The sequence below is a fragment of the Pseudomonas sp. IT-P218 genome, from assembly GCF_949767605.1.
In the GTDB taxonomy this organism is placed as follows: domain Bacteria; phylum Pseudomonadota; class Gammaproteobacteria; order Pseudomonadales; family Pseudomonadaceae; genus Aquipseudomonas; species Aquipseudomonas putida_AE.
In genome coordinates, this window is sequence record NZ_CATKQQ010000020.1 from 1 (window position 1) to 41387 (window position 41387).

The following is a 41387-nucleotide window of genomic DNA, read 5'->3' on the forward strand; positions in this document are numbered from 1 at the left end:
GGCGGCATAACGGCCACCATCGATCGTCAGCTAGCCGGCTCCTACAGATCTGTGTCACACCACAAATTCAACTACCCCACAAACCCTGTAGGAGCTGGCTTGCCAGCGATGGCGGCATAACGGCCACCATCGATCGCCAGCAAGCCGGCTCCTAAAGAGGCGCGTTGTGCCTCAAAACATTTCCCCCGCAGGCCTCACCGATTATGATTGAGCGTTAACGTCCATCAGGTCTGGCTCATTTTTCGGATAACACGACATGTCCCAACTCGATACCTCCCTGCAAGACACCGCCGCGCCCGATGGCGTGTGCTACGGCTGCGGCAGCAGCAATCCCCACGGGCTGCACATCAAGAGCTATTGGCATGAAGACGGCGTGCATGTCATGGCCGAGCACGTGCCCGATGCCAAATACTGCGGCTGGCCGGACCTGGTCTATGGCGGGCTGATCGCCATGTTGGTCGATTGCCATTCAAACTGGGCGGTCATGGCCTATCACTACCGCGCGGAAAACCGTGAAGTCGCGAGCCTGCCGCGGATCAATTGCGTCACCGGCAACCTCGGCATCAAGTTCATCAAGCCGACGCCCATGGGCATCCCGCTCACCCTGCGGGCGCGGGTGGAAGGTGAAGTCGGGCGCAAGACGCGAGTCATCTGCGAAGTCTTCGCCGGGGACGTGCTGACCGCGGTGGGCGATTCCATTTTCGTCCGGGTCGATACCGCGCAACTGGCAGACAACGCCCACGGGCGCTAGGTGCAACGGTCGCGGGTCAATCTTCTTCCATGAGCGCGGTGATCCGCCCGGACCTGTACGCGGCCAGTAGCGCGGCATAGTCCTTGGCATTCTGCTTGGCATAGGCCACGGCAAACGTGCCGATGGCCTGGTCATGGGGCAGCGACAGGCGATAATCCTGCAGCGCCTCGCGGATTCGCTGCTGGAAGTCCGGTTCGTTCACATGAAAAAGGAGTTTTGCAATGAAACTCAGACATTCCCTGGCGGCGCTGATGGTCTGCGCCAGCCTGTTCGGCTGCACAAGTTCACCAAACCAGAGCGTGTCGGTCACCCTGGTCGCCACCCGGCAGAACACCGGCCAGATCGGCAATGTCGCATTGTCCGCCTGGGACCAGCAAACCGGACTCAGTTTCTTCATCAGCGGAGTGCCAAGCGGCGCCGCCCTGCCCCTGCGCCTCTACAGCTTCATCAATAAAGGCAGCTGCGAGCAACCCGGGCCCGTCGCCTACGCCATGAATGACAGGGTCAACACCGAGCGCCAACCGATTCGCGGCTGGACGTTCTCCAGAAGCGTGCCCGTGACCTTGCCGGTCTTGCTGTCCGGTGACTATCACGTCGTCGTGCGAACCGCAGCGACGGATGGCAACGTCGATATTTTCTGTGGGGATATCAAGCATCAAGACCCGGTGAAGTAGCCGCCACGGAGTTCACACCGGCGAAATCGTCGCCAGGATGCCGATCAGAATGGTCAACACCAGGAAACCACCGAGGAAAAACGCCATCTTGCCCATAAAGCCTCCAACATTTCGAAAATACGGTGCACCGCGGCCAAGGCGGCGAAACTTGCCGTTATTGTGGGGGTTGGGCTGAATGCATAACAGGGGCAGAAAGCGCTGGAAAATACGGATCAGATGGAACTGATGAACTGATGAACTGATGAACTGCAGGAGCGAGCTTGCTCGCGAAAAACCTGAGCACGCTGCGGTGTGTCAGGTTTAGAGCGTTATCGTTGACGACCATCGCGAGCAGGCTCGCTCCCACAGAAGACAGGGGGGACAGGGAGATAGCGGACACAAAAAAGCCCACCGGCCATCCCTGGCGCAGTGGGCTTGCTGATCAAGCGCTCAGTTACAGCGCCATGTCTGCCGCAGCATTCTCTTTCGGTGCCTTGGCCTTCTCAGCCTCGACAGCCGGAGCAACGGCCTGGCCAATCGCCGGTGGCGGAGTCAGTTCCAGCACCTTGGCGGTGTAGGCCCATTCCTCGGCAACCTTTTGCGGGTTGGCGTTGAGCTGGGTGCCATAGCTCGGTACGATCTGGTGCAGTTTTTCCTGCCAGGCCGGGGTCGCGACCTTGTCCTTGAAGACTTTCTGCAGCACGGTCAGCATGATCGGTGCGGCAGTCGAAGCGCCTGGGGATGCGCCCAGCAAGCCGGCGATGCTGCCGTCTTGCGAAGCAACGATCTCGGTGCCCAGTTTCAGCACGCCACCGGCGGCTTCGTCACGCTTGATGATCTGCACGCGCTGGCCGGCTTGCCACAGGCGCCAGTCTTCGGCCTTGGCGTTCGGGAAGTACTCCTTCAGGGCGTCGAGGCGGTCTTCATCCGACAGCATCAGCTGACCGGCAAGGTACTCCACCAGCGGGTATTCCTTGATGCCAACCTTGGTCATCGGCCACACGTTGTGCGTGGTGGTGGTGGTCAGCAGGTCCAGGTACGAACCTTCTTTCAGGAACTTGGTGCTGAAGGTCGCGAATGGGCCAAACAGGATCACGCGCTTGCCATCCAGCACGCGGGTGTCCAGGTGCGGAACCGACATCGGTGGTGCGCCAACCGACGCTTTACCGTAGGCCTTGGCCAGGTGTTGCTCGGCGATGGCCGGGTTCTCGGTCACCAGGAACGAGCCGCCTACCGGGAAGCCTGCGTATTCCTTGGCTTCAGGAATGCCCGACTTCTGCAGCAGGTGCAGGGCACCGCCGCCGGCGCCGATGAACACGAACTTGGCGTCGGTTTCGGACTTGCTGCCGTCCTTCAGGTTCTTGTAGCTGACGCGCCAGCTGCCGTCGGCGTTCCTGGTGATGTCCTGCACTTCGCTGGACAGCTTCAAGTCGAATTTCGGCGTGGTTTGCAGGTGCGCAACGAACTGGCGGGTGATCTCGCCGAAGTTCACGTCGGTGCCGATCGGGCTCCAGGTGGCCGCGACTTTCTGGTTCGGGTCACGCCCTTCCATCATCAGCGGGACCCACTTCTTGATCACGGCCGGGTCTTCGGAGTACTGCATGCCGGCGAACAGCGGGCTCGCCTGCAGGGCTTCGTAGCGCTTTTTCAGGAACTTGATGTTGTCATCGCCCCACACGAAGCTCATGTGCGGTGTGGAGTTGATGAACGAACGCGGGTTCTTCAGCACGCCTTGCTGAACCTGCCAGGCCCAGAACTGCCGGGAGATCTGGAACGCCTCGTTGATTTCAACGGCCTTCGGGATCGACACGTTGCCCTTGTCGTCTTCCGGGGTGTAGTTCAGCTCGGCCAGGGCCGAGTGACCGGTACCGGCGTTGTTCCAGCCGTTGGAGCTTTCCAGGGCGACGCCGTCGAGGCGCTCGATCATTTCCATCGAAGTGCCGGGTTCCAGCTCGTTGAGCCACACACCCAGGGTCGCACTCATGATGCCGCCGCCAATCAGTAGCACGTCGACTTTCCTGGCTTCTTCGGCCTGGGCTGTCGTCATCCCCAACGACAAGGCCAGCCCCAGCAGGGCCGTGTTCACTTTCTTAAACATCTGTAGCACCTATGATAAAACGCCATCCGCCCCTCCATCTGCAATCGCGAGCCGCTTGTTCACGGCATTCAGGCAAGTCTGCCGCGGGTTCTCGCACATGATGTCTGGAGGGTGGGCACGCAAGGCCGATTGAATGCATCGACCCCAGTTATATGTCCCTACTGAACTGACTTCTTATCTTTTTTGGCTTCAGCTACTTGAGCGACAGTGATTCTGCTCGCCCGTCTCAAGGACAGGAAAACTGAATGGATCAAACCAAGTTGTTGCCAAGAATATCACGACAAGGCCAGCCCGCGCGGGTTGGTTGCCGTGGATGGGTGTCTATACTCAGTGGTCACCAGTTGAACATGTGGGGAAAGAGCCATGAGCGATAAAGACGATCTGCGCAAATATTCCTCCCAGGTCATCGACGGTGTCGAGGCCGCGCCCGCCCGCGCCATGCTGCGTGCCGTGGGCTTTACCGACGAAGACTTCAAGAAACCGCAAATCGGCATCGCCTCCACCTGGGCCATGGTCACGCCCTGCAACATGCACATCGACAAACTCGCGATCGAAGCGGAAAAAGGTGCGAATGCCGCCGGCGCCAAAGGCGTGATCTTCAACACCATCACCATTTCCGACGGCATCGCCAACGGCACCGAAGGCATGAAATATTCACTGGTGTCCCGTGAGGTGATTGCCGATTCCATCGAAGTGGTGGTCGGTTGCGAAGGCTTTGACGGGCTGGTGACCGTGGGCGGTTGCGACAAGAACATGCCGGGCTGCCTGATCGGCATGGCGCGGCTCAATCGCCCGTCGATTTTCGTCTATGGCGGCACCATTCGCCCCGGCGCCGGCCACACCGACATCATTTCCGTGTTCGAAGCCGTGGGCCAGCACGCCCGCGGTGACATCAGCGAGATCCAGGTCAAGCAGATCGAGGAAGTGGCGATCCCCGGCCCCGGTTCCTGTGGCGGCATGTACACCGCCAACACCATGGCCTCGGCCATCGAAGCGCTGGGCATGAGCCTGCCCGGTTCCAGTTCCCAGGACGCGGTGGGCAGCGACAAGGCGTCGGACAGTTACCGCGCCGGCCAGCAAGTCATGGAACTGCTCAAGCTCGACCTCAAGCCCCGGGACATCATGACCCGCAAGGCCTTCGAAAACGCGATCCGCGTGGTGATCGCCCTCGCCGGCTCGACCAACGCCGTGCTGCACCTGCTGGCCATGGCCAATGCCGTGGACGTCGAGTTGACCCTCGACGACTTCGTCGAGCTGGGCAAGATCTCTCCGGTGGTGGCGGACCTGCGCCCCAGCGGCAAATACATGATGAGCGAGCTGGTGGCCATCGGCGGCATCCAGCCCTTGATGAAGCGCATGCTGGCGGCCGGCATGCTGCATGGCGATGTGCTGACCGTGACCGGCAAGACCCTGGCCGAAAACCTCGAAAATGTGCCCGACTACCCCGTCGGCCAGGACGTGATCCTGCCCTTCGATCAACCGATCAAGAAGGACTCGCACCTGGTGATCCTGCGCGGCAACCTCTCGCCCACCGGCGCCGTGGCCAAGATCACCGGCAAGGAAGGCCTGCGCTTCGAAGGCACGGCCAGGGTGTACCACGGCGAGGAAGGCGCGCTGGCCGGCATCCTCAACGGCGAAGTGCAGGTGGGCGATGTGATCGTGATTCGCTACGAAGGGCCCAAGGGCGGGCCGGGCATGCGCGAAATGCTCTCGCCAACCTCGGCGGTGATGGGCAAGGGCCTGGGCAAGGAAGTGGCGCTGATCACCGATGGGCGCTTTTCCGGCGGCTCCCATGGTTTCGTGGTGGGGCATATCACGCCCGAGGCGTTTGAGGGCGGGCCGATAGCGTTGGTCGAAGATGGCGACCGGATCACGATTGATGCTGAAACCCGGCAGATTACCGTTGATGTGTCCGACGCAGACCTGGCTGAGCGCAAGAGCCGTTGGGTTAGGCCTGAATCGAAGTACAAGCGCGGGGTGTTGGCCAAGTATGCGAAGACGGTGTGCAGTGCTTCGGAGGGTGCGGTGACTGACAAGTATCTTTAGCCCGTAGGTTTATGTTGTCTGAACCGCCGCCTTCGCGAGCAAGCCCGCTCCCACATTTGGAATGCATTCCATTGTGGGAGCGGGCTTGCTCGCGAAGAGGCCCTTAAAGACAGCGAGAGGTCTCAGAGCCGAAACCGATCCACCGACTGCGACAACTGCCCCGCCAGGCTCGACAACTCATCCGTGGTCGAAGCCGTCTGCCCAATTACCTTGCTGTTGCCTTCAGACATCCCGGCAATCATCTCCACCTGATGGGCGATTTCATTGCTGGCCAGGCTCTGCTCGCCGATGGTGCGGCTGATGTCGTTGACCAGTTGCGTGGTGTTGAGCGTGGCCTCGAGGATTTCGCGGATGGCGCGCTCGACGTCGGCGGTCACGGCCATGCCTTTGTCGACCTGGGCGACGCCCTCCTCCATGCTGATCACCGCCTCGCGGGTGCTTTGCTGGATGCGCGAGACCATGGCGGCGATTTCCTGGGTCGACGCGCTGGTGCGGCCTGCCAGGCTGCGCACCTCGTCGGCCACCACGGCAAAACCACGGCCCTGCTCCCCGGCGCGTGCGGCCTCGATGGCGGCGTTGAGCGCCAGCAGGTTGGTCTGGTCGGCGATGCCCTTGATCACCTGGATGATGCTGAAAATCCCTTCGGATTCCTTGTCCAGCGTGCGGATCACCTGCGCCGACTGCTGCGCCGAACGGGCGATGCCGTCCATGTCGTTGACCACCTGATGGATCACCCGTCCGCCATCCTTGGCCAGCGCCTCGGCCTGGTTGGCCATGTCCAGCGCTCGCCCGGCATGCCGCGTGATTTCCTCGATGCTCGCGGTCATTTCGCTGGCGGCGGCGGCCATGGTGCTGGCGGCAGCGCTTTGCTGCTGGCTGCTGCCGGCCACTTCGTGACAACCATTGCTCAGGCGTGTGCTCATGCCGCTGACGCCATGGGCGTTGCTGCGCACCACTTCGATCATGCCGCGTAGATCACGCTGCATGGTCGCCAGGCTGCGAATCAACAGGCTGGCTTCGTCGGTGCGGGTCGGCTCGACAATGGGTTCGCTCAAGTTGCCGTGGGCGATGCTCTCGGCAATGCGGCTGGCCGTGCGCAACGGCCCCATGATGCTCAGGATCACCCAGCGGCCCTGGGCCAGCAACAACAACAGGCTGGCGATGAGCACGGCGCCGAGGGTCAGGTTGGCGCTGCCGAGTGCCTGGCGGGTGCCTGCACTGGCCTGTTGGCTGTTGCTTTCAATCAGCTCGCTGAGGGCGGCCATCTGCTCTTCCAGTTGGCTGAACGCGCTGTTGAAGGTGCCGAGTTCCTTTTGCGCGGCCTCGGGATTTTCCAGGGCCATGCCGACAATGCGCTCGGCCGTACTGATGTAGGTGTCAAGGCTGGGCTTGATCCTGTTCAGCGCGGTTTTCAGGGTGTCGTTGACCGGCAGCTTGAGGTTGTCGCCGAGCACTTGCCGAAAGTGCGCCGCATGCTCTTCGATGGACGTGCGCACCTCGGCCTGGCTGCTGGTGCTCTTGCCCAGCCCGACCAGCATCGCCGACAACACGTCGGCGCGCAGCGCGTCGTGCATCATGTCGGCTTCCATGTGGTTGCGCAGCACGGTCATGCCCACTTCGTTGTCCTGCACCGCCTCCGCCATCCGGGCCGTCCCCAGGTAACCGACCAGGCCCATGACCAACGCGGTGAGCAACCCGGTCCCTATCAGCAACAGTAAACGCAGTTTAATGGACACGCTGTGGTTCCTCTTCTGACACGTGGGTTGGCGGCCAACGGCCACCGCGAATGGCATCTCAAGAGGTTATCGACGGGTCTCTGCGCGAATTGAAGGCTATTGCCACTGATTGCGGTTTTTGCGACATGCGGTAGGTAAAGCGGCTTTGTCTGCCGTATTGAGCAGGGAAACCAATAGCAGGCTGACGAATGCACCGGCGACGGCCAGCGCCATGTCCTTTTGCGAATCCCAGGGGTCGTTTTGCGCGCCGACGAAAGCTTTTGCCGTGTCGTCGCCAAGGTAAGCGCCACCGATCCATTCCACCAGTTCGTAGACGGCAGAAGTCGACAGCATGATGTTCAGGGCCACGAAAAACAGCCAGCGCCCGCGCAACGGGGTAAGCCGCAGCAGCACTTCGCGGACCGGCCAGGCCATCAACAGCCCGTAACTCAGATGCACCAGGCGGTCGTAGTGGTTACGGTGCAGGCCAAGGCTCTTGTTGAAGCTGACCCCGGTCAGTTCCGAACACCAACGGTCGTACGGCACCAGGGAATAGGTGTAATGAGCTCCCAGTTCGTGGATGCACAAGAACACGAACACCAGCGTCAGGGAGGCTGCCGATAGGCGAAACTGGCGATAAAAAACCACCAGCGTCCCCACCAGCAGCAGCGCCAGCAGGTTTTCCAGTGCCCAATCCACCCGGCTGCGTGGGGCATAACCCAAGGCGATCACGATCAGCAGAAACAGGATGAGCAGCGTCAATTCGTATCGCGGATGTTCCTTGGGCTGCATGTTTTGAAGTCCTCGAACCCTGGCACCATTGAAGTCGCAACACCTTTTGACTTTGAGACAAAACCAGGGTGCAAGTTCGCTTTTTTCCTCCGCCCCATGCTAGGTTGTACGATGACCGATGAGTAATCTGGTGCTCGTCGATCCGCTCCCCCACAACAACAAGGAAACAACATGAAAAAAGCAAAAATGCTGATCGGTTTTCTGTGCCTGTTCAGCGGGTACGTGGCCGCCACCCCGGCTGCCGGGGACAAGGACGTGGCGCAAGCCGTCGACCACTTGACCCAGGCGATGCTGCACAAGGACATTGCTGAACTGAACGCGTTGACCGCCGAGAACCTCACCTACGGCCATTCCAGCGGCAAGATCCAGGACAAGAAAGCCTTCATCGCCGATATCGAAACCGGCAAAAGCGCCTTCAAGACCCTGGAGATGCAGAACCAGACCATCACCGTCTCCGGCGATGTCGCGCTGGTCCGCCATCACTTCTCGGCCCAGGCCCTCAAAGGCACCGAGGTGGTCCCGACGGAAATCGAGAATTTCCAGATCTGGCAGAAACAAGACGGAAAATGGCTGCTGGTAGGACGCCAGGCATTCAAGTTCTGATGGTTGGCTGATCCCGAAAAAAAGGGGGCGAATCGGCGTCTACCCGCCCTTCGCCCCCTTTTGTGTTGCGCTGACTCACCCGCTGGTTTCAGTGCCCGCGAATGTAATGTTCAAACTGCCGGATCAGGTCGGCCTGCTCGACAATGGCCTCCTTGACCAGATCACCAATCGACAGCAGCCCGATCAGCTCGCCATTCTCAACCACCGGCAGGTGCCGCAAATGGCTGTCCGTCATGACCGCCATGCAATGCTCGATGCTCTGTTGGCTGTCGGCCGTGACCACCGGGGAACTCATGATGGCCCTGACCGGCGTGCCGACTGACGAACGTCCCAGCAGGACCACCTTGCGCGCATAGTCGCGCTCGCTGATCACCCCGACGACCTGGCCCTCGTCGATCACCGGCAACGCGCCGACGTTCTTTTCGGCCATTTTCTGCACGGCCTCCAACACCATGGCGTCCGGGCCGATGCTGTGCACCTGCTGGTTTTCCACGACCTTGAGCTTGAGCAACTGTGCGGCTGTCTTCATGTCCGTCTCCTGCTGAAAAAGGCACTCAGGCCACTGCGACTTCCACCACCCCGTCGTTCAACCGCACCGGCCATACCCGTAAGCGCTGTTGCGGGTACTCCAGGCAACTGCCGTCCTCAAGACGAAAATGCTGCTTGTAGATAGGCGAGGCAACGACCAGGTCGCCCTTGATGCTGCCCACCAGGCCGCGGCCGATGACATTGGCCCCGGATTGCGGGTCGTGGTTGTCGATGGCATAGAGGTTTTTACCCTCCATGCCCGGCAGGTAGAACAGCGCCACCTGGGCACCGTCCAGCCACACCACCACGCCGGAGTCATTGACCAGGTCCTGCTGGCTGCACACCGATTGCCAGGTGGCAGACGCAGTGGTTTCAACGCGTTGGCTATTGGACTGGTTCATCAGACGCTCTCCTCGGTAACAGGGATCAGGTTGAGTTCGGCCGCCATGATCGGCCGGCGCTGGCCGCGTTCCTGGACGAAGTGGATGTCAGGGTCCGCGCGTTTGTCGTTGACGAAGGTACGGAAGCGCTTGAGCTTTTCCGGGTCCTTGAGGGCGTTGGCCCACTCGCATTCGTAGCGATTGACCACCAGCTGCATCTGCGACTCGAGCTCGGCGCCCAAACCAAGGCTGTCGTGGATGATCACGTCCTTGAGGTAGTCCAGGCCGCCTTCCAGGCTTTCGCGCCAGACCGAGGTGCGCTGCAACTTGTCGGCGGTGCGGATGTAGAACATCAGGAAGCGGTCGATGTAGCGGATCAGGGTCGCGTCGTCGAGGTCGGTGGCGAACAGCTCGGCATGGCGCGGGCGCATGCCGCCGTTGCCGGCGATGTAGAGGTTCCAGCCCTTCTCGGTGGCGATCACGCCGACGTCCTTGCTTTGCGCTTCGGCGCATTCACGGGTGCAACCGGACACGGCGAACTTGAGCTTGTGCGGCGAGCGCAGGCCCTTGTAGCGGTCTTCGATGGTCAGGGCCATTTGCACGCTGTCCTGCACGCCGTAGCGGCACCAGGTGCTGCCGACGCAGGACTTCACCGTACGGGTCGACTTGCCGTAGGCGTGGCCGGTTTCGAAGCCTGCTTCGATCAGTTCGCTCCAGATGTCCGGCAACTGATGCAACTGGGCGCCGAACAGGTCGATACGCTGGCCACCGGTGATCTTGGTGTAGAGGTCGTATTTCTTCGCTACAACGCCGATTGCAATCAGCTTGTCGGCGGTGATCTCGCCACCGGGAATGCGCGGCACCACTGAATAGGTGCCGTTCTTCTGCATGTTGGCCATGAAGGTGTCGTTGGTGTCCTGCAGCGGCACCAGCGACGGGTCCATGATCGGCTGGTTCCAGCAGGACGCCAGGATCGAGCCCACCGCCGGCTTGCACACGTCGCAACCGGTGTGGCCACGGCCATGCTTGGCCAGCAGTTCTTCGAAACTGATCACCCCTTCCACCCGCACCAGCGCATACAGCTCCTGGCGGGTGTAGGCGAAGTGTTCGCACAGGCTCTTGTCGACGCTGACCCCACGGGCGATCAGCTCATGCTCGAAGACTTGCTTGAGCAAGCCTGCGCAACCGCCGCAACCGGTGCAGGCCTTGGTTTGTGACTTGAGCAGGCCGAGGTCGGTACAACCGCCGTCGATGGCCGAGCAGATGGCGCCCTTGGTCACGTTGTGGCAGGAGCAGACCGTGGCGGTTTCCGGCAAGGCGCCAGGGCCGAGGGTCGGTGCGCCTTCGGACGAAGGCAGGATCAGCGCGGCGGGCTCGGAAGGCAATGCGATCGCGTTCTGCATGTATTGCAGCAGCGTGTCGTAGTAGCTGTTGTCGCCGATCAGCACTGCACCGAGCACCTGTTTGCCGCTGGCGTCGACCACCAGGCGCCGGTAGCTGGCACTGGTTTCGTCGATGAACTGATAGCTGCGGGCGCCCGGCGTGTTGGCGTGGGCATCGCCGATGGAGCCGACGTCGACGCCCAGCAGCTTGAGTTTGGTCGACATGTCGGCGCCCTGGAACGGCTCGGCGGAATCGTCACACAGGCGCGCGGCGACACTGCGGGCCATCTGGTAGCCGGGGGCGACCAGGCCGAACAGGCTGCCATTCCACGATGCGCACTCGCCGATGGCGTAGATGTGCGGGTCGCAGCTCAGGCAGGTGTCGTCGATCACCACGCCACCGCGCGGGCCGATGTCCAGCGCGCATTGCCGGGCCAGCGCGTCCTGGGCACGAATCCCGGCGGAGAACACGATCAGGTCGGTCTCGAGGAATTCGTCGTTGGCAAAGTTCATCCGGTAGCGGTACTGCTCGCCGGCGCTGATCGATTGCGTGGCGCGGGACAGGTGCACACCGACGCCCAACCGCTCGATCTGCGCCTTGAGCGCCAGCCCACCGAGGTCATCCAGTTGCACCGGCATCAGCCGTGGCGCGAATTCCACCACGTGCGCTTCGAGTCCCAGGCTTTTCAGGGCGTTGGCGGCTTCCAGGCCGAGCAGGCCACCGCCGACCACCACACCGCGCCGGGCATTGGCCGCCGCGGCACGGATGGCATCGAGGTCTTCCAGGGTGCGATAGACCAGCCGCGAATCGCCTTCGGCGCCTTCGATCGGCGGCACGAACGGGTAGGACCCGGTGGCCAGGACCAGCTTGTCGTAGGCCACACAGCCTTGCGCGGTGATCACCTGGCGCCGGGCACGATCGATTTCCAACACCGGCACCCCCAGGTGCAGGGTGACGCCGGGCGTCTGGTACAACGCCGCGTCGCTCAGTGCCAGCGACTCGGCATCGCGACCGGAGAAGTATTCGGACAGATGCACGCGGTCGTAGGCACGCATCGGCTCTTCACTGAAGACGTGCAGCCGATAGCGATCAAGCGCGCCGCGCTCGATCAACTGCTCGACACAATGATGTCCGACCATGCCATTGCCGATCACGATCAGCGTTTGCAGCTTGTTCAAACTGGCTACATTGGAATTCATATACGACCCTGCCCAAAGCCCATCACGGTGAAAAAAAGCAAAAAAAAACGCCTGAAACCTTGCGGTTCCAGGCGTCTTTGCCTGTTCTTTTGCGGTGTCGAAACCAGACGGCCATGCCTGATCCACCGATGTTGCCCACGACCTGTGCGGCCAGTCGATCGTCGTTGACCGAGAGGGCTGCCCTTCTTTTTCAGAGGGGCTTGAGGGGGATGATGCAGTGTTTGTGCCAGATTGCTGATTGATACTTCCACGGTCGTGAAAACTGGCGTGATGACTGCGAGTCAGGCGTGTTTCTGGCGGATTGAGCGGGTCGGACGGCTGTCGCAGCTTGCCGTGGGAAAACTCGGCAAACCGCTTCGCACTGGTGCACGTTGTCAGGCATGGCGCTTTAAAAGTGCATGCAGCGGCCGATTGCGCTGCCGGGATTTCAAACCGTGTAATGCTGGCGGAGATCACGGCGAATCGGGTGCTGGATCAGATTGATCCGCCTTGATGAGTGTTCCGCCCTTCAATAATGCGCTGGTCTTTCGGCCGCCATCGCCGGCAGGCCGGCTCCCACAGTAGATTGGGTACGGCCGCGAGAGACGGGTTGGATGTCAGGCCGCCATCGCTGGCAAGCCAGCTCCTACAGGTTTCGCGCAGGTAAATTGAATTTGTGGCGTGACACATATCCGTAGGAGCCGGCTTGCTGGCGATGCGATGGTGGCCGTTATGCCGCCATCGCTGGCAAGCCAGCTCTGCAGTGGATCGGGGCCATAAGCGGGAGTTTGCAGCATCAGCAACACCGCGTATTACATTTCCCACGACCGAAACGCGCCTCCTGACGCTCACGAAAAAACGCCTCCTGGCTCATCACCGGCTCCCCCGGATGGGTGATCGCCCGCTGCGCAACGTAGTTGTCGTAATCGGGTACGCCCACCATCAAACGCGCACTCTGGCCAAGGAAACGGGCGGCTTGCTGCAGTTTACGGATCATGACGATGCTCGCTTCAACTCGTTGGAAAGCGCCATCTAATCGCAAGTTTGTATCTGCAATGTGTCGGCATCCGCCGCGTTTGTATTTTCATGTATTACACCGACCGCGACCTTTTGGCGCATGACCGGCTGGCCATCGATTGAGCGCCAACGGGCAACAGTTTGTTAACATCCACGCGCTTTTTCTCGTCTCAGAGATCAGCCACTGTAGATTTCCAGTCGCTACACAGGATGCTTTTTTCCATGAGTACGTTGTATTCCCGCCGCACGGTCCTGCAAGGCATGAGCCTGCTGAGCCTCGGCCTGCTCGCCGGCTGTGATGACAGCAGCAAGCTGTCGTTCAAGTACGGCAAGGACCTGAGCGACAAGATCATGGGGCGTTCCTTCAAGCTCAAGGATGCCGACGGCGAAACCCGCATGCTCGGCAGCTATCAGGGCCTGATGCCGATGATCTTCTTCGGTTTCACCCAGTGCCCGGCCGTCTGCCCGACCACGCTGGCCCGCGCCGCCCAGGCGAAAAAACTGATGGGCCGCGATGGCGAGCGCCTGCAAGTGATCTTCATCACCCTGGACCCCGAACGCGATACCCCCGAGTTGCTCGACAAGTACGTGAAGGCCTTCGACCCGAGTTTCGAAGCGCTGTCCGGCACCCTGGAAGAAACCGCCGCCACCGCCAAGGAGTTCGGCGTATTCTTCGAGAAAGTCCCCAGCGGCGATACCTACACCCTGTCCCATACCGCGACCAGCTTCGTGTTCGACTCCCGGGGCAATTTGCGCCTCGGCCTGTCCGCGTCCCTTACCGCTCAAGAGTGCGCAGAAGACCTGCTCACCGTCATGGAGGTCTGCTGATGATTTTGTTTTGCGCACCCCGTTTCAAACAACTGGCCCTGGGCCTGACCCTGATCGGCATGGCGTGGCAGGTGTCCGCGCAAACCCAGGTCAACGACGCCTGGGTCCGGGCGACGGTGGCCGGCCAGCCTTCGAGCGGCGCCTTCATGACCTTGCAGGCCGACACTGACAGCAAGCTGCTCAGCGTGCAGTCGCCCGTGGCGAAGTTGGTGCAGATTCACCAGTCGAGCATGAAAGACGATGTGATGAGCATGCAGCAGGTCGAGTCCGTGGCGTTGCCGGCCGGCAAGGCGGTGAGCTTCGATCCCCATGGCTACCACATCATGCTCATGGACCTGACGGGCCAGATCAAGGAAGGTAGCAAAGTGCCGTTGACCTTGACCGTGGAAAACGCCAAGGGCGAGAAAGAGACGATCAAGGTAGACGCCGAGGCCCGGGCACTGGGTACGATGGATCACGGCAACATGGATCACAGCAAGATGCATTGAGGGACTGACGGTCTCCCCTCCGGAGGCCGCGCTTTGATGGGAGGTGCGTACTGATGACGACGAACACCGAAACCGCCATCCTCGCCGGCGGCTGCTTCTGGGGCATGCAGGATCTGCTGCGGCGCTACCCTGGCGTGATCTCCACGCGGGTGGGCTACACCGGTGGTGATGTGCCCAATGCGACCTATCGCAACCATGGCTCCCACGCCGAAGCGATCGAAATCGTCTTCGACCCGGAGCAGATCAGTTATCGGCAGATCCTTGAGTTTTTCTTTCAGATCCATGATCCGAGCACCCTCAATCGTCAGGGCAACGATATCGGCATGAGCTATCGCTCGGCGATCTATTATCTGGATGAAGCGCAACAGCGCGTGGCCGAGGATACCGTGGCAGACGCTGATGCCTCTGGTCTGTGGCCGGGCAAGGTGGTCACGGAGATCGAACCCGCCGGGCCGTTCTGGGAGGCGGAACCTGAGCATCAGGACTACCTCGAGCACTACCCCAACGGCTACACCTGCCACTTCATACGACCGGACTGGACGTTGCCCAAGCGTAAATGATTTGTGGGCGCTGGCTTGCTGGCTATGGTGTCCTTGAGGGCCTCTTCGCTGGCAAGCCAGCTCCTACAATGGGTTGCGTAGCGCGTGAGTCCGTGGCCACCGCGGACCTGTAGGAGCCCGGCTTGCCGGCGAAGGCGCCCTCGAGTATTGCATCGATCTTTCGGGCCTCTTCGCTGGCAAGCCAGCTCCTACAATGGGTTGCGTAGCGCGTGAGTCCGTGGCCGCCTCGGACCTGTAGGAGCCCGGCTTGCCGGCGAAGGCGCCCTCGAGTATTGCATCGATCTTTCGGGCCTCTTCGCTGGCAAGCCAGCTCCTACAATGTTTTTTGCGTTGAGCGCAAAACCCTAGGCCAACTCTTGTTCGCGGATCAGTTTCTTGTTGATCTTGCCGACGCTGGTCTTGGGGATCTCGGCGACGAACTTGAACTGCTTGGGGATCGCCCACTTGTTGATGCGGCCGAGCTCCACAAACCCTTGCAGGTGCGCCTCGAGGATCTTGCGATCCAGGTATTGCCCAGGCTCACAGACCACCAGCGCCATGGGCCGTTCGCCCCACTGCTCATCGGCAATGCCGACCACCGCGACCGACAGCACCGCCTCGTGTTCGCTGATCAGGCTTTCCAGTTCCAGCGAGCTGATCCACTCCCCGCCCGTCTTGATCACGTCCTTGATCCGGTCCTTGATTTCCACGCCGCCCAACGGATCGATGGATGCCATGTCGCCGGTATGCAGCCAGCCGTCCTGCCACAGCTCGGCGCCCTTTTGCGGCTCCTTCAGATAGCCTTGGGTCAGCCAGGGCGCACGCACCACGATCTCGCCCAGGGACTCGCCGTCATGAGCAACGTCATTGCCACTGGCGTCGATGATCTTCAGGTCGACCATCGGCACCGGCGTGCCAGTCTTGATGCGCGTCGGCAGTTGCGCCTGCATGGGCTGCTGGAGGTCTTCGTCGCGCAGGTAAGTCAGGCACAGCAGCGGGCAGGTCTCGGACATGCCGTAGCCGGCGTGTACCACGATGCCCTTGGCACTGGCTTCGCTGGCAATCCCCAGGGGCAGCGCGCTGCCGCCCAGGAGCATTTTCCAGCCGTCGAAACGGGCGGACTTGCCTTGCTCGCAATTGAGGATCATCTGCAGGATGGTCGGCACACAGTGGGAGAAGGTCACCTTCTCCTCCTGATACAGCCGCACCAGGCTGTTGGGTTCGTAGCGGCCGGGGTACACCTGCTTGATGCCCATCAGGGTCGCGACGTAAGGCACACCCCAGGCATGCACGTGGAACATCGGCGTGATCGGCATGTACACGTCGTCGGAACGCAGCAGTGGCGCGCCCTGGTAGACGCCCAACGAGCCCACGGCATTCAGGGTGTGCAGGACCAGCTGGCGATGGGTGAAATACACGCCCTTGGGGTCGCCGGTGGTGCCGGTGGTGTAGAACAGCGTCGCTACCGAGTTCTCGTCGAAATCGGGAAAGTCGTACTGGTCCGGGCACTGCGACAGCAACTGCTCGTACTCGCCCAGCACCGGCAACGACGTGTCGCTCGCCTGGTCTTCGGTGAGCTGGATGAAGCCCTTGACCGTGGTCAGCCGATCCTGGATCTGTTCCACCAGCGGCAGGAAATCGTCATGCACCAGCACCACATCGTCTTCGGCGTGGTTCATGGTGAACAGCACCTGCTCCGGCGACAGGCGAATGTTCACCGTGTGCAGCACCGCGCCGATCATCGGCACGGCGAAGAAGCATTCCAGGTAACGGTGGCTGTCCCAGTCGAGCAGGGCCACGGTGTCCCCGGCCTTGACCCCGGCCGCGGTCAGCGCATTGGCCAGGCGGCGGATGCGCTTGTTGAGGGTCTGGTAGCTGTAGCGCAGCTTGTCGGCGTAGACGATTTCCCGGCCCGGTTCGTAGCGCACCCCGGACAGCAGCAATTGCTTGATCAGCAAGGGGTAGGCGTAGGCGCCGTCGGCGGGTGGAATTATTTTTGTCGCCATCATGATTGAGGTTCCTTGTCCTTTCGATCAGAACTGATCGGCTTGAAGCTCGTAGAGGCAGGCGCTGCCGGCCTTGGCCGATGCGCTCAACGAGTGGATACGCGGCAGCAACCTTGCGAAGTAGAAACGCGCGGTGGCCAGTTTGCTGATGTAGAAATCGTCCTCGGCATCGCCGCTCATGACGGCCTTGGCCATGCGCGCCCACATGTAGGCGTAGGCGGTGTAGCCGAACACCTGCAGGTACTCGACCGAGGCGGCGCCGATTTCGTTCGGGTTGTTTTGTGCCCGGTCCAGCAGCCACGCGGTCAGTTCGTCGAGGGTGTCCACGGCGGCGTTCAGCGGTTGGGTGAACTCGCCCAGGTCAGTGCTGGCGCTGGCGGTGAAGTCGCGGATCTCCGAAGCGAACAGGCGGTAAAGCGCCCCGCCGCTGCCGACGATCTTGCGCCCGGCCAGGTCCAGGGACTGGATGCCGTTGGTGCCTTCGTAGATCTGCGTGATGCGCACGTCGCGCACCAGTTGTTCCTGGCCCCACTCGCGGATGAAGCCGTGGCCGCCAAACACCATTTGTCCGTGCAAGGTGGTTTCCAGGCCCATGTCGGTGAGGAACGCCTTGGCCACCGGGGTCAGCAAGGCCACCAGGTCCTGGGCGCGGGAACGCTCGGTCGGGTCTTCGCTGAACTTGGCGATGTCCAGTTGCAGGGCGACGTAGCTGGAAAACGCGCGACCACCCTCGTTCAAGGCCTTCATGGTCAACAGCATGCGGCGCACGTCGGGGTGGACGATGATCGGGTCGGCGGCCTTGTCCTTGTTCTGTGCGCCGGTTGGCGCACGGCTCTGCAGGCGGTCACGGGCGTACGCCAGGGCGTTCTGGTAGGAACGTTCGCCTTGGGCCAGGCCCTGGATGCCCACGCCCAGGCGTTCGTAGTTCATCATCGTGAACATCGCCGCCAGGCCCTTGTTCGGTGCATCGATGATGTAGCCGGTGGCGCCATCGAAGTTCATCACGCAAGTGGCCGAGGCCTTGATGCCCATCTTGTGTTCGATGGAGCCGCAGGACAGCGAATTAGGCTCGCCCAGGGAGCCGTCGGCATTGACCAGCACTTTCGGCACCAGGAACAGCGAGATGCCTTTCGGCCCCGCCGGTGCATCCGGCAGGCGCGCCAGGACCAGGTGGATGATGTTCTCGGTCAGGTCGTGGTCACCGCCGGTGATGAAGATCTTGCTGCCGCTGACCTTGTAGCTGCCATCGGCCTGGGGCTCGGCCTTGGTGCGAATCATCCCCAGGTCGGTGCCGGCATGGGCTTCGGTCAGGCACATCGAACCTGTCCAGGTGCCGGCGTACATGTTGGGCAGGTAACGCTCCTTGAGCTCTTCGCTGGCGTGGGCCTTGATCGACAGGCAGGCGCCGGCGGTCAGCATCGGGTACAGGCCGAACGACAGGCTGGCGGCGTTGACCATCTCTTCGACCTGGGCAGAAATGGCCTTGGGCATGCCCATGCCGCCGTACTGCGGATCACCGCCAACACCCACCCAACCGCCTTCGGCGAAGGCTTGATAAGCCTGGGCGAAACCGTCTGGCGCGGTGACCGAACCCTTGCTCCAGGTACAGCCCTGCTCATCGGTGGCGCGGTTCAAGGGGGCGATGACTTCGCCACTGATCTTGCCGGCTTCTTCGAGGATCGCGGCGGCGGTTTCTTCATCGATCACCTCGGCCAGGCCAGGCAACCTGGCCCAGAGCCGGGACACCTGGAAAACCTCGTTGAGTACGAAGCGCATGTCGCGCAGGGGAGCTTTGTAATCAGACATCTTGGCTTACTCGGAAGTGGTCACGGCATGCGGCATGCCAGGACGTTCAGTGGATTCAGTGTTCTCGGTTGCCGCGACAGCACCGGGCTGGGGTGCCCGTTCACGCAGCAGGAAGTACGACAGGGCCGGGATCAGGATCAGCGCGCCGAGCATGTTCCACAGGAACATGAAGGTCAGCAGGATGCCCATGTCGGCCTGGAACTTGATCGGCGACCAGACCCAGCACACCACGCCAGCAGCGAGGGTGATACCGACCAGCCCGACCACCCGGCCGGTGAACGACACGGCGTTGCGGTAGGCCTGGGACAGCGGCAGGCCCTGGCGCTGGAAGTGCAATTGCACGCTGAGCAGGTACAAGGCGTAGTCGACGCCGATCCCCACGCCCAGGGCGATCACCGGCAGAGTCGCGACCTTCACGCCAATGCCCATGGCGACCATCAGCGCTTCGCAGAGGATCGAGGTCAGCACCAGCGGCAACAGCGCCACCAGCGTGGCGCGCCAACTGCGGAAGGTGATCAGGCAGAACAGCGTCACCGCCAGGTAGACGTACAGCAGCATGGTGCGGTTGGCCTCGCGCACCACGATGTTGGTCGCCGCTTCGATGCCGGCACTGCCGGCGGCCAGCAGGAACTGGCGATCGTCGGTGCTGTTTTCCTTGGCAAACTTGTCGGCAATCGCTACCACGGCGTCGAGGGTTTCCGCCTTGTGATCCTTGAGGAAAGCGATCACCGGCATCAGCGAGCAGTTGTTGTTGAACAGCTCCGGCGAGTTGACCGAGGCCTGCTGCGCGGCATAGTTCAGCACGTCCTGGTTGCGCTGGATGTTGTTGAGCTTGGGGTTACCCTCATAGGTGCCGGCGGTGATCTGGCGTACCGCGTTGACCAGCGAAGCGGTGGCCTGCACGCCCGGATACTGCTGCAGTTCCCAGGCCAGGCGATCGGCGAGGACCAGGGTCTTGTAGTTCAGGCAGCCTTCCGGCGCGGTCTTGATCATCACCGCGAACAGGTCGCTGGACAGCGCGTAGTGGCTGGTGATGTAGGCGTTGTCGCGGTTGTAGCGCGAGTCGGCGCGCAACTCCGGCGCCCCGCTTTCAAGGTCGCCGATCTTCAACTGCAGGCTGACCATGAAACCGCCGATGCCCATCAGCACCGCGACCAACACGGCGCCAGTGGCCCACTTGCGGGTGGTGAAGCGATCGAGCAAGTCCCAGAGTTTGCCGAAGCCTTTGTGGTGCTCGGCACGGGTGTCGATTTTCAGCGCACGCTCGGCGGCCTTGCGGCCGACGCCGATGTAGGACAGCGCCACCGGCATCAGCAACAGCGAAGTGAAGATCAGTACCGCGACGCCGATACTGGCGGTGATCGCCAGGTCCTGGATCACCGGAATGTCGATCAGCATCAACACGGCGAAGCCGACGGCGTCAGCCAGCAGCGCGGTAACGCCAGCGATGAACAGACGGCGAAAGGTGTAGCGCGCGGCGATCAGCTTGTGGGTGCCACGGGCGATGTCCTGCATGATCCCGTTCATCTTCTGCGCCGCGTGGGACACGCCGATGGCGAAGATCAAAAACGGTACCAGCACCGAATACGGGTCGATGGCGTAGCCCAGCCAGGCGACGATACCCAGTTGCCAGACCACCGCGATCAACGAGCAGCCTACCACCAGCAAGGTGCTGCGCACGCAACGGGTGTAGGCATAGATGATGACCAGCGAAGTGACAACGGCCAGGCCGAAAAACATCATCACCTGGATCAGGCCGTCGATCAGGTCGCCCATCAGCTTGGCAAAACCGATGACCCGGACCTTGTAGTGGCCCTTGCCCTCGACACCGGACTTGCGTGCGGCGCTGTCGCCAGCGTATTCGATCTTGTCGCGCAACTGCTCTTCGAGCATCTGCGAAAAGGCGTGGTAGTCGATGCGCTGGCCACCGGCGGCGGCCTTGTCCAGCAGCGGCACGATCAGCATGGTCGACTTGAAATCGCTGGCCACCAGACTGCCGACGATACCGGCGCGGGAGATGTTCTGGCGCAGTTGCTCGATCTGTTCAGGCTGCCCCGAGTAGGTATCAGGCATCACCGGGCCACCCTGGAAACCTTCCTCGGTGACTTCCGTCCAGCGCACCGCCGGGCTCCACAGGGATTTCATCCATGCACGGTCGACGCCTTCGGTGAGGAACAGCTGGTCATTGACCTGCTTGAGCACGTCCAGATACTCAGGGTCGAAGATATCGCCCTGGGTGTTCTCGACCACCACCCGCACCGAGTTGCCCAGGCCGCGCAGCGAAGCGCGGTTCTCGAGGAAATTCTGGATGTACGGCTGGCTCTGCGGAATCATCTTCTCGAAGCTGGGACGCAGCTCCAGGCGGGTCACGGCCATGAAGCCCAGGACCACGGTGGCCAGGGCCATGAGCAGCATGAACAGCGGCCGATAGTTGAACACCAGCCGTTCGAGCAGGTTGCCGGAGCGGCGGTCGAAATCACGCAGCTCGCGGATCACCGGCATGGCGTCTTGTTTGATATTGCCCATGTCTGGGTTCTCGCTCTGAATTTTCGAGGTCTTAATCGACGGACAGTGCCTGTGCACCACGGCTACCTGCTACCACCAACGCGCCAGTGGCGGACTGGGTGGCACCGGCGACCGGGGTACGTGCCGGTTGCTGCACCAAATGCAATTGCGCGCCAGTGCCCTGGCTGACCAGCATCTGGCCGCCCTGGGTGAACAGGCGGTAATTGCCACGGGCATCGATGAGGCCGGCGGTGATGCTGACGTGCAGGCCACTGTCCAGTGCGGTCCAGTTGTGCCCGCCGTCGGTGCTGCGCAGCACGTTGCCGCGCAGGCCGTAGACCAGCACCTCGCCAGGCTTGCCGACCACGCCGAAGAAGCTGCCTTGGTAAGGCGTCGGCACGGCGGTGAAGCGTTGGGCGTTGTCATCCCACTTGAGCAACAGGCCTTGCTCACCGGCGATGTACAGCGCATCGCCGGTGGAGGCGATGGCATTGAGGTGGAAGCCTTGCGGGTTGTCGGTGCGATCCTGGAACGGCGTCCAGCTCTGGCCACCATCGTCAGTGCGCAGGATCAGGTTGAACACGCCGACCACATAGCCGGTTTTGTCATTGGCGAACCACACATCGAGCAGCGGTTTGTCGGCGCCCTGCTCCACCAGGCGCTGGCCTTCGGCGACCAGCAGCGGCCATTGTTCATTGCCCGGTTCGGCACTGGCCAACGCCGTGTAATGCTTGACCAGCAGATCGCCGATCTGGCGGCCGTCGAGTTGTTTGTTCCAGGTCACGCCAGCGTCGCTGCTGTGCAATACCACGCCGTCATTGCCCACCGCCCAGCCCTGGCTGTCGGTCGGGAAACTCACGGCGGTGAGGTCGGCACTGACCGGCACGGCGGCCTGTTGCCAGTGCTGACCGGAATCATCGGAAAACAGGATATGGCCGCGTTGGCCAACGGCGATCACGCGCTCACCGGCGCGGGCCATGCCGGACAGAGGACTCTTGATGGCCAAGGCGCTGACCCTGGCAGGCAGGTCCAGCACGTCGACGTAATCGGCCGCGTGGCTGACGCCCTGCGACAGGCAGAGCGCAATGCCAAACGCCAGCTTCAACATATTATTTTTATACGAACACATACCGCGTCCTCTTCGGAAAACCGCGCCACACCTCGCGCCGTGCAGCTCATGTGGGAGCGAGCCTGCTCGCGATGGACGTTAACGATTACGCGTGCTGTCTGGATGCCCGCGTCGCCCTCAGGTCCATCGCGAGCAGGCTCGCTCCCACAGTGGATCGTGCGAGCGTCTGCTTGCGGTTGGTTTAGCGAATGCCGCTGCCGGCCAGGGATTCCGAAGACCACTGGGCCTTGGAGAGCGGATCGATGTACTTGATGCCGCCGTAAGGGCCGACTACACCGTTGATGTTGTAGGAACCACCGACCAGGTCGTAGATCATGAACGGCGTGGAGTCCGGGATCTGCTTGTCATAGCTCTGGCTGAGGAAGGCGAAGGAACCGCGATAGAGCTGACCACGGGCGTCATATTGATCCGAGGCCAGAGCGGTCCAGCTGTCTTCGTCGAGGTAGAAGCGACGCTTGGCATAGATGTGCCGGGCGCCCGACTTGAGGGTACCTTCGACGACCCACACGCGGTGTTTTTCCCAGCGAACGAACTCCGGTGCCAGGTGATTCGGTGTGGTGATCGACTTCGGATCCTGGACGTAGGTCAGCTTGTAGGTGTTGTAGGGCACGATCATTTCCTGCTTGCCGACCAGCTTCCAGTCGTAGCGATCCAGCGCACCGTTGAACACGAATACGTCATCGTAAGTGCCCGCACCGGCAGTACCCGGGTTAGGCGTGTCGTACGCCAGGTTCGGTGCCAGTTTCACCCGACGCTGGCCAGGCAGGTATTGCCAGGCACGGCGTGGTTGGGTCAGCGGGTTGGCGGCGTCCTTGAGCATCACCGCTTCGCCGGCACGACGCGCGGGGCCGGTGTACGACAGCTTCATCTGGTAGTAAACGTCGGCGCTACTGATCGGCTGCGCGAGGTTTTCGTAGATCGGGTAGGAAATGAACGCCTGCCCGGTGGTGGCCAGGCTTGGTACGCCGGCGGAGTCAACGTTCCAGGAGTCGTACTTGGAGTTGATGCTCACGCCCTGGTAACGCAACAGGAAGTTCCACATCGCTTCGTTGCCAGACTGCGGGATCGGGAACGGTACGCCCGGCAGCACGTTGTCGATGGCCAAGCCGCCTTCGAGGGACTTGGCGCCGCTGGCGTTCTTCACGCCGTTATCGAGGATCGCCTTGGGCAGCGACACGGTGCGGTGGGTCGGGAACACATCGACACGGAACGTTGGGAAGCGCTTGGCCAGTTCCACGGTGGTGGCGGTGAGCATGCCCTTGTACTGATCGACGTTCTTGCCGTCGATCACCAGCAAGGGTTTTTCACTGGCGAACGGGTCCGGGCGCATGCTGTCGCCGGATTTGAAGCTGGCTGGCGGCGTGGTCAGGCCACCGTTGTAGGCCGGAATGGAACCATCAGCGTTCCCGGCCTTCTCGGCGCCCACCAGGGTCAGGCTGGTGCCCAGCTTGGCAGCGTCCTGGGTTGAAACAGCGGCCTGTACCTGGGCGGCAAGGACCATGGCCAGCGAAGCGGCCAACACGGTTTTGACGAATTTCATGTTGTTATTCTCCTGCTTGCGTTGAGCAAATCAGTGGTGAATCAAAAAGTGGTTTTCATCGTCAGGTAAACGGCGCCACGGTCCTCAGTCGTTGCACCACCACCGGAAAAGGCTGAGTAGCCACCGGCGTAGCAGGCGTAGTTTTCGTTACCGCTGAAGGCGTTCGGCGCAGCGCCGTCACCTCCGTTGGGGCCGGTACTCACACCACTGACATTGCACTTGTCGGCTTTGCCGAAAGAATCCACGTACTTCAGGTCGACAAAGTATTTGTTGTACACAACGGCCCCGAGGCCGACTGCGTAGTTACCGGTATCCTTGGCACCGCCACCGGAGACCGGTGACACGCCGTCGAGACCGAGGTTGATGGACATCGGCGCGTTGAGGTCGACACCGGGAAACACCTGGTACCAGGTCGGTGTGAAGTTCACCGCGATACCCCAGTTGTCCCGGGTCGGCTGGTCGATGCCGCGATAGGTATCCTTGCCTTTGTAGAGCGCCTCGTTCTTGCTATCGAGCTTGAGCAAGTTGCTGTAGTACAACTCGGCGAGCAGGGTCGCCGAATCGAACACGGGGGTTTTCGGCATGGTCATCAGGCCGTTGAGCGTCCAGTGCAGGGTGTCGCCGGTGGCGGCCATGCTGTCGCCCTTTTCCGGGGTGTCATAGACGATGCCGGTGCCGGGCGTGCGCGCCGGCAACAGGCCAAGACCCTGGCCCAGGCCCAGCGGACTGTTGGTGCTGACGACCGCCGGAATACTGGCCAGCGGCATGTTGTGCCGAACGTTGAGGTCCGAGCCCACGCTCACACCGCCCACGTCCTTGGACAGGCTCAGGCCGACGATCTTGACGTTGTCGGCATAGGCCATTTGATAGGTGGCGGTGCTCAGCGAGTTGAGGGTGTTGATCACCGCGGGTACCTGGCCGGCCGGACGGGTGCCGTTGGCGTTGGCCGAACTCAGGCCGCGGGCATCCAGCCAGGCTTGCGGCAGGATTTCCGAGGTTTCGCGGTAGTAGACACCGAGGGTGCCATCCAGCCAGGCCGGCGACCACTTGGCCATGATGCCCCAATCGCCACGCTTGTCCGGCGTCAGGTCATGCCCGCGACGCACGTTGGTCAAGCCGTTGCACGGCGCCAGGCCACAGCCCAGCGGGCTGCCCGGGACCACGGCGTTGGTGTTGCCCAACAGGAACGACTGCGCACCAAAACCGACCAGGTCGGAACCGCCGTAGTAGGTGCCGGCTTCCGGCAGGCGCGCGGCGTCCCAATCGAGGAAGTACTGGGCGCCCACGGTCAATTCCGGATTGACGGTGAAGGTCATCGACAGCTGGTTGCGCGGGACGAACAGTTCCTTGGCTTCAGTGCCCGGCGACGCGGCGAGCTTGGCCAGGTCGAGGCCGGACTGGCCGTAGCTGATCGAATGCACCGGATTGAGAATGGTCTCGCCCCAGAACACGTTGTGCTGACCAGCCTTGACGCTGAGCATCGACTCTTCGCCCACTTCGGTGCTGTAGAACACGAAGGCGTCGAGGGTTTCGCCGGACGGGCCGCTGTAGTAGCGCTGGGCGTAGTTGCTCAGGTGCGGGCTGCCATTGCCGACGTTGTCGTTGGTGACACCGGCCAGGCGCGGGTCGTTGGCGATCAGGCCCGAGGTCGAACCGTTGCCGTTGACGAACGGGTTGGAGTTCGAACCGGTGTTATCGTAGGCCTTGTCGTACCAGGTGGCGGCGCTGACACGGAAGCCCATGTGGTTCTGATAGACCACGTCCATCTCGGTCAGCAGGTCGACACGGTTGGTGATGTTGGTGCCGGACTTGCGGAAGTTGTAGTCGCCGTCGTTGTTGTTCGGAGTGCCCAACATGCGCTTGTCGGCGCTTTCGGTGCGCACGCCATAGTTGTACTTGATGGTGTTGTCCAGGCGAACGTTCCAGTCCGGGTTACCGGTCTCGATTTCTGCGCCATGGGCGGCCGGCATCATGGCGGCCAGGATGGCCGAGGCCAACAAGGTGTAGCGTGCGGTGGTGAAGCCGTGATTCTTATTGTTGTGCATTGCGTTGTCTCCGCCTTTTTGTATTTGTTTTAAGCGCAGCAGCCCTCGCGCGACCCGGTGGGGCCTGCGTGTTCAGGGATGAGGGCGAGTGCTGGTCGGGATGCGGCCCGACCGGCTCCTGTACTAGCGGTCCAGCTCGAGGATGAGTGCTTCAGCCTCAGGCCAGTGACCGAAACCCGCCGCCGGATTGAGGTGGCCGACATCGCCCAGATTGAGCAATTCGGCGCCCCAGCCTTGGGCAAGTCTAGTGGCGGCGTCCAGGCTGGCCAGGTGATCGTTGGTGCTGGCGGCCACCAGGCTACGGAATGGCAGCGGCCCTGTTGGCAGAGGATCCCAACCGCTGCTGCGCAGGGTTTCAGGGGATGGGTAGTTGGCGGGCCAGGCGGCCTCGAGATCCGGTGGCGCGGCCAGCAGGGCGCCCTTGATCGGACGACTGAATTGCGCAGCCCAGTGGGCGACCATCAGCACACCGGCGCTGTGGGCGACCAGGATGACCGGCCCGTCGATCTGTTCCAGCTGGTGCTGGATCGCCCGGACGCGGGCATTGCAATCGAGCTTGTCGGTTTCCAGTGGCGGCACACTGCGTACCTTTTCCAGCCTGGCTTCAAGCAGCGTTTGCCAATGTTCGGCAACGTGCTCGCGCAGGCCCGGTACGATCAGAACGGTTGCGGCGGTTTGCAGTTTGTTCAATTCAACACCTACGCTTTCTCGATGACTCGACTGGCTCTGTGGCCAGGGGCTTTTTGTAGGACTGACATTAAAGATCGCCCCCCCCTGGCGCTTTTCATTGGACGTCAGGCACTTTTCATTTGATGACAGGTTTTTTCGCCACGGGATGCTCCTGACCGCTGGTCGAATAACCCCACGGGATCGCTACGGGTCACTGTAATCAATGGGGAGCGTCGACCGCCCTTCGGTAACGGTTGTCGGCCGGGCAGAATCGGGCGTGCACTGTCGTCAATCGCACAACTGTTCAAGTGCTGATGTGCTGGATATAGTCGCCAGGTTCAATTGATCGCAATTGGCTAAGGAAAGACCTTCGAATGCCCAAGCTTGTTCGCGCCGCCGTCTTGACCAACTACCTTGAGGTCACTCAATACCTGGGTTTCAACCCGCACGATGTACTGGCCGGCGTCGGCTTGACCAAGGCCCAGCTGCAAGCCCCCGGGCACCGCATCCCCATAGATGCCGCCGTACGCCTGCTGGAGGATTCGGCCGTCGCCAGCGGCTGCCAGACGTTCGGCCTGAGCATGGCCGAGTCACGCCAGCTCTCGGATTTCGGCGTGGTCGCCCTGCTGCTCAGCCATCAGCGCACGCTGCGCGATGCCTTGCAGGTGGTGGTGCATTACCGGCACTTGATGAACGATTCGCTGGCGATTTTCATCGAAGAAGCCGGCAAGATGGTGATCATTCGCGAAGAGGTGGTCACCGAATCGCCGATGGCCAGCCGCCAGGCCACTGAGCTTGCCATCGGCGTGATGTTCCGCCTGTGCGCCGCCCTGCTCGGCGCCCACTGGCATCCCTACAGCGTCAATTTCACCCACCAGGCCCCCGACAACGTGCAGCTGCACCGGCGCCTGTTCGGCTGCACCCTGGAGTTCGGCAGCGAGTTCAACGGCATCGTCTGCGCAGGCGCCAACCTGGACATGACCAACCCCAATGCCGACCCGGCCATGGCCCGCTACGCCCAGAGCTACCTCGACTCGTTGCAAAGCACCGAAAGCACGTCGATGCTGTTCGAAGTGCGCAAGGCCATCTACCTGCTGCTACCCATGGGCCGCGCCACCATCGAGCAGATCGCCCAGAGCCAGGGCATGAACGTGCGCACCCTGCAACGTCGTCTCAAGGACGATGGTTGTGCTTTCAACGACCTGATCAATGATGTGCGCCGGGATTTGGTGCTGCGTTATCTGGAGAATCCGAACTACTCGCTGGGAAGGATCGCCGACATGCTCGGGTATGCGATGGCGAGTTCGTTTACCCGCTGGTTCATCAGCCAGTTCGGCATGCCGCCGGCGGCGTGGCGAGCGCAGAAGCAGGATTCGGCAAAAGCTCCGGCGGATGCTGTCCCACCCAAGATCTCCTGATATCGCGGCGCAAAAAAACCGGCGTGACCGTCGACCCATCACTCACGCCTGCACCCAATCAACTGTGGGAGCCGGCCTGCCGGCGATGACGGCCTCAAAGCCACCCCATCTCCTCCGGCCACACCCGATCTACTGTAGGAGCCGGCTTGCCGGCGAAGGCGGCCTCACAGCCACCCCATCTCTCGCGGCCCTACCCGGTCTACTGCAGGAGCCGGCTTGCCAGCGATGGCGGCCTGACAGCCAACCCATCACTCGCGGCCCTACCCGATCCACTGTAGGAGCCGGCTTGCCGGCGATGGCGGCCTGACAGCCAACCCATCACTCGCGGCCCTACCCGATCCACTGTAGGAGCCGGCTTGCCGGCGATGGCGGCCTCAAAGCCAACCCATCACTCTTGGCCCTACCCGATCTACTGTAGGAGCCGGCTTGCCGGCGAAGGCGGCCTGACAGCCGACCCATCACTCGCGGACCTACCCGATCCACTGTAGGAGCCCGGCTTGCCGGCGATGGCGGCCTCAAAGCTGACCCATCTCCCACGGCCGTACCCGATCTACTGTGGGAGCGAGCTTGCTCGCGAAAAACGTCTGGACAACGCATTCATTCAGACAGCGCGCGTCATCGTTGACGACCATCGCTGCGATGCGGCGACCCGACAAGCCAGCTCCTACAGGGGGGATGCGTTCACTTGGGATCAGGTCGGCTCGTAGGCCGCCTCGCTTTTGCTTTTGAATTGGCTTTTGATTTTCTTGCCACATCGTGAGGCCGAGTGGAGGTTCTGCGTAGTGGGCCCATGTAGGAGCGAGCTTGCTCGCGAAAAACCTGAGAGCACCGCGGGGTGTCAGGCTTCCCGCGTCATCGTTGACCTCCATCGCGAGCAAGCTTGCTCCTACAGTAGATCGGGTACGGCCGTGGGAGTTGGGTCGGCTGTGAGGCCGTCATCGCCGGCAAGCCGGGCTCCTACAGTGGATCGGGTACAGCCGTGAGAGATGGGTTGGCTGTGAGGCCGTCATCGCCGGCAAGCCGGGCTCCTACAGTGGATCGGGTACAGCCGTGAGAGATGGGTCGGCTGTGAGGCCGTCATCGCCGGCAAGCCGGGCTCCTACAGTGGATTGGGTACAGCCGTGAGAGATGGGTTGGCTGTGAGGCCGCCTTCGCCGGCAAGCCGGGCTCCTACAGGGTGTGCGCGGTGCGAATGCACCCTGGTTGACCCGGCAAAAAAAAACGGCGACTGCTGGTACAGTCGCCGTGTAAAGACCGGTGTGGGTAACACCGGTCGAGCGCTTCACTGTGACGAGGAGCCAGCCCAGTGAAGCCCTGCGATAAAACCTGTGGAAGACCTGCCCTCAGAGCCCCCAGCGCAGCAACAACAGCACCAGCACGACGAGGAATACCGTCTCCCCCACCATCAGCAGGATCGGCTTGATGCCCACCGCCGCCAGCTCCTTGAGCTGGGTCTTCATGCCCAGGGCGCTGATGGACACCACCAGGCACCAGCGCGACAGTTCATTGACCGAACCCTGCACCACCGGGGCAATCCAGCCGGTGCTGTTGATGCACGCCAGGATCAGGAAACCGACGGCGAACCATGGCAGCAACGGTGGTCGCTTGCCGGTCGGATCGGCGCCTTGCATACGGGTGATCATGGCGGCGGTGACGATCACCGGCAGCAGCATGGCGACCCGCATCAGCTTGACGACCGTGGCGGTGTCACCGGTCTCGGTGGACATGCTGTAGCCGGCACCGACCACCTGGGCCACGTCGTGGATGGTCGCGCCGAGGAACACGCCCGCCACCTGCGGCGACAGTTGCAGCCAGTTGGCGATCATCGGGTAGACGATCATCGCCATGGTCGACAGCGCCGAGACACCGATCACCGTGAACAGGGTCGCGCGTTCTTTCTGCGGGTGATTTGGCAGCGCTGCCGCCAGGGCCAACGCGGCCGATGCGCCGCAGATCGCGGTGGCGCCACCGGTGAGCATGCCGAACAGGCGTTGAAAGCCCAGCGCCTTGGCCGCGATCACCGATACGCCGATGGTCACCACCACCAGGATCACCACCAGGGCCACCGGCTTCCAGCCCAGCGCCGCCATCTGTTCGAGGGTGATGCGCATGCCCAGCAGCGCCACGCCGATGCGCAACACGGTGCGCGCGGTGAATTCGATGCCGGCCTTGCAGACGCCGTCACCGGCGAGGAAATTCAGGGCCATGCCCAGCAGCAACGCGAACAGCATGACCGGGGCACCGTAGTGCTCGGACAAAAACGAGGCGGCGGCGGCCACGATCAGACTGACGATAAACCCCGGGGCCAATTCGCGCGTGCGACTATGGATACGGGTAAGGGCGATGGCGCTCATGGCGCGGCCTCCTCGGGAACGATGACGATGAACGCCTGGCCGTCGATGATCTCGACCGGGTAGTTGTTGACTTTCACCTGCCTGGAATTGAGCAGGTAGCCGCTGTGCAAATCGAAGCGCAAACCATGGGCGCAACATTGAATCACTCGCCCCTCAAGACGCCCGCCACACAGCGAGGCGCCCTGGTGCGGGCAACTGTCGTCAATGGCGAACAGCTGCCCGTCGACGTTGAACAACGCCAGGCTCTTGTCGTCGAACTCGAACAGCGCCCGGCCGCCGGCCTGCGGGTGTTTGCCGGCAGGTACGGGAATGCGCCGGGTCATGCCGGCTGCCGCTCGCGTTCATTTTCCTTGAGTGCTTCGTTCATGGCCCCGAGCAGCGCCTGGGCAGGTTGGGCACCGATCACCGTCATGCGGCCGTTGAACTGAAAGCTCGGCACGCCGCTGGTCGCACCGGGAGATCCCTCGAATGGCGTGCCGTCGCCCTTCAGGCAATCGAGCAGCGCATCCGCATCGATACCGCAGGAGCGGGCAATGGCGAGCAAGGTCTCGCGGCAGCCGAGGTTTTCGCGTTTGCGGAAGTAAGCGGCGAACAGCCGTTCGAGCAGCATTTCACGCTGGGCAACATTACCCAGTGCGCTGGCTCGCTCGAACAGGCGATGTGCGTCGGCGGTGTTGGGCATCGTCTCGATGTGGCTGAGGTCGATGGTCAGTCCTACCGCCGCGGCAGCCTGCTGTACCTGGGCCTGGCGCATGGTCACGGCATCGGCATTGCCCAGGCGCTTGCGGTAGAAATCGGCGAAGGGCTCACCTTCTACCGGCAAATGCGGCAGCAACTGCACCCCATGCCACCGGGTGTTGATCTGCACATCCGGATGGCGATTGCGAAACTGCACCTGCGCATGCTCCAGCTGGCGTTTGCCGATCAGGCACCAAGGGCAGATAAAATCGAAAAACACATCAATTTGTAGACGACGACTCACAACTTCACCTCTAACCCGGCCTGGTTGACGGGGTCAGGCACGCTCTGACCCTGAAGGCGGGCAATATCTTTGTGGTAATGACACTTGGCGTAAAAGAACACCGCCGCTGCCGCGAGGCTGACCAGTGGCACCAATTGGAACGCGGCATGCAGGCCGATCAGGTCCGACACCCGTCCAGTGATGAACGGCCCAGGCGCCAGGCCCAGCATGTTGTTGGCCAATGTCAGCGTGGCGAAGGCTGTGCCGTGGACCGAGTAATGGGTCAGGTTGGCGACCATCGCCCCAGCCGGGCCGGTGGTGCCGGTGGCAATCAGCATGCCCAGGCAGATCAGCGCCAGTTGCAATGGCCCTGCCTGTAGCGCGAACGCCGCCGACAGCAGCAGGCAGCTGCCCAGGCAAAACGCGATGGCCAGGCTGACCTTGCGTTCCGGCGAATTACGGCACAGCCGATCGCTGAGCATGCCGCACAGGATCATCCCGGCGCCGCTGCACAGGACGATTATCGCGGCCATGCCGCCCGCCTTGTCCGTGGGCATGTCGTAGTAGCGATTGAGGTAGCTGGGAATCCACACCATCACCGTGCCGCCGACGAACAGCTGCAAGCCACTGCCGAAATAGGTCGCCACCACCGAACGGCTGGACCACAACGTGCTCAATGGACGCTTGACCGCGGCCACCTTGTTCGCCAGCTGGGCTGCGCGCTTGGGTGCAATCTTCGCTTCCTTGACGATGATCGGGTAAAGCATCGCCAGCAGCAGGCCGAACAGCGCCATGCCGGCGAACGACCAGCGCCAGCCGAGCTTGGCGGCGATCGCACCGCCCAAGGCCATGCCCAACACCGAGCCGAACATCCCGCCCGCCATGAAGGCACTGGCCAGGGTGGCGCGCATGTGTTTCGGAAACACCGAAATCACGACCGCGATGCCGACGCTGCCGTAGGCCGCCTCGCCAACGCCCACCATGAACCGGGCGATGAACATCTGCTGGTAATCCTGGGCCAACGCGCAACCCAGGGTTGCCACGCTCCACAGCATCGCCATCAGCGCCAGGCTCTTGACCCGGCCGAAGCGGTCGGCCATCAGCGACAGCGGAAACGTCAGCAGGCCGACCATCAGGGCGACAATGCCACTGAGCAGGCCCAGCTGACCGTCGCTCAGGGACCACTCGCTCTTGAGCAGCGGGAACACCGCATTGAGCACCTGGCGCGACATGTAATCGGAAATCAACAGGCCGAACGTCAGTGCAAAGACAATCCAGGCATATTTACGCGCAACGTTGACGCAACCAGCGTCGTCATCGTCGGCGATTGGGTGAAAGGCCATGCAGCCTCCTCAAAGCTTTTATTTATTTTTGTTATCAAGCGTTTTGCAGTGCGCACGAGCGGTCACGGCCCCTCGTGCGCGCCACGGGTCAGCCGCGTTGCGGCACACCTTTTTGCCCAGCCTTGCGGTTGGGGGACATTCCGTTGGCCAGCAGGGTGTCTTCGATGCTGTCGTACTGCACACCGATGCGATAGATCTCACGGGCTTCTTTGCCGGTGGCGATTTCGCGACCCAGTTCGTGGGCGATGCGTACGGTTTGCTTGATCTGCGCAACCGAGCCGAAACGCTCGCCCTTGTGATCAATGATAGTGTCTTCGTTGCCCACGCGTGGGTGCAGACCCATGGACATCGCCATGGTGTTGAACGGCAGCACGTTCTTGAGCAGCGACTCGGAGGTCAGGGTGCAACCATCCGGAACACGGTGGATGAAGTTGAAGAAGTTGAACGGGTTCGGACCGTCGAAACCACCGCCGATGCCGATCCAGGTCAGGTTCAGCGGGCCCTTGTAGATGCCCTTGCGCACCAGGCGCTCCAGGGTTTCGTAGGCATGGATGCCGGTCAGCTGGAAGTGCGGCTGGATGCCGTTGTCCATCAGGCGCTTGAGGTGCTCGGCAACCCAGGCTGGACCGGCCGGTACGGTCATTTCGCTGTAGGCGGCCTGGACCATCGGGTTGGCCAGGGAGGTGCCTTCCAGGTATTCCGGATACAGCAGCTCCATGATGTTCATCTGGGTGGTGTTGATGGCCACCGTGACCTGGTCCGGTTTCGGCGTCAGCTCGGCCAGCATGTGGCGAGTGTCGTCGGATAGCCACTTGGCCGCTTCACCATCGCTTTCCGGGGCGAAGGAAATCGAGCCGCCGACCTGGATGATCATGTCCGGCACGGCTTCGCGCACACCGGCGATCAGCTCGTTGAACTTGGACAGGCGCTTGGAGCCCTTGCCGTCCAGTTCACGCACGTGCAGGTGCAAAACCGTGGCACCGGCTTCATAGCATTCAACCGCTTTCTGGACTTGCTCGTCCATGGTCAGCGGGATGTCTTCGGGGAAGTCTTCAGGCATCCATTCCGGGCCGTACGGGGCCACGGTGATGACCACCTTTTCCATGTTTTCGGGGTGCAGGGAATCGTCGAAGAATTGCATGGTTTACTCCAGTTCTTATGATTGTCCCGTCCGCCCGGGTCGTGGCCGGGCAGACGTGTCTACGAGTGCGTATGCAGAAGGGTTGGATCAGAAAGTCTTGTCGCCGATGATCCCGGCGCGTTCCATCTTGCGATGGCACGGCGGGTAGTCCATGACGGCGTAATGCTGGGTACTGCGGTTGTCCCAGATGGCGATGCTGTTGGGCTTCCAGCGCCAGCGCACTTGATACTCAGGGATGTACGCCTGGCTGATCAGGTAGCGCAGCAACTCGCCGGCGCCAGGGTTGGCGTCCTGGCCGAAGCGCACCCGCTCAGGGGTGTGGTAGTTGCTGAAATGGGTGGTGAAGGCGTTGACGAACAGCACCTTCTCGCCGGTTTCCGGATGGGTGCGCACCACCGGGTGCTCGGCGTCCGGGTACATCGCCTTGAGTCCCAGGCGTTTTTCGATCGGCATGGCGGCGCCGAAGCTCGCTTCGATGCTGTGGCGGGCACGCAGGTCGGCGATCTTGAGCTTTACGTCTTCGGGCAGGTTCGCATAGGCCTGGACCATGTTGGTCCACATGGTGTCGCCGCCCACTGGCGGGCATTCAACACAACGCAGCACGGCACCCATCGGCGGAACTTCGCGCCAGGTCGCATCGGTGTGCCAGGCGTTTTCGTAGCGGTCCATCGGCTGGTCAGGATTCTTGTAGATGCGCACCAGCCCCGGATGCTCCGGATCGCTGCCGGCCACCGGGTGGTCTTCCAGCTCGCCGAAGCGGCGGGCGAAGGCCACGTGGTCGGCGCGGCTGATGTCCTGGTCGCGCAGGAACACCACTCGGTGCTTGAGCAACTGGGCACGAATCTCGGCAAACAGACCGTCGTCATGCACCGCGTCGGCGAGGTTCACGCCGATCAGTTCGGCACCGATGCTGCAGGTCAATTGTTCGACTTTCATGGCTGGCAGCTCCTTAAATGACGAAAATCGACGAGCCGGTAGTCTTGCGCGACTCAAGATCGCGATGCGCCTGCACCGCGTCCTGCAACGCGTAGTGCTGGTTGATCTCGATCTTGATGCGGCCGCTGCCGACGTGGTCGAACAGCTCACCGGCCAGGGCGGCTTTTTCCGCAGGGTCGCTGATGTAGTTGGCCAGGGCCGGACGGGTCAGGAACAGCGAACCTTTCATCGCCAGCATCACCGGATCGAACGCCGGGATAGGCCCGGATGCGGTACCCACGCAGACCATCAGGCCACGGGGTTTCAACGAATCCAGCGAACCCATGAAGGTGTTCTTGCCAACGCTGTCGAACACCACGTTGACGCCCACGCCGTCGGTCAATTCGCGAACGCGAGCGGCGACGTCTTCATGGCTGTAATTGATAGTATGGTCGCAACCGTGGGCACGGGCGATTTCAGCCTTTTGCTCGGTCGACACCGTGCCGATCACGTTCAGGCCGAGCAATTTGGCCCACTGCGAAACGATCAGGCCAACGCCACCGGCGGCGGCGTGCAGCAGGATGCTGTCGCCTTCCTTGAAGTCGTAGATGCGGCGCATCAGGTACGACGACGTCAGGCCGCGCATGGTCATGGCCGCGGCGGTTTCGAAACTGATGGTTTCCGGCAGCTTGATCAGCGGCGCGGCCGCGATCAGTCGTTCGGTGCTGTAGGCGCCGAGGGTGTTGAGGAAACCGGTATAGGTGACGCGGTCCCCCACCTGGACGTTGGTCACGCCTTCGCCGATGGCCTGGACCACACCGGACGCCTCGACGCCCATGCCGTTGGGCATCGGGATCGGGTAGGTGCCGTTGCGAAAGTAGGTGTCGGCATAGTTCAGGCCGACCGCTACATGACGCAGACGTACCTGACCAGGACCGGGGTCGCCGACTTCGACATCCTCATAACGAAGGACGTCGGGACCACCGGTTTCGTAGAAGCGTACGGCTTTGGCCATTTTTCTTGTTCTCCAGTCTGCAATATTGGCTGCTGCGTCGATTTGCGCTGATTGGACTGTAGGATGACGCCCAAACAGCCGCTTCTCATCAGACGACAATGGCTTTTCATTTCATGACAGTGCCCGCCGTGGCGTTCCCGGCGGTGGATGACTTATCCGCTGCCGCTCGCTACCCTGCACACCTCGGCGCCAGCCGGCGCGGGACCACCCACACTCCGTCCAGACGAGCGCGTCATGAAATCCCCCGCAGGTTTGTTGCTGTCGGCCATCGAGCTGGACCGTGCCAGCGCCATCCCCTTGTACCGCCAGCTTTACTTGCAGATTCGCAAGCAGATCCTCGGCGGCCGCATCCAGGGCGGCGTGCGCTTGCCGTCGACGCGCACCCTGAGCAAGGAGCTGGCGCTGTCGCGGATCACCATCCTCAATGCCTTCGATCAGTTGATCGCCGAAGGCTTCCTGGCCTCGCGCACCGGGGCCGGCACCTACGTCGGCACCGAGTGGGAACAGCGCACGATGGTCGACGACGGGCAGGCGCGCCAGCCGCCTCGCCTGTCCGACCTGAGCCAGTCGATGCTGTCGCTGCGCAGCGATCATTTTCGCGGGGTGTCCTATGCCGATTGGGACCCTTCGACCCCGACTTCCTTCCTGCCCAGTCACAGCACCTACGACGCGTTCCCGCAAGCGATCTGGCGGCGCCTGATGAACCGCCACCTGCTCAAGCCGAGCAAGGCCATGCTCGGTTATGGCGAGCTGCAAGGCTTGCAGGCCTTGCGCACGGCCATCGCCGAGTACGTCTTCGACGCCCGGGGCATCGACTGCGACGCCGGGCAAGTGGTGATCGTTTCCGGTGCACAGCAAGCCTTCAACCTGCTGGGCATGCTGCTGCTCAACCCGCAGGACAGCGTGTGGATGGAAGACCCGGGGCACATCGCCGCGCGCATCGCCTTGCAGGCCCAGGGCGCGCAGGTGGTGCCGCTGCGCGTCGATGAACAGGGCATCGATGTCCAGCAAGGGCTGGCCCAATGCCCCGATGCGCGCCTGGTGTTCACCACCCCCTCGCGCCAGCATCCCCTGGGCGTGACCCTCAGTTATGCGCGACGCCAGGCCCTGATCGATTGGGCGGCACGCCAGCAGAGCTGGATCATCGAGGACGATTGCGACAGCGAACTGCGCTACAGCGGCCGCCTGCTTCCCGCGCTCTATGCCATGGACCAGATGGCGCGGGTGATCTACGTCGGGACCTTCAGCAAGGTGCTGTTCCCCTCGCTGCGACTGGGCTACGTGATCTTGCCCCAGGCCTTGGTCGAACCCTTCTGCACCTTGCGCGCGGTGATGGATCGCAGCCCGCCCACCCTGCTGCAGGCGACCACGGCGGACTTCATGGTCGAAGGCCACTTCCTGGGGCACATCCGTCGCCTGCGCACACTGTACCAGGCTCGCCAGCAGGCCCTGGTCGAGCAGTTGCAACAACAGCTCGGCGGATTCTTCAGGATCACCCCGGTGGACGCCGGCATGCACCTGATCGCCTGGCTCCCCCCGGCGCTCGACGACGACGCCATTGCCAAGCAACTGGCCCGGCACAACATCCACACCTACGCCCTCTCCGACTACTGCATCGGGCACGTGCTGCCGCCGGCCCTGCTGATCGGTTTTGCCGGCACCCCTGAACACCAGGCCCAGGAACGCGTCGCGGCGCTGGCCCGGGCGCTGGACGCGATGGGGTGCCTGACGCAGGCCACTTGAAGCCCGCAAGTGGTCTTATCAATTAACTGATAATGGATCTATCGAGAGTTCCTGACTGGCGCGATAAAGGCTGCGTCGCAAGACCCAGCGTCTGAACCAGGAACGACTCGAATGAACAATAAGATCCAGGAACGATTCAACGCCCTGCTCGGCCACAACGTGGTCGAGGACGGCACCGCTCCCGTGCTGACCGACGCACTGGCCCGGCAGCTGCTCGACCGCCTGGCGCAACTGCGCCTGTTCGCCCACGCCTACCCGCTGCTGACCAACCTCACCCACGGCCGTGTCACCCCCGCCGACCTGCTCGACTTCGCCTATCGCCACGAACTGCAAGGCCTGAGCCTGCACTTGCTCGACGGCGAGGAAAACAGCCTGAGCCAGATGACGCCTGCGCAACTGCAGGTGTTTGCCGCCAAGGCCAGGGCCCTGGGCCTGGATGTGCATCTGGAAATCAGCAGCACGCGGAAAAAGGACGTCGACCAGGTGATCGCCATCGCCCTCGCCCTGGGCGTGCGCAACATTCGCGTCTACTCGCGCTACGAGGGCACGCTGTCGCAAGTGATGGACGTGATCGAAACCGACCTGCACTACCTCGCGCAGCAGGCCGACAAGCACGACCTGTACTTCGACTTCGAGCAGCATGAAGAGCTCAAGAGCGCCGAGATCGCGCAACTGCTGACCCGCCTCAACCACCCTCGCCTGCATGCCCTGTTCGACTTCGGCAACATGATCAATGCCTGCGAACAGCCCCTGCAGGCGCTGCGCAACCTGGCGCCGCACATCCGCCAGGCGCACCTCAAGGGCGTGCGCGTGGTCCCCGAGCAAAACGGCTTCGGCCATTACGGCGTGCTGCAGGGCAGCGCCGAAGACGACCTGCCCAGTGCCCGCCTGCTGTTCGAGCTGCTGATGCTGGGCGACACCAGCCCGCAGGTCATCGCCTTCATCCTCGAGCAGGAAAACCACTACGTGGCCCCGGCGTTCCGCCAGACCCTTGAGGCGGCCGACCCGTTCATTGCCTACCGGGAAATGAGTGATACACCGCTGCCTGAAGGCTTCTCGCTCGAACGAATGCTTGCCGACGAACACCGCTGGGCGAACAACCAGGTCGCCTATGTCCGCGGTGTGCTGGCCGAGTTGCGCACCCTGGCCGAACTCACCCTCGCCGATACCTGCAGCGCCTGAACCCGACGCTACGAACCGATTACGCCCGGAGAACAATAATGACAATGCAAAACAAGGCCAAATGGCTGCGATTCCTGATCCTCATCCTCGGTGGCGGCACCATCTACAAACTGGCCAACCTCAAGGACGCCTTTTATGTGCCCATGCAGGAATTCATGGGCCTGAGCCACACTGAAATCGGCATGCTGCTCAGCGCCAATGCGATCATCGCCACCGCGCTGTTCGTGGTCGGCGGCCTGCTCGCCGATCGCTACGACACCCGCAAGCTGATACCCCTCGGCCTGATCGGCACCGGCGGCCTGGGGCTGTACCTGGCGACATTTCCACCCTTCAGCAACCTGCTGATCGTGTTCAGCCTGCTGGCGGTGTGCGCCGACTGCCTCTTCTGGCCGTCGCTGCTCAAGGCCATCCGCAACCTGGGCGACGATCAGGAACAGGGTCGGCTGTTTGGCCTGCTCGAAGGCGGTCGTGGTGTCGTCGATACCCTGGTGGCCTTCTGCGCGTTGGGTGTGTTCATCGCCATGGGCTCGGGCGAAGCCGGCCTGAAGTCGGCGATCCTGTTCTACTCGGTGATCGACATCCTGGCCGGCACCCTGACCTGGTTCCTGCTCAAGAGCGGCGCCACCCAGTCGACCGCCAAGCCCGGCAACGGCCTGGCCAACCTGTTCGAAGCCATCAAGGTGCCGGGCATCTGGCTGGTCAGCCTCAATGTGTTCATGGTCTACATCGTCTACTGCGGCCTGACCTATTTCATTCCCTACCTCAAGGAAATGTACGGCCTGCCCGTGGCCCTGGTCGGCGCCTACGGCATCATCAACCAGTACTTCCTGAAGATCCTCGGCGGCCCTGCCGGCGGATTCATCGCCGACAAACAGTTCAAGAGCACCAGCCGCTACCTGAAGTGGGCGTTCCTGGCGCTGCTGCCGCTGATGGCCGTGATCCTGTTGATTCCGAAAAGCCCGAGCTTCATCTATGCCGGCATGGCCGCCACCCTGTCCTTCGCGCTGATCGTGTTTTCCATGCGCGGCGTGTTCTGGGCGCCCATGGGTGAAGTCGGCATTCCCCAGCACATCACCGGCTCGGCCTTCGGCATCGGCTGCCTGATCGGCTATGCCCCGGGCATGTTCGCCTACGTGATCTACGGCGCCATCCTCGACCACTTCCCCGGCCAGCAAGGCTATAACTATGTGTTCAGCCTGATGAGCGGGTTGGCGATCGTGGGCTTCCTGGTGTCCAGCCTGCTGTATCAATCGGTGCGTAGAAACGCCACCGTCACGGGCAAGGTGAGTGCAGCACAGGCTTGATCCTGACGCTGTGTATCACTGTGTATCTGGACAGCAGCGGGATACAGGGGCTGACACCGGCCCCGGTCTTCGACACAGGCCAGATACGTCTTCGCGTTCAAATGCAGGCAGGGTTTAAAGGGGATCGGCCGATCCCCTGGCCAGCGGCTTGAACAGGAGACATCACATGAAGAAGGCACAGCACAACGACAGAACCGGTAACCCTCGCCGCCGCCTGGTCGGCTCGTCGATCCTAGCCCTGAGTCTGTTGGGCGTTCTGGGTGTAGCTCACGCGCAGACATGCCCTGCCGCCCCCCCTGCCGGCACCACGCAGGCGGCGCCCTCGCCGTTCGGTCCGCTCAAGCATGTCAACGCGGGCCTGCTCAGCGTGGCGTACGCCGAAACGGGCCCGGCCGACGGCCCGGTGGTGATTCTGCTGCACGGCTGGCCGTACGACATCCACAGCTATGACGAAGTCGCGCCCTTGTTGGCGGCCAAGGGTTATCGCGTGCTGATGCCCTATGCGCGCGGCTACGGCGATACGCACTTCCTCTCCGACAAGACCTTGCGCAATGGCCAACCGGCCGCGCTGGCCAGCGACGTCATCGATTTCATGGACGCCCTGAAGATCAAGCAAGCCGTGCTCGGTGGTTATGATTGGGGCGCGCGTTCCGCCGACATCGTTTCGGCGCTGTGGCCGGAACGGGTCAAGGCCCTGGTGTCGGTCAGCGGCTATCTGATCGGTAACCAGGCCGCCGGCAAGAACCCGCTGCCGCCCAAGGCCGAACTGCAGTGGTGGTACCAGTTCTACTTCGCCACCGACCGCGGCCGCGCCGGCTACGAGAAACACACCCATGACTTCGCCAAGCTGATCTGGCAACTGGCCTCGCCAAAATGGGCCTTCGACGACGCCACCTTCGACCGCAGCGCCAAGGCGCTGGACAACCCCGACCATGTCGATATCACCGTGTTCAACTACCGCTGGCGCCTGGGCCTGGTGCAGGGCGAAAGCCAATACGAAGCACTGGAGCAGAAACTGGCCACGGCACCTTCCATCAGTGTGCCGACCATCACCCTGGAAGGCGACGCCAACGGCGCCCCGCACCCGGCCCCCGAGGATTACGCCAAGCGCTTTACCGGCAAATACCAGTTCCGCCTGATCAGCGGCGGCATCGGCCACAACTTGCCACAGGAAGATCCGCAGGCGTTCGCCAAGGCGGTGATCGATGCGGATCATCTTTGAGGCCTGACAGCCGCCCCATTTCTCGCGGCTGTACCCAATCACTGTAGGAGCTGGCTTGCCAGCGATGCGATGGTGGCCGTGACGCCGCCT

General features: G+C 62.3%; 34 protein-coding genes and 1 pseudogene. 12 read left to right on the forward strand and 23 right to left on the reverse strand.

Annotated features, from left to right (window positions below; genetic code table 11):
* The first annotated feature begins 256 nt into the window (after positions 1 to 256).
* Complete coding sequence (locus ACM6I6_RS13805) at positions 257 to 751, forward strand: PaaI family thioesterase (protein ID WP_274077815.1); 495 nt, start codon at positions 257 to 259, stop codon at positions 749 to 751.
* Between the two features lie 16 nt (positions 752 to 767).
* Here ACM6I6_RS13805 and ACM6I6_RS13810 read toward each other — a convergent pair whose 3' ends face one another.
* Positions 768 to 953 carry a hypothetical protein gene (locus ACM6I6_RS13810; protein WP_274077814.1) on the reverse strand — a complete coding sequence of 62 codons (186 nt, stop codon included), beginning with the start codon at positions 951 to 953 and terminating at the stop codon, positions 768 to 770.
* Positions 954 to 972: 19 nt separating this feature from the next.
* On the opposite strand from ACM6I6_RS13810, the gene ACM6I6_RS13815 reads away from it, so the two are divergent.
* Complete coding sequence (locus ACM6I6_RS13815) at positions 973 to 1425, forward strand: hypothetical protein (protein ID WP_414920051.1); 453 nt, start codon at positions 973 to 975, stop codon at positions 1423 to 1425.
* A 433-nt stretch (positions 1426 to 1858) separates the two neighbouring features.
* On the opposite strand, the gene mqo is transcribed toward ACM6I6_RS13815, so the two are convergent.
* Complete coding sequence (gene mqo, locus ACM6I6_RS13820) at positions 1859 to 3502, reverse strand: malate dehydrogenase (quinone) (protein ID WP_274077812.1); 1644 nt, start codon at positions 3500 to 3502, stop codon at positions 1859 to 1861.
* Between the two features lie 363 nt (positions 3503 to 3865).
* On the opposite strand from mqo, the gene ilvD reads away from it, so the two are divergent.
* Positions 3866 to 5548, forward strand: coding sequence for a dihydroxy-acid dehydratase (gene ilvD, locus ACM6I6_RS13825; RefSeq protein WP_323608884.1), 1683 nt, complete (start codon positions 3866 to 3868; stop codon positions 5546 to 5548).
* Between the two features lie 122 nt (positions 5549 to 5670).
* Here ilvD and ACM6I6_RS13830 read toward each other — a convergent pair whose 3' ends face one another.
* The 3 genes and pseudogenes from ACM6I6_RS13830 to ACM6I6_RS13840 all read right to left on the reverse strand — a co-directional run bounded on the left by ACM6I6_RS13830 (position 5671) and on the right by ACM6I6_RS13840 (position 8055).
* Positions 5671 to 6534 (reverse strand): methyl-accepting chemotaxis protein, encoded by an 864-nt coding sequence (locus ACM6I6_RS13830; protein WP_414920062.1) that lies wholly within the window; start codon positions 6532 to 6534, stop codon positions 5671 to 5673.
* Positions 6529 to 7341: pseudogene (locus tag ACM6I6_RS13835) on the reverse strand (MCP four helix bundle domain-containing protein); the annotation flags it as partial. The gene ACM6I6_RS13830 and the pseudogene ACM6I6_RS13835, both read right to left, overlap by 6 nt.
* Positions 7342 to 7380: 39 nt before the next feature.
* On the reverse strand, positions 7381 to 8055 hold the full coding sequence (locus ACM6I6_RS13840; protein WP_414920052.1) for a DUF2238 domain-containing protein: 675 nt from the start codon (positions 8053 to 8055) through the stop codon (positions 7381 to 7383).
* Positions 8056 to 8226: 171 nt separating this feature from the next.
* On the opposite strand from ACM6I6_RS13840, the gene ACM6I6_RS13845 reads away from it, so the two are divergent.
* A complete protein-coding gene (locus ACM6I6_RS13845) occupies positions 8227 to 8658 on the forward strand; it encodes a nuclear transport factor 2 family protein (protein ID WP_323608874.1) in 432 nt (143 codons plus the stop codon).
* Positions 8659 to 8746: 88 nt separating this feature from the next.
* Here ACM6I6_RS13845 and ACM6I6_RS13850 read toward each other — a convergent pair whose 3' ends face one another.
* The 4 genes from ACM6I6_RS13850 to ACM6I6_RS13865 form a co-directional block, all read right to left on the reverse strand.
* Positions 8747 to 9187 (reverse strand): CBS domain-containing protein, encoded by a 441-nt coding sequence (locus tag ACM6I6_RS13850; protein ID WP_414920053.1) that lies wholly within the window; start codon positions 9185 to 9187, stop codon positions 8747 to 8749.
* Positions 9188 to 9212: 25 nt separating this feature from the next.
* Positions 9213 to 9587 carry a nitrite reductase small subunit NirD gene (gene nirD / locus ACM6I6_RS13855; protein WP_274077806.1) on the reverse strand — a complete coding sequence of 125 codons (375 nt, stop codon included), beginning with the start codon at positions 9585 to 9587 and terminating at the stop codon, positions 9213 to 9215.
* Positions 9587 to 12148: a nitrite reductase large subunit NirB gene (gene nirB / locus ACM6I6_RS13860; RefSeq protein ID WP_414920054.1), complete on the reverse strand. Its 2562-nt coding sequence runs from the start codon at positions 12146 to 12148 to the stop codon at positions 9587 to 9589. Before nirB ends, nirD begins: the two co-directional genes overlap by 1 nt.
* A 775-nt stretch (positions 12149 to 12923) precedes the next feature.
* Positions 12924 to 13124: a YbdD/YjiX family protein gene (locus tag ACM6I6_RS13865; protein WP_274077804.1), complete on the reverse strand. Its 201-nt coding sequence runs from the start codon at positions 13122 to 13124 to the stop codon at positions 12924 to 12926.
* Between the two features lie 242 nt (positions 13125 to 13366).
* Between ACM6I6_RS13865 and ACM6I6_RS13870 the strand changes: the two genes are divergently transcribed.
* Genes ACM6I6_RS13870 through msrA form a run of 3 tightly spaced genes read left to right on the forward strand, consistent with a single transcriptional unit; the run spans position 13367 to position 15020 of the window.
* Complete coding sequence (locus tag ACM6I6_RS13870) at positions 13367 to 13972, forward strand: SCO family protein (RefSeq protein ID WP_046818741.1); 606 nt, start codon at positions 13367 to 13369, stop codon at positions 13970 to 13972.
* On the forward strand, positions 13972 to 14460 hold the full coding sequence (locus tag ACM6I6_RS13875; protein WP_414920055.1) for a copper chaperone PCu(A)C: 489 nt from the start codon (positions 13972 to 13974) through the stop codon (positions 14458 to 14460). Before ACM6I6_RS13870 ends, ACM6I6_RS13875 begins: the two co-directional genes overlap by 1 nt.
* A 53-nt stretch (positions 14461 to 14513) precedes the next feature.
* A complete protein-coding gene (gene msrA / locus ACM6I6_RS13880) occupies positions 14514 to 15020 on the forward strand; it encodes a peptide-methionine (S)-S-oxide reductase MsrA (RefSeq protein ID WP_414920056.1) in 507 nt (168 codons plus the stop codon).
* Between the two features lie 344 nt (positions 15021 to 15364).
* Here the strand turns inward: msrA and ACM6I6_RS13885 are convergent, their stop codons facing one another.
* The 7 genes from ACM6I6_RS13885 to ACM6I6_RS13915 form a co-directional block, all read right to left on the reverse strand.
* Positions 15365 to 17008 carry a fatty acid--CoA ligase gene (locus ACM6I6_RS13885; RefSeq protein WP_323609493.1) on the reverse strand — a complete coding sequence of 548 codons (1644 nt, stop codon included), beginning with the start codon at positions 17006 to 17008 and terminating at the stop codon, positions 15365 to 15367.
* A gap of 24 nt (positions 17009 to 17032) precedes the next feature.
* Positions 17033 to 18811 carry an acyl-CoA dehydrogenase C-terminal domain-containing protein gene (locus tag ACM6I6_RS13890; RefSeq protein ID WP_274077800.1) on the reverse strand — a complete coding sequence of 593 codons (1779 nt, stop codon included), beginning with the start codon at positions 18809 to 18811 and terminating at the stop codon, positions 17033 to 17035.
* 6 nt (positions 18812 to 18817) lie between these two features.
* On the reverse strand, positions 18818 to 21337 hold the full coding sequence (locus tag ACM6I6_RS13895; RefSeq protein WP_274077799.1) for an efflux RND transporter permease subunit: 2520 nt from the start codon (positions 21335 to 21337) through the stop codon (positions 18818 to 18820).
* A gap of 31 nt (positions 21338 to 21368) precedes the next feature.
* Complete coding sequence (locus ACM6I6_RS13900) at positions 21369 to 22445, reverse strand: WD40/YVTN/BNR-like repeat-containing protein (protein ID WP_414920057.1); 1077 nt, start codon at positions 22443 to 22445, stop codon at positions 21369 to 21371.
* 181 nt (positions 22446 to 22626) lie between these two features.
* Positions 22627 to 23985 (reverse strand): DUF1329 domain-containing protein, encoded by a 1359-nt coding sequence (locus tag ACM6I6_RS13905; RefSeq protein ID WP_274077797.1) that lies wholly within the window; start codon positions 23983 to 23985, stop codon positions 22627 to 22629.
* 41 nt (positions 23986 to 24026) lie between these two features.
* Complete coding sequence (locus ACM6I6_RS13910) at positions 24027 to 26030, reverse strand: DUF1302 domain-containing protein (protein ID WP_414920058.1); 2004 nt, start codon at positions 26028 to 26030, stop codon at positions 24027 to 24029.
* A 123-nt stretch (positions 26031 to 26153) separates the two neighbouring features.
* Complete coding sequence (locus ACM6I6_RS13915; protein ID WP_274077795.1) at positions 26154 to 26720, reverse strand: RBBP9/YdeN family alpha/beta hydrolase; 567 nt, start codon at positions 26718 to 26720, stop codon at positions 26154 to 26156.
* Positions 26721 to 27073: 353 nt separating this feature from the next.
* Between ACM6I6_RS13915 and ACM6I6_RS13920 the strand changes: the two genes are divergently transcribed.
* A complete protein-coding gene (locus ACM6I6_RS13920) occupies positions 27074 to 28117 on the forward strand; it encodes an AraC family transcriptional regulator (protein ID WP_414920059.1) in 1044 nt (347 codons plus the stop codon).
* 1343 nt (positions 28118 to 29460) lie between these two features.
* On the opposite strand, the gene ACM6I6_RS13925 is transcribed toward ACM6I6_RS13920, so the two are convergent.
* The 7 genes from ACM6I6_RS13925 to ACM6I6_RS13955 form a co-directional block, all read right to left on the reverse strand.
* The gene (locus ACM6I6_RS13925; protein WP_274077793.1) at positions 29461 to 30471 is read right to left on the reverse strand and encodes a YeiH family protein; all 1011 of its coding nucleotides are present in this window, start codon (positions 30469 to 30471) and stop codon (positions 29461 to 29463) included.
* Positions 30468 to 30794: a Rieske (2Fe-2S) protein gene (locus ACM6I6_RS13930; protein ID WP_274077792.1), complete on the reverse strand. Its 327-nt coding sequence runs from the start codon at positions 30792 to 30794 to the stop codon at positions 30468 to 30470. The genes ACM6I6_RS13925 and ACM6I6_RS13930 overlap by 4 nt, the downstream gene beginning before the upstream one ends.
* A complete protein-coding gene (locus ACM6I6_RS13935) occupies positions 30791 to 31453 on the reverse strand; it encodes a DsbA family protein (RefSeq protein ID WP_274077791.1) in 663 nt (220 codons plus the stop codon). The genes ACM6I6_RS13930 and ACM6I6_RS13935 overlap by 4 nt, the downstream gene beginning before the upstream one ends.
* Positions 31450 to 32775: an MFS transporter gene (locus tag ACM6I6_RS13940; protein ID WP_323609374.1), complete on the reverse strand. Its 1326-nt coding sequence runs from the start codon at positions 32773 to 32775 to the stop codon at positions 31450 to 31452. Before ACM6I6_RS13940 ends, ACM6I6_RS13935 begins: the two co-directional genes overlap by 4 nt.
* Positions 32776 to 32863: 88 nt before the next feature.
* Positions 32864 to 33916 (reverse strand): 3-keto-5-aminohexanoate cleavage protein, encoded by a 1053-nt coding sequence (locus ACM6I6_RS13945; RefSeq protein WP_274077789.1) that lies wholly within the window; start codon positions 33914 to 33916, stop codon positions 32864 to 32866.
* Positions 33917 to 34003: 87 nt separating this feature from the next.
* Positions 34004 to 34852: a TauD/TfdA dioxygenase family protein gene (locus ACM6I6_RS13950; RefSeq protein ID WP_274077788.1), complete on the reverse strand. Its 849-nt coding sequence runs from the start codon at positions 34850 to 34852 to the stop codon at positions 34004 to 34006.
* A 13-nt stretch (positions 34853 to 34865) separates the two neighbouring features.
* Positions 34866 to 35846 (reverse strand): quinone oxidoreductase family protein, encoded by a 981-nt coding sequence (locus ACM6I6_RS13955; RefSeq protein ID WP_274077787.1) that lies wholly within the window; start codon positions 35844 to 35846, stop codon positions 34866 to 34868.
* Positions 35847 to 36080: 234 nt separating this feature from the next.
* On the opposite strand from ACM6I6_RS13955, the gene ACM6I6_RS13960 reads away from it, so the two are divergent.
* From ACM6I6_RS13960 to ACM6I6_RS13975, 4 genes are all read left to right on the forward strand, one after another.
* Entirely contained in the window at positions 36081 to 37589 is a 1509-nt protein-coding gene (locus ACM6I6_RS13960) for a PLP-dependent aminotransferase family protein (RefSeq protein ID WP_406592820.1), read from the forward strand.
* 111 nt (positions 37590 to 37700) lie between these two features.
* Positions 37701 to 38771 (forward strand): sugar phosphate isomerase/epimerase family protein, encoded by a 1071-nt coding sequence (locus ACM6I6_RS13965; protein ID WP_414920060.1) that lies wholly within the window; start codon positions 37701 to 37703, stop codon positions 38769 to 38771.
* A 38-nt stretch (positions 38772 to 38809) separates the two neighbouring features.
* A complete protein-coding gene (locus ACM6I6_RS13970; protein WP_274077784.1) occupies positions 38810 to 40075 on the forward strand; it encodes an MFS transporter in 1266 nt (421 codons plus the stop codon).
* 166 nt (positions 40076 to 40241) lie between these two features.
* Positions 40242 to 41297: an alpha/beta fold hydrolase gene (locus ACM6I6_RS13975; protein ID WP_414920061.1), complete on the forward strand. Its 1056-nt coding sequence runs from the start codon at positions 40242 to 40244 to the stop codon at positions 41295 to 41297.
* Positions 41298 to 41387: the final 90 nt, after the last annotated feature.

Coding starts and splice junctions, on each gene's coding strand:
- ACM6I6_RS13805 (WP_274077815.1), top strand. CDS start 257: ATGTCCCAACTCGATACCTCCCTGCAAGACACCGCCGCGCCCGATGGC.
- ACM6I6_RS13815 (WP_414920051.1), top strand. CDS start 973: ATGAAACTCAGACATTCCCTGGCGGCGCTGATGGTCTGCGCCAGCCTG.
- mqo (WP_274077812.1), bottom strand. CDS start 3,502: ATGTTTAAGAAAGTGAACACGGCCCTGCTGGGGCTGGCCTTGTCGTTG.
- ilvD (WP_323608884.1), top strand. CDS start 3,866: ATGAGCGATAAAGACGATCTGCGCAAATATTCCTCCCAGGTCATCGAC.
- ACM6I6_RS13830 (WP_414920062.1), bottom strand. CDS start 6,534: ATGCAGCGTGATCTACGCGGCATGATCGAAGTGGTGCGCAGCAACGCC.
- ACM6I6_RS13840 (WP_414920052.1), bottom strand. CDS start 8,055: ATGCAGCCCAAGGAACATCCGCGATACGAATTGACGCTGCTCATCCTG.
- ACM6I6_RS13845 (WP_323608874.1), top strand. CDS start 8,227: ATGAAAAAAGCAAAAATGCTGATCGGTTTTCTGTGCCTGTTCAGCGGG.
- ACM6I6_RS13850 (WP_414920053.1), bottom strand. CDS start 9,187: ATGAAGACAGCCGCACAGTTGCTCAAGCTCAAGGTCGTGGAAAACCAG.
- nirD (WP_274077806.1), bottom strand. CDS start 9,587: ATGAACCAGTCCAATAGCCAACGCGTTGAAACCACTGCGTCTGCCACC.
- nirB (WP_414920054.1), bottom strand. CDS start 12,148: ATGAATTCCAATGTAGCCAGTTTGAACAAGCTGCAAACGCTGATCGTG.
- ACM6I6_RS13865 (WP_274077804.1), bottom strand. CDS start 13,124: ATGATCCGTAAACTGCAGCAAGCCGCCCGTTTCCTTGGCCAGAGTGCG.
- ACM6I6_RS13870 (WP_046818741.1), top strand. CDS start 13,367: ATGAGTACGTTGTATTCCCGCCGCACGGTCCTGCAAGGCATGAGCCTG.
- ACM6I6_RS13875 (WP_414920055.1), top strand. CDS start 13,972: ATGATTTTGTTTTGCGCACCCCGTTTCAAACAACTGGCCCTGGGCCTG.
- msrA (WP_414920056.1), top strand. CDS start 14,514: ATGACGACGAACACCGAAACCGCCATCCTCGCCGGCGGCTGCTTCTGG.
- ACM6I6_RS13885 (WP_323609493.1), bottom strand. CDS start 17,008: ATGATGGCGACAAAAATAATTCCACCCGCCGACGGCGCCTACGCCTAC.
- ACM6I6_RS13890 (WP_274077800.1), bottom strand. CDS start 18,811: ATGTCTGATTACAAAGCTCCCCTGCGCGACATGCGCTTCGTACTCAAC.
- ACM6I6_RS13895 (WP_274077799.1), bottom strand. CDS start 21,337: ATGGGCAATATCAAACAAGACGCCATGCCGGTGATCCGCGAGCTGCGT.
- ACM6I6_RS13900 (WP_414920057.1), bottom strand. CDS start 22,445: ATGTGTTCGTATAAAAATAATATGTTGAAGCTGGCGTTTGGCATTGCG.
- ACM6I6_RS13905 (WP_274077797.1), bottom strand. CDS start 23,985: ATGAAATTCGTCAAAACCGTGTTGGCCGCTTCGCTGGCCATGGTCCTT.
- ACM6I6_RS13910 (WP_414920058.1), bottom strand. CDS start 26,030: ATGCACAACAATAAGAATCACGGCTTCACCACCGCACGCTACACCTTG.
- ACM6I6_RS13920 (WP_414920059.1), top strand. CDS start 27,074: ATGCCCAAGCTTGTTCGCGCCGCCGTCTTGACCAACTACCTTGAGGTC.
- ACM6I6_RS13925 (WP_274077793.1), bottom strand. CDS start 30,471: ATGAGCGCCATCGCCCTTACCCGTATCCATAGTCGCACGCGCGAATTG.
- ACM6I6_RS13930 (WP_274077792.1), bottom strand. CDS start 30,794: ATGACCCGGCGCATTCCCGTACCTGCCGGCAAACACCCGCAGGCCGGC.
- ACM6I6_RS13940 (WP_323609374.1), bottom strand. CDS start 32,775: ATGGCCTTTCACCCAATCGCCGACGATGACGACGCTGGTTGCGTCAAC.
- ACM6I6_RS13945 (WP_274077789.1), bottom strand. CDS start 33,916: ATGCAATTCTTCGACGATTCCCTGCACCCCGAAAACATGGAAAAGGTG.
- ACM6I6_RS13950 (WP_274077788.1), bottom strand. CDS start 34,852: ATGAAAGTCGAACAATTGACCTGCAGCATCGGTGCCGAACTGATCGGC.
- ACM6I6_RS13955 (WP_274077787.1), bottom strand. CDS start 35,846: ATGGCCAAAGCCGTACGCTTCTACGAAACCGGTGGTCCCGACGTCCTT.
- ACM6I6_RS13960 (WP_406592820.1), top strand. CDS start 36,081: ATGAAATCCCCCGCAGGTTTGTTGCTGTCGGCCATCGAGCTGGACCGT.
- ACM6I6_RS13965 (WP_414920060.1), top strand. CDS start 37,701: ATGAACAATAAGATCCAGGAACGATTCAACGCCCTGCTCGGCCACAAC.
- ACM6I6_RS13970 (WP_274077784.1), top strand. CDS start 38,810: ATGACAATGCAAAACAAGGCCAAATGGCTGCGATTCCTGATCCTCATC.
- ACM6I6_RS13975 (WP_414920061.1), top strand. CDS start 40,242: ATGAAGAAGGCACAGCACAACGACAGAACCGGTAACCCTCGCCGCCGC.